This window comes from Brevibacillus sp. AF8 (assembly GCF_021270385.1).
Taxonomy (GTDB): Bacteria; Bacillota; Bacilli; order Brevibacillales; family Brevibacillaceae; genus Brevibacillus.
This window is the reverse complement of the sequence record NZ_JAGQDN010000004.1, coordinates 1-57,671: the sequence shown is the minus strand read 5'-3', so window position 1 is coordinate 57,671 and position 57,671 is coordinate 1. Positions and strand designations below refer to the sequence as shown.

Below are 57,671 nucleotides of genomic sequence, written 5' to 3'. Positions count from 1 at the left end.
ACTTGGGCAAGGTGGCAGGCGACTTGGTGCGTGTCGTGCAAACTCGTCAGCCCAGGTACTTCTGTTTTGCAACGATCAATCGCATACGGGCAACGCGTATGGAAGCGGCAGCCCTGAGGAGGATTGATGGGAGAAGGGACATCTCCGCGCAAAATGATCCGCTCCTGCTTTTTGTTAATATCCGGAACGGGGATCGCAGACAAAAGTGCCTGCGTGTAAGGATGCTGCGGGTTGTCGAACAGCGACTTTTTATCCGCGATCTCTACCACTTTACCGAGGTACATCACCATGACGCGATCCGAGATGTGACGAACGACGCCGAGGTCATGGGAGATGAACAAATACGTCAGCTTGAATTGCTTTTGCAACGATTTCAGGAGATTCAACACTTGAGCCTGAATGGATACATCGAGTGCCGATACGGCTTCGTCACAAATGATCAGCTTCGGCTGCATCGCGAGCGCACGCGCAATCCCGATTCGTTGGCGTTGTCCACCGCTGAACTCATGCGGGAAGCGGTCAATTTGGTCCGGACGCAAGCCTACATAGCCGAGCAGCTCGATAATGCGATCACGTCGTTGATGGGCAGGTACGATATTTTGGATCGCCAACGCTTCACCGAGAATAGCGGATACAGATTGGCGCGGGTTGAGCGAAGCAAATGGATCCTGGAAAATAACCTGCAAATGCTTGCGCATATCGCGCATTTGCTTCTTGGACATCGCCAGTAGATCTTGTCCCTCGAATAGTACCGTTCCGCTCGTCGGTTCATCCAGGCGGAGGATGGCACGACCGGTAGTGGATTTGCCACAACCGGATTCGCCTACAATACTCAGTGTTTCTCCTTCGTGGATCGTGAAGCTGATGTCATCCACGGCTTTTACATGGTTGACGGTACGGCCTAAAATGCCGCCTTTGATCGGGAAGTGCTGCTTGAGATTTTTTACTTCCAGCAGTGGTTTTTTCGTTGGATTCGCTTGTGTCGTCATCATGATCATACCCCCACTTCCGTAGCAGTCTTGGTGTCGCCGTCCCACTCAGACGTATACATCCAGCAGCGTACTTTGCTTCCGTCTGCATACTCCAAGAGCTCTGGAAGCTTCGTATGGCACAGCTCTGTTGCATGCGGGCAGCGTGGAGCGAAGCGGCATCCAACTGGCATGTTGAACGGACTTGGTACATTTCCTTTAATCGCTTGCAGCTCTTCTACATCCTCATCCAGACGGGGGAGGGAGTTCATCAGCCCTACTGTATAGGGATGGCGTGGATTCGCGAACAGGTTTTGTGCAGTCGTGTACTCCACCACTTTTCCTGCGTACATGACCGCAACGCGATCGCATGTTTCAGCAACAACGCCTAGATCGTGGGTAATCATGATAATACTCATGCCCATTTCGACTTGCAGCTTTTTCATCAGCTCGAGAATCTGAGCCTGAATGGTAACGTCCAAAGCGGTCGTCGGTTCATCCGCGATCAAAATTTCCGGGCGGCAGGCGAGAGCCATCGCGATCATGACCCGTTGACGCATACCCCCAGACAATTCATGCGGCTCTTGAGTCGCGCGTTTTTCCGGGGAAGGAATACCGACCAGACGCAGCATGTCTACTGCCTTGTCCCATGCTTCCTTCCGTCCCATGTTTTGGTGCAGGCGCAATACCTCCGCAATTTGCTCCCCAACCGAATAAACCGGATTCAGCGAGGTCATTGGCTCTTGGAAAATCATCGAAATCTCGTTGCCGCGGATTGCGCGCATGTCTGCTTCCGATTTTTTCGTCAGATCTTGCCCTTTGAAAAGGATTTCTCCTCCTACAATTTTTCCCGGAGGACTGGCAATCAAACGCAGGATCGAGAGGGAAGTGATACTTTTTCCACAGCCTGATTCTCCTACCAGACCCAGTGTCTCTCCTCTATTTAGAGAGAAATCAACGCCGTCCACTGCTTTACTGACGCCATCTTCTGTGAAAAAATGCGTTTGCAGATTGCGAACGTCTAGGATGATATCTTGTTGTTCCGGCATGGTGATCCCTCCTTAGTTCAGATCAATTCGTTTATTAAAGTAGCGATACAATACATCGACAAGCAGGTTCACGAACACGAAGATAATGGAAGCGATCAGTACGCCGCCTTGTACGACAGGCAAATCACGCATGCGGATCGCATCGACGATCAGACGGCCCAAGCCGTTGATGGCAAATACAGATTCTACGAGAACCGTACCACCCAAAAGGAAACCGAACTGCAAGCCCACGACGGTAATAATCGGGATCAGCGCGTTTTTCAAAGCATGCTTGTAAATGATGACTGTTTCACGCAAGCCCTTTGCTTTCGCTGTGCGGATGTAGTCTTGACGCACGACGTCAAGCATACTGGAGCGAGTCATACGAGCAACGATGGCGGCTCCGGCAGTACCGAGTGTGATCGCTGGCAAAACCATGTGCTTCCAGGTGCCCCAGCCTGCGACCGGGAAGAGTTGCAACTTGACGGAGAACGTGTAGATCAAGCTCAAGCCGAGCCAAAAGCTTGGCAAGGATACACCGAGCAAGGCAATAACCATGATCGTAATATCAGCAGCAGAGTATTGCTTGGTAGCAGAGATGATCCCTGCGATCATCCCGAGGACAACCGTTACAAAAATACTGGCAACGGCGAGCTCGATGGTAGCAGGCAAGCGTGCCATAATCTCATCCCACACGGGGAGATTGGAGCGAAGTGATGTCCCTAGATCGCCTTGGAACACATTGACAACATACTGCGCGTATTGAACCATAATCGGCTGATCCAAGCCGAGCTGTGTACGCATTTTCGCAATCGTTTCTGCAGAAGCGCCTTCACCAGCAAGCAATACAGCCGGGTCGCCAGGAACCATTTGCATGATCAAAAAGACGACAAGAATAACACCGAGCAGGACGGGAATCATCTGCAGCAGGCGACGGGTAATGTAAACAATCATGTAGCATTCCCTCCTATTGTTTCATTCGTGGATCGAGAGCGTCCCTGAGGCCGTCCCCAAAGATGTTGAAGCCGAGAACAAGAGTTGCAATAGCGAAACCAGGGAACATGGCCAGATGCGGAGCGGTAAACAAGAAGTCGCGTCCGTTACTGAGCATGGCGCCCCACTCCGGCAGAGGAGGCTGTGCTCCCAGTCCGAGGAACGAAAGGCCAGCCGCGGAAAGAATCGCAGTAGCGAGGCGCATCGTTGCCTGTACAATAATAGGAGACAAAATGTTTGGGAAAATGTGTCTAAAGATAATCGTGAAGTCATTGGCACCGAGTGAGCGGATCGCATCGATGTACTCCAGTTTTTTCACGGTCAAGGTTGAGCCGCGGACGATCCGTGCAAATACAGGAATCGAGAAGATACCAACGGCGATCATCACGTTAAAGAGACTTGGCCCTAAGGCACTGACAATGGCTAGAGATAGCAGGATTCCCGGGAAGGCGAGCAGGACATCGATGATACGGGAGATGACTGTATCTACCCAGCCCCCGTAGTAACCGGATAATAAGCCGAGAATAATTCCGAAAAATGCACCAATAAAGACGGCAACAAATCCGACGGACATCGAGAGCTGTGTCCCGTATAAAAGACGGCTCAGTACATCCCGACCTTTGTCATCGGTACCCATCCAGTGTTCAGAAGATGGTGGCTTCAACTTGTTAACCAAGTCAATCTCATATGGATCATGGGGAGCGATAAATGGTGCCAACAGGGCAATCGCGATGTAAAAAATCACGATACAGCCGCCTACCATGGCGAGTTTGTTTTTTCGTAGTTTCCTGTAAAAAGTCCGCCATCTGCTAGGGCGTGCAGCCGCTGCTTTCGGCGGAAGAGCTTGATTGGTTGGTGCGATCTCAACCTTCATGGTGTAACCCCTCCTTTGCTTACGTCAAAGTTATCAGAAAAATGTACGAAGTAAAGGCAATTTGAACAAGTCGTAAAAATAGTGAAAATAGACGTAAAGATTGTGCAAATCAAGTCTTTCCGCTTCCTAGATAATGGGGGAGAAAGGAATGGAGAGAGACAAAGAGAGGGTGGATAATGGATGGGCGTTACCTATTGGTTGACCAATGTTCGTTTGGAGACGGGCTACCGTCGGGAAAATGGTGTCGTCACGGGGACAGAGGCATCCTTGTTTCACATTTTGGTTAAAGACGGAAAATTCGCGCGTATTGCACCAGCGACAGAGAAGCTTACAGACGGTATTTTGCAAAAGGATGCAAAAGGCTTATTGGCACTCCCATCTTTCGTAGAGAAGCATGTTCATTTGGACAAGACGCTTCAGGGAGAACCATGGCGGGCTGTTATTCCTGTGTCCAATATCATTGAACGCTGCGAAATTGAAAAGCGCACACTGCCGGGATTGCCGACAACTACACAAGAGCGTGCGGAGAATCTGCTGGAGATCCTCTTGTCCTATGGCTCGACACATGTGCGTACACATGTGGACATTTACCCGGAAGTGGGAATCTCCAATTTAGAATCAGTAAAAGCAGCATTAGCAACCTACGCGGATCGAGTCACCCACGAGATCGTGGCATTCCCGCAGCATGGCTTGTTGCGTACAGACGCAAAAGCACTCTTGCGTGAGGCATTGCGCCAAGGTGCGACTCATGTCGGGGGCGTGGACCCAGCTAATGTGGATGGCGATATAGAAGAATCCTTGCACCAAATGATGGAGCTGGCGGTAGAAGCAAACGCAGGTGTGGACTTGCATTTGCATGACCCGGGACATTTGGGAACCTACACAATGAAGCGACTGGCAGCAATGACCGTGGATGCTGGCTGGCAAGGCCGCGTAGCAGTCAGCCATGCGTTTGCGCTCGGAGACATCCCAGTGCAAGAAGCAGAAGAGATGGCGACGATCCTGCGGGAAGCAGGCATTACGATTATCACCAGTGTGCCATTTAGCCGCGTGATCCCACCTGTACAGCTACTGCACCAAAATGGCGTAGACGTTGCGGTCGGCTGCGACAACATTTTTGACACGTGGCAGCCATACGGAAATGGTGATGTGCTGGAACGCCTCTGGCGACTGGCAGAACGCAATCGTTGGCTGGACGAGCTGTCTCTGTCTCAATCTCTGCGTTTTATCACAGGTGGCAAAACGACGCTGGATGCCAACGGAACACAGCTATGGCCTGCACAAGGGGAAGACGCTAGCCTGATCCTCGTGGATGCGACCTGCTCGGCAGAAGCGATTGCGCGCCGTGCAGATCGACACGCTGTATTCTTCAAAGGCAAGCTCGCTTCTGGGCAAGTGGAAGAAGTGAACGTTTAAGAGGGGGGAAAAGCCGGTGAAATCTTCTCCTTATTGGATCGTCAACGCTCGACTGGAAATCGGGTATGAGTGGGAAGAAGGCGTGATCAGTGGAACGCGGACAGAGCTGTGCGATTTGCTTATTGAGCATGGAAAAATTACACGCATTGTCCCTTCCAGTGAAATTTTGGAGGATGGGCTGCCTAAAAAGGACGCGAAAGGCTTACTGATCTTGCCGTCTATGGCCGAGAAGCACATTCATCTGGAAAAAACGTATTACGGCGGCCCATGGAAGGCAACAACTCCCGTAAAAAACTTGTTCGAACGCCACGCTGAGGACAGAGGGCTGTTGCCGATGTATCTCAAGCAGGCACAGACAGGAGCAGAAAATATTCTCTCGCTGCTGGTGGAAACAGGAGTGACACATGTAAGAACGCATTGTCATGTGGACCCACAGGTTGGTCTTGGGTTTTTGGAAGGAATGAAAAGTGCGTTTGAGACGTATGCAGACCGTGTCTCCCACGAAATTGTTGCTTTCCCGCATTATGGGATGCTGCGTACACAAGCGCGCGACATGGTACGTGAGGCACTGCGTCAAGGCGCTACTCATGTAGGCGGCGTCGATCCGGGTGGAGTAGACGGCGACATCGAGCGTTCCCTGCAAACGATGCTAGAGCTGGCAGTCGAAGCAGATGCCGACATTGACATGCATTTGCATGATCCGGGGCATCTCGGCGTGTTTACGATGAAGCGCCTCGCTGCTCTGACGGAAGAGGCAGGCTGGCAGGGCCGTGTCACGATTAGTCACGCGATGGGATTGGGCGATGTTTCTCAGGAGGAAGCTAAAGAGCTGGCACAACGCCTCGCCTCGCTTGGCATTTCTATTGCATCGACCGTGCCAATCAATCGCCCGACCATTCCGATTCCGTTGCTGCATCAAGAAGGGGTTGCCGTCATGCTCGGCAACGATAGCCTGACAGACAATTGGACACCCTTTGGCAGCGGAGACTTGTTGGAAAAAGCAGGACGACTGGCTGAACGCTTCCGCTTGACGGATGAAAGATCGTTAGGCGTAGCACTCGGCTTTGTGACAGAAGGGCGGATCACTCTCGATGACACCGGGAATCGCCTGTGGCCATTGGCTGGAGATGAGGCGAGCCTGATGGCGGTCGAAGCGACATGTTCAGCAGAAGCAGTTGCGAGACGTGCGAAGCGCAAGGTCGTGCTTTTCCAAGGCAACCGGGTAGCGGGTGAGTGGTAGTACTACTTTTAAATAGAAAGGATGTCATGGATAGATGTCTACAGCCTATTGGATAACCAACGTCCGCTTGGAGAGCGGATACCACAAAGAAAATGACAAGGTGGTTGCTACAGATACTGAAGTGGCGCATCTATTAATCGAAGACGGACGAATTGCGCAGATCGTGAGTGGAGCCGCTCCACAAACCGAGCTGCCAACGAAGGATGCCAGCGGTCTGTTGGCACTGCCGTCATTTAGGGATATGCACATCCACATCGATAAAACGTATTATGGCGGCCCTTGGAAAGCCGTGACGCCAGTAAAAAACATCTTGGGTCGACTGGAAGAAGAGAGCCAGCTCATGCCGAAGCTGCTGCCAACAGCACAAGAGCGCGCAGAAAAAATGCTGGAATTGCTGCTGTCCGCAGGCTCCACCCATATTCGCTCCCATTGTAATATCGATCCGTACATCGGACTCAAAAACCTGGAAGCGACGATGGCAGCACTCGAAACCTTCAGCGGCAGATTGCAGTGCGAGGTCGTTGCCTTCCCGCAGCAAGGTCTTCTGCGAAGTAACCAGGTGGAGAACATCCGCCAAGCCTTGAAGATGGGTGCGACCTACGTTGGCGGTGTAGACCCGGCGACCGTGGATCAAAACATCGAGAAATCGCTCGCTACCATTTTTGAGCTGGCAGTGGAAGCGAATGCACCCATCGACGTTCATTTGCATGACCCGGATCATCTCGGGGTGTTTACATTCAAGCGTCTTGCTAAAATGACCGAAGATGCAGGGTGGCAAGGTCGCGTTACCATCAGCCATGCCAATTCCCTTGCTGACATCAGTCTGGAAGAAGCAGGGGAAGTAGCAGAAATGCTCGCTGGCTTGGGCATTTCGATCACTTCCACTGTACCCGTGAACAGAGGGACGATTCCGATTCCATTGCTGCATGAAAAAGGCGTGTCTGTTTCTCTCGGAGACGACAGTATTACCGATCACTGGTCGCCATTTGGACAAGGAGACAGCTTGGAAAAAGCGGGCCGATTGGCTGAGCGCTTCCGCATGCAGGACGAACGTTCCCTGTCCCAAGCACTGGGCTTCATTACAGGTGGGAAAACGCCGCTGGATAAAGAGGGCAACCGCCAATGGCCGAATGTTGGCGACGAAGCGGATATTGTATTCGTTCATGCATCCTCGGCAGCAGAAGCTGTTGCACGCCGAGCGAAGCGCCAAGCTGTAATGTTCCGCGGGAATGTCGTTTCTGGGGCTTTGTAAGATCGAAAAGAAAATCTATAACAAAAACAGACACGCAATTGTGACGTGTCTGTTTTTGTGTTCATTTGCCTGCACCTAAAATGCATGGCACCAGCACAAAGGATCATCTCCCCCACAATGTGGGCAACAACCCCCTGTATAGCGAAGTCGAATTTGATCTGAATGCAGCACACCATAGTCGGTAATCGGTTCGACGCCCGGGATTGGTTCGTCCGGGGTCTCGCGCACTTTCATGTCCGACCACTTTCCGCTCCAGGAACATATACGGCACGTTAATCTCTCAGCTGTAGGGTGCAACGCATTCTCGATGACGATCATACATTCTTGACTGTTGGTATTACAGGTAGGACAATCGTGAAGTTTCATGATTCATCACCTCTCAAGTTTGCATACATCCTCAAAATAATCGACAACAACCTCACGGAATTCTTGGGCAGCGCGCGAAATGTACCGACTCTTGTGCCATAATAATGCGATTTCCCGTACCAATTCGTGATTCTCGACTCTTAGATACGAGATTTGTTCACGAGAATCTCTTGCCGTGCTTGGTATGAAGGCTATGCCGATTTCTGCTTCCACCAGTTGGATCAGCCTTGCAGGTTCATCTCCCTCATACACATAGGTGGGTGCGAATCCAACCGACTTGCATATAGCGTCCACGAGATCGCGTGTACCGTACCCTTTCTTGACACCGACAAACGATTCATCCTTCAGCTCTGTCAAAGATACGATGCTTCGGTCTGCCAGTCGATGTCCCCTTGGAACAGCTACGAGGATAGGGTCAATGAACACGATTTGACATTCGATGTCATCGTCTTGTACAGGAGGGGAGGACAAGCAAAAATCGACCTCTCCTCTATGAAGAAGCGTAACCATTTCCTGGGTGGTCAGCATTTGTACATGAAATTGGATATCGGGCCGCTTTTTCCGAAACTCGCGAAGGATATTCGGCAGCGTGCTCGCAGTAGTTACGGCTAATTCAAGAGTACCATGCTCCGGGTTGGATAGGTCGCGAAGCTCCAGTTTCCCTTGTTCCAATTCAAACAGAGCTCTTTCCACCCGACAGAGGAATTTGCTTCCGAACTCATTCAGACGCAGCTTTCTCCCTGTACGATCAAATAGCGGGACTCCCAGATCCTCCTCTAATCGTTGAATCGTTTTACTAAGGGACGATTGGGTCACATGCAGGCTTCGTGCAGCTTCGGTCACATGCTCCATACGAGCAACGGTAAGAAAGTATTGCAGTTGAAGAAGTTCCATTTAGCTCCTCCATTCATTCCTTTGAATCAATGGAATCATAACATGAAATACGTTGGAGTAAATGTTTGATTTCCAGTACGATATCATCAAAACGCTTTAAGGAGGGCTGAAAATGGGGGCTCACAACAGGTGGTTGATGATTTCCGTTGGACTAGGGATATTGTTGAACCCGTTAAATTCTTCGATGATTTCTGTTGCGATTGCAAGGCTGCAAAATGTGTACAGTCTTGATTTCACGGTTGTTTCGTGGATGATTTTCTCGTTCTACATTGCGAGTGCAATCGCTCAACCTGTCATGGGAAAGGCAAGTGATTTGTTCGGACGCAAGAAGATATTCCTTACCGGGCTTGTCGTATCTTTCGTTGCTTCCTTATTGGCTCCATTATCTCCAAACTTTGGGTGGCTCATTGTGTTCCGAATTGTGCAATCGATTGGAACAAGCATGATGGTTGCCGTTGGAATCGCCATTGTACGAATCCATATTACGGAGAAACAAGCGACTGCGCTTTCCGTACTGTCCATATTCCTGTCTGGAGCAGCTGCGATTGGACCTTTTATTGGCGGGGTATTGCTTCATTATTGGGATTGGTCAGCGATCTTTCTCGTTAATATTCCGTTCGTGGTGGCGAGCTTCCTGTTAGCCTGGAGGATGATTCCAAAGGATGGATCGGCAGCATCTGTTGCACATAAGATGTCCTTTCGAAAATGGTTGGAATTGATTGATGCAACAGGGATCATGCTCTTCGCGGTCGGTCTGGTTGCACTGCTCGTTGGATTGCTTTTCGCAAAATCATCGGGGCATGTCTCATGGTGGCATATCCTGGTTGGAGGGATCGGCCTCGTTACACTGGTAGCTTTCGTACGACATGAGTTAAAAACGACTTCTCCGTTTATTCCGCTGCGGACATTCGCGAAGTATCCTGCGATGACGTGGGTCAATATCGAATTCATGCTCGTTAACGTCCTTTTTTATTCGCTTTTTTTCGGCCTTCCATCCTACCTGCAAATGGTTCGTCATGTCAGCGAGTTCCATACAGGAATGCTCATGCTCAGCTTAGGTTTATGCTCCCTCATGGTATCTCCACTAGCAGGACGATGGATTGATCACTCAGGACCTCGGCCGGCATTGCTCACATCCGCCATGCTGATGACATTTGGGTCATTGTGGATCGTGACGTTAAAGCAAGATTCACATGTGATCAGTGTGTGTGTGGCGTTAGCGGCATTCGGCATTAGCAACGGGTTAAACAATGTCGGCATGCAAGCAGCCTTGTTCAAAAGCTCTCCAAAAGAAATCATAGGCGTAGCATCCGGATTATTTCAAACATCCAGATACCTGGGAACCATTCTCTCCTCATTATTGATCGGCATTGTAATGGGAGATAAGTTCAGCGCCGAGGGTTTGCAAGTGCTGGGCATTATCCTCACGACAATCGCGCTGTCTTTGGTACTCATGAGTTGGCGACGGGAATCAGGGCAGCGGGGAGAGTCGTAGGTTCGCTCATCCCTATTCAAAATCGCAGGCATGATCCATAACAAATTGTTTGAATTTTTCAGTGGCAGGTGATAAATATCTCCCTTCTACCCAGGCAATTCCAATTGTCCGTTGGCACTTCGGGCTTTTGACAGGGATTTGTGTGATCTTACTCTGGTCCGTTCCTTTTAAATTGGGCAACAGGGAGATTCCCAGTCCAGCAGCGACCAGTCCTGCAACGGTATCTGCTTCCTCTCCTTCAAAGGTAATGGGAGGTGTAATTCCCGCTTCCTGAAACAATTGCTCGACAGTGATCCGAAGGGAGTATCCTTCTTTTAAATGGATAAAGGATTCATCCGCAATCTCTTCCAACGTAATCGAGGTACGATTTGCATATTTGTGGTCTTTCGGGACAATCACAAAAAGTTCTTCATTCCAAAGCGGCTTCCATACAAAGGGAGATTTCATATCCATAGGAGCAAGTAGACAAAGATCAAACTCTCCTCCTTGCAACTGATTCATAAGCGTATGGGAGGGACCTTGTCCGAGTCGAAAATGAATGTTGGGGTAGAGGGAGCGAAAAGAAGCCAGTAAATCAGGGATACGACTGGTACTTAATGTGTGCAGAAACCCAAGAGATACCTCTCCCTTATCTGGATCAAGTAAATCCATGATTTCTTGTTTTCCCTCATGATATTCCTTCATCATATTTTCGACTCGCTTTAAAAAGAGATGACCATATTTATTGAGCCGAATCGAACGTCCTTGACGGTCAAACAGAGGAACGCCTATTTCATCCTCAAATCGGGCAATCGAACGACTGAGGGCAGACTGGGAAATCGAGAGAGCTTCGGCCGCTTGTGTCACGTGTTGGATTCTTGCCAGGGTTTGAAAATATTCGAACTGTTGCCATTCCATTCGAAAGCACCACTTTCCGTTTGGAGTTTTCATTACATAAATGCATGAAAAACATGATTATAATGAATTATACATCATAGATAAATGGTGGTACCATGAAACCATAATCATCCTGAAATGATATGGTGATCGCATGATACAACAAGGTACAGCACTCTTCCGCAAAACCAGCTTTGCTTTTTTTGCCGCTGGTTTCAATACGTTTGCGATTCTTTATTGCGTACAGCCCTTAATGCCGGAATTTTCAAAAGAATTTTCAGTTAGCCCAACGACAGCAAGCCTTTCCCTCTCCATTACAACAATGGTTCTTGCCGTCAGTATGCTCGTTCTTGGTTCGCTGTCTGAAGTATGGGGACGCAAGCCAATTATGATCGTTTCCATGCTCGCTTCGTCTGTGTTTTGTATTCTCACAGCATTCAGTTCGAATTTTCATGTTCTCCTGGTATTGCGAACGATTGAAGGGATTTCATTGGCGGGTTTGCCCTCCATCGCAATGGCCTATCTTGGAGAAGAAATCGAATCCAAAAGTCTGGGAGCGGCTATGGGTCTCTATATATGCGGGAATTCCATTGGGGCTGTGTTTGGCAGGGTTTTCTCAGGTATGGTGAGTGACTACTTCGGCTGGCAGATCGCAATAGGGGGGATTGGTCTCATCAGTTTGGCTGCCACACTGATTTTTTGGAACACCTTACCACCGTCACAAAATTTTAAGGCACGCCCATTCGTAATGAGAAAGTTAGGTCTGTCTTTAGTAGACCATCTAAAGGCTCCAAGTCTCATTTGTTTATTTGTCATCGGCTTTATACTATTAGGGAGTAATGTAGCGTTGTTCAATTACATCGCTTATGTATTGCTCGAAAAGCCCTATTCACTCAGCCAAACATTTATCAGTTGGACGTTTTTAATTATGATCATCGGAATGTTCAGCTCCGTCTGGACAGGAAAATTAATAGATCGTCACGGTAAGCAAAATCTGTTATTCACAAGCTTGTTTCTCGCATTGATCGGCGTCTGTTTGACGTGGGAAGCGAATCTCATGATGAAGATAGCAGGACTTGGATTTTTTACTTTTGGATTTTTTGGAGCGCATGCGGTTGCAAGCAGTTGGGTAGGACAGCTTGCTTTACAGAACAAAGCACAGGCCTCTTCTTTGTATTTATTTTTCTACTACACGGGTTCAAGTGTAGGAGGAACACTTGGGGGATTGTTTTGGTCCGCATACGGATGGGGAGGCGTCATCAGTATGAATGTCGGCTTTCTCCTAGTCGGCTTCATCCTTTGGGCGTGCGTCTCAAAAATGGTGCAGAACGCGAAGAAAGTGACCAAAATCGCCGAGACTTGTGCCTCAAAATAAAGAAAACGGAAAAACTCAGTATCGTTTGGTGATACGAAGTCTTTCCGTTTTTTTATAGGTCAAACGATAAGCCGAATGCCAACGCCATTAAGACGGCGAAAGCACCACCTGCAAGCGAACCAGCGAGATTGACCGCATCGTTGTTCCAACCAGTGCGACCGCGGATTCGTACGGCTGGCGTGCCACAGTGACGAGCTTGCTCGATTTCACGACCGCAAGCTGTGCAACGGTACATTTGCTGCCAAGTCGCACCGATCCACGAATCAATCAGTGACCCTATTACGCCAGCCAGTCCTGCTATGCCGATCCAAGCTGCCAGTCTAAGGGCAGGTGTGATCACATCCGGCGCGGGTTGATCGGTTACCGCAAGCAGCAACCACGCTGCACCGCCGATAAATAGTCCACCGGCAAGCGATGCACCCATTCCCAGGCTAGAAACGCCGCCGGAAGTGCCAGGCGGAACACACTGCCCCGTTTTGATTGATCGCGGAGGCTTCCGGCTCAGGCCGCCGATTTCTGTTGCCCATGTATCGGCTGTGACCGCTGCCATCACGCCGAGGAACGCGTACCACCAAAGCGGATGCGACCACACCCAATTTGCTACACATAACAGTAATCCGAGCCCTCCGTTTGCGAGCACCTGGCCAGCATCGCGTCTCCCCGTTTTCTCATAACCGCTCTCGGCCTCTTCCTTTTTATGCTTTTTCCACTTGGATAATAAAGTGGACGAGACAAAAAATGCGATGAGGGAGCCGAACCAGATAAGGCTTCCGAGTGCGTACATCACGGTGCCCAGTATCACCGCCGCCAAAAAGCCGGAACCAGACAGCGACCGTTTTACATAAGCCGCCCCTGCAATCCCAGCGCTGCAGGCCAGACCGATTAACCACTCCACAGTTTCCCGCCCCCTTTGCTTTGAACTATTATACCTCGGAAGTAGGCAAGATGAGCGGTTTCCTTTAGAAAATGGTAATGACAGAATAGAGGAGGAACAAACACTTGCCCATATTGATTTGCTTATCGTATTTGGCAAAAACTTTTTGAAATGCCGCCCCAAATATGACCCACAATAATAAAGCCGCGCACCCGATCAGTATCGTTGCACACATGGAAAAAAGCATGGCCGTTTGTGAATCATGGTACGGCAGTATGAAAGTTTATCGTGCTATGTTTGAAAAATACCTAGAAGAACGAGGGCTTGCCTTTTCTCAAATGATGGAACTGTGGAGCATTGAGGCAATCAAACGATGTGTAAGGAGTGGGCTAGGTATCACTTGTTTGCCGTTAATGACTGTAAAAGAGGAAATTGAGCAGAGAAAGGTAAAGATCATTCCCTGTGACAGCAGCTTTCCTACTATTTTTGCGCAAGTCGTTTATCACAAAAACAAATGGGTTTCTCCAGCCATGACGGAGTTTATTGCGATAACGTTACAACATGAAAAAAGTTGGGCATAGATAGACGTGTTGTACGAACGGGTATCTTAATAAAGAAAGGATGATTTGTTATGATGACTTCTCTTAAAGAGAATGCGGTGTCGTTTTTGCAACTGGTAGCGTCGGGGAAGGTGCGGGAAGCATACCAAAGATACACTAGTCCGAATTTCCGCCACCATAATCCCTTTTTCCGTGGCGATGCTCATTCTCTCATGCTCGCAATGGAAGAGAACGCCGCAAAGAATCCGCATAAGATTCTCGAAGTGAAACGTGCCATCGAAGAGGGGGATATCGTTGCTGTCCATTCCCATGTAAAGCAAAACCAAGAGGATCTTGGGGGAGCTGTGGTCCATATCTTCCGTTTTCATAACGACCAAATCGTCGAATTGTGGGATGTAGGCCAGCCCATACCTGCTGATTCTCCCAATGAGAATGGAATGTTCTAAGACAGTAAGTACGGCAGCCAGTGCATATGGCTGCCGTTTGAGCTTAATCAAAGATTGTCATTTCCTTATTATAGATATCCAGCACTTCCATCTTCACCATACCACCTAGATGATGTGGCACGAAATCAGACAATTCTTTTAGTGCCATATGGAATTCATCGATTCTTGTTTCATCTACTAATTCAATACAGAGGAATGCATTTTTCGTATGTTCTGTTAGCATCGTCCTCTGAGCTTCACGCCAATTCCAGCATCTGCATATGGCACCGACATCGTCTTTATAAACAATTTCCCCTTCATAAGGCGAAGCATTTTCATCCTGTCCCAATGGGATAAAGGGTTCGTTGCCATTTGCTTGCGTTAGCCGAATATCGCCTACAAAAGTGTCGATATCTTCTCCGCCACACGGAAGTCCATATCGCAGTGAAATGGAATTATAGATGTCAACAAGCGGGTTTATGGTTCCGATCGGATTGCCATTTTTCACTCTTTTTAATAAAGCTTCAATGGAGCACCTTGCCCCTTTCTTCGTCTTGAATTTCTGAAAAGCTTCTCGCCAAACGGAAATGACAGGGTTACTGCTGAATTCCTCCAGAGTAAAAAATTTATGTGCTTCTTTCTCCGCCTCCTGCAGCAGCTTCTCGTATTTTTCAACGTCTCTACGTGAATTATCAATCCCCTGGCAAATCACGATGCCTATTTTTGCATGGGGAAATAACGACCAGAAATCATCTTCAATGAGAAATTTCGACATAACCTATCTCTCCGTTTCCTTTCACTAATTATGTTTTGGAGGGGCTCGCAAAGGCAGAGAAAATCCCGAGAGCAATATATAAATAACCAGTGATCCGATTCATTACCTTTGAACTCGCCCTACTACCCACAATCCGCTTTCTCATACTTGCTGCGAGAAAGGCATACAGACCATCGCTAACAAAAGCAAGGATAATAAATATCGTTCCTAAAAGCAAAAATTGAGCGGTGACTGACCCGGCAGTAGGTGATATGAATTGCGGAAAGAAGGCTAAAAAGAAGAGTGCTGTCTTGGGATTCATTACCTCTACAAGCGCTGATTCGTAAAAAATCTTTCGTAATTTTTTGCGAGGGGCTTTTGGAATGTCAGAAGTAGTGCTATCAGCTTTAGAAAATAATGTCTTACACCCCAGATAGATTAGATAAGTAGCACCCAGGTACTTCACGATATGAAAGGCTGTTGCTGATGTCATAAGGATCGCAGAAACGCCAATTGCCCCAGCTAAAACGTGAACAGAACCACCAAGAGACACTCCTAGAACTGATACCAGACCAGCTTTCTTCCCTTGATCGATACTTCTTGCCATAATATAAAACACAGCTGGTCCAGGTATGATTAACAATGTAGAAGCGGCAATGACAAATAGCCAAATAGTTGAAAACTCCATAAGAAGCAACTCCTTGTTGTATCTATAGGCTGATCATTTAAATAACTCTTTTCGTTGCTCACGCATCCACTGAGCAACCTGAATTTCCTCTTGATCATTTGATTTTTCAAGCTCTGCCACAATCGATTGATAATCGGTGTTGTTGCGATTTTGACTCATTTTGGCTGCCGCTTGAATCGAGGTGATTTCAATCTCAAAACCAACGATTCCTTTCATTTCTCTCTCAAGCAATTCAGGATGAAAGGTCCCCCAGAGTCGGCCATTTTCCCGGTGAGATTCATAGTGTGTCAGCATTTTATCCAAAGCCGACTTCAATTCATCCTTCGTGAGGATACGTGCTGTCCCATACGCATGTACAGCGAGATAGTCCCATGTGGGAACCTGTTCACTCTCATACCAGCTTGAGGAAATGTAAGCGTGCGGTCCTTGAAAAATCAGCAAAACATCTCTATTGTTATCCAACGTTTTCTTCTGCATGTTTCCGTATGCAATGTGCCCAGTTGCATAGATTTTCCCTTCCTCTTCACGAATTTCCAACGGGATATGCGTAGCCAACGGGCGGTGTTCATCAACTGTAATCAATAGGGCAAACGGATTAGACTTCATCATCTGAACGGCCTCATCATGTTCCATACGATATTGCTTAGGAACGTACATAGGAACCACCCTTTCAACTTGTATTTGAACCAAGAGTATGATACAAACTGACATAAAAAAAGATACAATAACAAAAAAATGTACATGTCAGGAGAGGTGCTAATGAAAAATACCATTTTTACATTCAAGGATAACTCTCCTAAATACAAACAAATCTACGACAAATTTAAATCATTTATTGAACAAGGCGATATTAAGGCGGATGAGCCATTGCCCTCTATTCGTCAGCTTGCAGATTCCTTACATGTAAGCCGCAATACAACATTAATGGCGTATGAACAACTCGTTGCGGAAGGGTACATTCGTGGAGAGGGACGAAAAGGGTATTTTGTAAATGAGTTAGAGCCCGTTTTATTTCAAGAGGCCCGCAGTTCTTCTACTCACAAGCAAACAGAGCCGGTACCATCTGTTCGCATTGATTTTCGCGCAGACGTCGTCGATCAATTGCATTTCCCTTTAAAAACATGGCGGAGGATCTCGAATCAAGTATTAACGGAAAAGGACAGCTTTCGGTACGGGGAACCTTTTGGTGAATGGAGTCTACGTGAGCAAATCGCAGCGTATTTACTCCAATCTCGTGGGGTGAGAACAGAACCAGATGCCATCATTATCGGCAGTAGTACCCAACAAATGCTTGTGTATCTCGGTCTGGTCCTGAAACATGATTTTTCCAGCGTGATTGTGGAAGACCCTGGTTATGATGGCGCTAGAAAAGCTTTTCAATTAAATCGTTTTACACTGGAAACGTTACCTGTTTATGAGACAGGTGCTGATTTTTCACACCTGGAACATAGGAAATCACGATTGATTTATGTAGCGCCGTCGCATCACAGTCCATATGGGGTCAGTATGCCCATTCAACAAAGGCATGCACTCATCCATTGGGCAAAAAATAGGCAAGGGTATATTATCGAAGACGATTATGATAGTGAATATCGCTATACCCAACAACCATTTCCGGCTCTCGCTTCCATCGATTCAACGAGAGTGATTTATCTCGGGAATTTCTCGAAATGCTTTCTGCCAGGGATTCGTTTAAGCTATATGGTGTTGCCACAGCCACTGATCAGCTGTTATAAAAATCAATTCGCACATTTCGAGAGCACCACTTCACTCCTTAGCCAATTCGCCATGGCGAAATTTATGGAAGAAGGGGAATGGAATCGGCATATTAAACGCATGCGTCTTGTTTATAAACGAAAAATGCAGCACTTCGTTTGTGAATTAAGGAAGCATTTCACGCACCATATTTCAATCATTGGCGAGCAGTCTGGTTTGTACGTACTGGTCAAAGTACACCTGGAACGCTCAGAAGAATGGCTCATTCAACAAGCTTCTCTTCAGGGAGTTAAAGTTTATCCGACTTCACTCTTCTTCATTAAAAACAAAACGGAAGAACCGATTATTAAACTTGGTTTCAGTAATTTATCAACTGATGAAATTCAGCTTGGTGTAAAGCTCTTAACAAAGGCTTGGTTACAACATGACGGGTTCGATAGCTCAAGCTTTTAAGCCCGAACAAACACCCAAGCTGGTAGGAGAAAAAAGAAGAAATAAGCGAAAGTCTTTGGGATACCAACCGAATTCTTCTTTTTTCTCCCCACCACCAAAGGCTCGATTTTGACAAAAAAATAAAGACTTCACTGAAAAATCAGCGAAGCCTCCGTGGTCTATCTGGCTACTTTGTTTCTCCCATTCTCTCCAAAGCACCATGCACAATTTTCCCTTTAAACATAACAGCAGCCCGACGAGATTTTCTCGCAATCGCTTCCGCTGAGCAGGAGCTTTCTGCAAACACGATGCTTGCCACGTCCCCAACCTTCGGCCATGCACGGTTGCCATCTTTATCGAGCGTTGTTTTTCCTCCGGTGATGAAGTACAAGGATTGCACCAATGATTTCTCATCGACCCAACGGTAGCGCTCGACGAGACGGTTTAGCTTATCGAGCATATCGCCTGTTCCATATGGCGACCATGAATCGTAGAACCCATCATAGCCAAGTGCGACATGTACGCCTTTGGCATGAAGCATCGGAACAGGTGGCATTGCCCGATTAATCGGAACGGTTGTCATGATCATCGTTCCCAGCTTGGACAATCGATCGGCCATGTCCGAGCTTTCCTCAATGGACACATCTCCGAGCGCAAAGGCATGACTGATGGCCATACGGTTCTGCCAGCCTGCTTCCTCGGTCAGATCGAGCAGTCTTTTGATCGTATAAAAGCCGAGTGTCCCCGGATCATGCAGATGAATATCGACATCCGCATCTGCTTCCACTGCAATGTCCATCATTTCACGCAAGGAGCCTTCCAACTCATTATCGATCCCAGCCGGGTCCAAGCCCCCAACCAGTGTAGCGCCTTCCTTCATTGCTTGTCTCATCAAGGAGCTTGCTTGTGTGCGCAGGAGCCCCTGCTGCGGGAAAGCGACAATTTCATACGTCAGGCGATCACTGTACTCTTCCAAGGCTGCACGCACACCCTCCAGGTTTTTCAGGCCAATGTATGGATCGATGTTGACGTGTGTGCGTACATGTGTGGCACCGCCTTTGATATGGAGCTGGAGCATCGCTTGTGCGCGCTCTTTGGTCGTCCCTGTCATCAGCGGCATTTCTTTTGCTTCGAACTCCAAGCGATCGATCAGTTTTTTCGGAGGAAGGCAAGATTTCCAGGTTGCGCCCGCATACGTTTTATCCAGATGATTATGCTTTTCAACAAAAGAGGGGAGGGCCAATAAACCTTTTGCATCTTCTTGCGGTAAAGTGGTGTCGAGTGGTTCGTTCGCCGATACGATCTCTGCGATTTTGCCGTCTTCGATCTTCAAATGACAGATTTCCGAGAGTGTGTGAAAGACGCCGTCTTCTCCTGTTTCAAAACCTTTATCGAGACGAACGTTGGTTAACCAAAAAGCTTGCATCACTAGAAATCAGCCCTTTCTCTATCTTGCAAATAGTGGATGAGAGTCCAGTCTAGTTGTCTTCATTAATTGTAGTGAATATTTCGAACAAGGTTGTTCATCTTCTTTACAAGTTTTTGCATGATCTTTACGTATTGTGTGGAATCTTGCCTGTTTTCCAAAAGGAGTAAAGATTGTGCAAATACATGTAAAGGTTTTGAAACAAATTTTACAGAATATTTCCTATAATAACGAAGGATGCAATGGAGTGAAGAAGCCGGAACGAGAAAGATAGGGAGGATCGTCATGAAAAAGAAAATAACCGCAAAATATGTCATCGGTTTTGACGGCGAAGATCATGTGATTATCAAAGATGGGGAAGTCGTTTACGAGAATGACACCATTGTTTATGTGGGGCACGATTTTGATGGCCAGGTAGATGAAGTGATCGATGCGGGCAATGCAGTAATCAGTCCGGGCTTCATTGACCTGAATGCGTTGGGTGATATTGATCACGATATCGTACATTTGGAGCAAGCTTCTGCTCGAAACAAAAATATGCTTTGGTCAGAAGACTACTACCGCAAAGGCTACCATGAGGTAATGACCCCTGAGGAAGAGGCATTCAAATCCCTTTACGCCTACAGTCAATTGATTCTTAATGGGGTAACGACAGCGATGCCGATTACATCTGTCTTCTACAAGCGCTGGGCGGAAACGTATGAGGAGCTGGCAGCGGCAGCCGATCATGCAGGGCGCTTGGGATTACGTATGTACATGGGGCCGAGCTACCAGTCTGGTATGCGTGTCGTGAAGGCTAATGGAGAGATTGAAGTACTGTGGAACGAATCGGAAGGACAAGCAGGTCTGGAGCGGGCTGTACAATTTGTCAAAGATTTCGATGGGGCTCATAACGGACTCATCCGTGGAATGCTGGCACCAGAGCGAATCGAGACTCAGTCTGTAGAGAACCTGATCAACACAAAGCGTTACAGTGAGGAGCTCGGATGTCCGATTCGTCTGCATGCTGCGCAAGGTCTCTACGAATATACGGAAATCCATCGTCGTCACAACAAATCACCGATTCAGTTCCTGAATGAGATCGGCTTCCTCGGAAAGAAAACGGCAATTCCGCACGCACATTTCATTCCAGGCTTTAGTAAGGCGAAATTCGGAGAGGGAGACGATTTGGCGATCCTCCAAGAGACAGGTACGACTGTGATTCACTGTCCGCTCGTAGTCGGTCGCCACGGCGAGGCACTCGAATCGTTTGCCCGTTACAAGCGTCGTGGTGTCAACATCGCGATTGGAACTGATACGTTCCCGCCTGACTTCATCCAAAACATTCGCACAGCCAGCATGCTGTCCCGTTTGGTGGAAGGCGATGTCGCGGATTCCAGCTACGCGGATATTTACCGCGCAGCGACATTGGGCGGAGCACGTTTCCTTGGAAGAGATGATCTGGGACGATTGGCGCCGGGGGCAAAAGCAGATATCATTGCCATCGATCTGGACGGTTTCCACATGGGGGCGGTTGATGATCCAATCCGCACGATCATCACGTGTGGCTCGGGGCGTGATGTAAAGCTCTCCATTATTGCTGGACGCACCGTAATGAAAGACCGTCTCCTGCCAGGAGTTGATCTGGAAGAGATCAAAGCGAAGGGACAGCGTTACTTTGACAAAATGCGTCTGGGTTACGTCGAGCGCGACTATCAACAGCTGGGCGAAAAAGAGCTGTTCAAGCCTTCTTTTCCAATCGTGAGCAAACCATAGCCTGTACAAAAAGAAGAAGCACAATCTGCTAGAAACGGCGGATTGTGCTTTTTTCACTTACCGGATGAACCCGCCTTCGGAATGCATAATCTGTCCGGTAATCCACTCCGCTTCGTCACTTGCCAAAAAGGCGACAAGACGTGCTGCATCCTCGGGCTGTCCAATCCGTCCGAATGGAAATTGCTGCAAAAGGTAATGCTTGATTTCGTCGTTCATCCAGCCTGAATCGGTGGGCCCAGGATTTACAGCGTTGACCGTAATCCCTCGCGTAGCTACTTCGGCAGCAAGTGTCGTCGTCAGGGCATCCACGGCTCCTTTTGTTGCCGCATACGCGATCTCACCAACCATCGGGCCTTTGGACTGACCAGATGTCATGTTGATGATTCGGCCTCCGCGTTGTTGGGAGAAGCGACGTGCAAATTCCACACTGAGCATCGTCGTTGCCCGGACATTGATGGCATAATGTGCGTCCAAACTGCCTATATTCAGCGCCTCGTAACCGTCATTTGTCGAGTAGCAAGCGTTGTTGACGAGGATGCTTGGCTCACCAAGTTGTGCTGTAGCTGCGTCGAGCACCTCCTTATAGGCATCAGACTGAGACAGGTCGACCTCGATTCCCGCACATCTGACCCCGTAGCGTCTGATCTCTTCCTGCAAGATGGCGGGTTCATCCTTATGAAACCCATGCGCCATGGAATGGTCATAGGCGGTCCAGTACGTATGGAATATATCGGCTCCGTGTGAGGCAAGCATTTTACAGATTGCAGCCCCAATCCCTTGAAGGCGGCTGGCTCCTGTTACTATGGCAATTTTTCCGTGCAGGCCATGGTGCGTGGTCATACATATCCCTCCTCATTCTGTCTCTATCCATTCTTTTCGGGATACCTATTCCCGTCATCCTGCCTATGAAGAAAAAAATTGATCACGAAATGATTGCGAAGTTTTCGCTAAATAACCATAAAATGTAGAGGCAGGAGAAACTTACGCTGGAAATCATGCAAAATTGTTGCTATTTTGTATATATAGGAAGTTTCAAATCGTGGTTTTCATACTAAGGGAGATGTAGAAGATGGAGTGTCAGTTAACAATTACCCGGACAGAACAGAAAAAAGAGAAACCAGCTTCTGACAAGTTGGGGTTCGGTGTTCATTTTACCGATCATATGTTCACCATGGATTATACAGAAGGTAAAGGATGGCATGATCCACAAATCGTCCCTTACTCTTCGCTGACATTGGATCCGGCAGCAATGGTGTTCCATTATGGGCAAGCTGTCTTTGAGGGTTTGAAAGCTTATCGCAACCAAGAGGGCAAGGTTAGCTTGTTCCGTCCTGATCTAAACTTCAAGCGTATGAACCGTTCGCTTGAGCGTATGAGTATGCCGTTGATCGACGAGGAATTCATGGTCGAGGCATTGAAACAGCTGGTGGCAGTAGATAAAGAATGGATTCCAACCGAAAGCGGACAGTCTCTCTACATTCGTCCCTTCGTAATTGCGACAGAGCCATGCTTTGGTGTGCGCGCTTCGCATACGTACAAATTGGTAATCGTGCTCTCTCCGGTTGGAGCGTACTATGCGGGTGGCATGCAGCCCGTGAAAATTTATGTAGAAAACAACTACGTTCGTGCGGTAAGAGGCGGAACAGGAAACGCAAAAGTGGCAGGTAACTACGCAGGCGGTCTGAAAGCACAAGTGGAAGCGAAAGAAAAAGGCTATGAGCAAGTGCTGTGGCTCGATGGCGTAGAGAACAAATATATTGAAGAAGTAGGCAGTATGAATGTGTTCTTCAAGGTAAAAGGGGAAGTGTGGACCCCAGCATTGAACGGAAGCATTCTGGAGGGGATCACGAGAGATTCGACCATCCAATTGCTCAAGGACTGGGGAATTCCAGTCGTAGAGAAGCGGATTTCCATGGAAGACCTGCATACTGCTTACGTCAATGGTGAGCTGGAAGAAGCATTCGGCACCGGAACAGCGGCTGTTATTTCCCCGGTCGGTGATCTGAACTGGAACGGGCATCAGATGATCATTAACGGTGAAAAAACAGGGGAATTGACGATGAAACTGTACGACGAGATGACAGGAATCCAGTACGGTGAGCGTGAAGACAAGTTTGGCTGGTCGGTAAAAGTGACAGAATAGTCACGCCAGCAGCATAAGAGGCATAGCCTTCTCTTTTTCGGGAGAGGGCTATGCCTTTTTTGAGCTGGAGAAGGATCACTCAATTTCGCGTGGGTACTGGTAAGTCCAAGTATTTCACCTCTTGACAGGAGTTGTGTAAAATATTACCTTTTGTGGTAATACCACAAATATTTGTTATAGGACCAGCAACGCAGGGAGGCGATCATGACAATGGAGAAAAAAGGGGGAAAGAAAGAACGGTCGTCGGATCAAATTGAGAAAAAATTAATCAAAGCAATTTTGACCCGCGAGTATCCTGCAGGAAGTACGCTGCGGCCCGAACGGGAGTTGGCAGAGTACTACGGGGTAGGCAGGCCAACCGTAAGAGAAGCACTGCAACGCTTGGAAAGAGATGGCTGGATCACTGTGCGGAAAGGACATCCGGCAATTGTCAACGATTATTGGCATCAAGGCAATATCATGACCCTTGTCCATATCATACAAAACCACGACGATGTTACGGATGAGTTTATTTCGTACTTGCTGGAACTGCGGATATCGTTGGCTCCTGTTTACATTCGTAACGCGGTTGCTGCTCATCAGCCGAAGGTGGTCGCATTGCTTGCGAATCTCGATCAACTGAAACCTGATGCCGATTTTTATGCAGCGTTTGACTGGGAGCTGCAGAAAAATCTGACGAGGCTTTCCCCAAATCCTATCTATTTACTGATTGTAAACAGTTTTGATTCTTTTTATCTAAAAATGGCGCGAAAGTATTTTTCCATCCCGGAACACCGCGAGGCATCTTGGCACTATTACCATCAGCTTTTGAAAGTCTCTTTGCAAGGAGATTACATCGAAGCAGAGCGTGTAGCCAGAAAGGCAATGGAAAAAAGTTTGGAGCTGTGGAGAAACCGAACCGTGTTGGAACAAGACAAGTGAAGGAACACAAGAGGAGGGCGTTCTGATGAAGGCAAAGTTTCTGAAGGAATTCTTTACGTTTCCGGATATCCTCATCATGAGCATTCTATTCCTGATTAGTTTGACTTTCACTCTTTCTGAATGGTACGTGTTGAAAACATGGGTGGCACTCGTGGCTGGGATGATTGGATATGCGGCAAGTGAATACTTGATTCATCGATTTCTCTTTCACCTCAAACCGCCTCGAAATCCATTTTTTCTCCAAATGTTAAAGCGTTTACATTATGATCATCACGCCGATCCGAACAACTTGCACCTGCTATTCTTGCCCGTTTGGTACAGCTTGCCGCTCATTGCAGGAACCGGAGCCATTTGTTATCTGCTTACTTCCGACATGACTGCGTCCAATGCCTTTGTTACAGGCGTGATTGGATTTCTGCTATTTTACGAATGGATGCATTATATCGCTCATCGTCCGGTTCAACCCATATCTCCATGGGGGCGTTGGATGAAAAAGCTCCATCTATGGCATCACTTCAAAAATGAACATTATTGGTATGGTGTTACCAGCCCGGTTTTTGACGTCATGCTGGGGACTTACAAGAATGAACAGGATGTCGAGAAAAGTTCAACCGTGAGAGATCTGGAAAGACGGTGGGACAAAGATGTTGAAGTGTAATTGGTCTTTCATGCACGGCCATCTCTTTTTGAGGGATGGTTTTTTCTTTAGATTTAAAAGCTACCGATAAACGCCAAAGCTGGTGAGAAGAAAAAGCACAGGGCTCGCAGACCTTGACAACGCCTACCCAGTCGGAACTTCAAAAAGGAGACAACGCTTGTCGAACACTTCTTCCTCGAGAAACTTCCCCCCGTAGGGTGGCTTTGGCTCGACGGTCCCTTTTTGAAGTGGAGACGTCCAGTGATTCCCCCTTGCTAGCGTGTCAGTGTCGAAGAGAACTGTGCTTTTTCTTTTCCTCCACTATGGTAGGTAGCTCCAATAGAGTTATTTTGAACATTCAAAAACGACATAGTAAAGAAAATGAAAAGAAAGGTAAAGATAATGAAAAGATTAATAGTAAGAAAATTAGTAATATTTAGTCATGCTATTTTCTTTTCATTCTATCATCCAGAACAAGGGGGCATTCACAGTGAAGAAGAAGCACATGCTAGGATCCATTCTCGCCCTGTCTGTCTTGGTTTCCACAGTCTTGGCAGGCTGTGGGGGCAGTCAGACATCCAGTGGGACGAATTCCGCGTCCAACTCCAATCAAGCTTCGTCTAGCCCCGCTTCTTCATCGGCCGCAGCAGGTGGAGGCGGTACCTTGATTATTGCGCGCTTGTCCGATGCGAATAATTTGGACCCGCATTTCAGTACCCAGATTAATTCCATGGCAGTGACGCAGCACAAGATCTATGAAGGTCTGGTCATGTTGGATCGGAATAGCGAGTACAAACCTCTTTTGGCAAAGGAATGGAAACAAAAGGATGATGTCACCTGGGAGTTCACACTGCGTGACGGTGTTACCTTCCACGATGGGGAGCCTTTTCATGCAGAAGCGGTGAAAAAGACGATCGACCGCATTTTGGACAAAGACAATCCGACTCCCAAAGCAAACATGTTTGGCATGATTAAAGAGGTGAAGGTCATTGACCCGCTGAAGGTAGAGATTATTTTACATTATCCGTTCGCAGGGCTCTTGTCCGTACTGGCGAGTGCCGAGGGTGGCATCATTAGTCCAAAGGCGATTAAGGAATTCGGCAAAGAGTTGTCCAAGAAACCAGTTGGGACGGGACCATTCACCTTTGAATCATGGACGCCTGGACAAGAAATCGTCTTGGTGAAAAACGAGAAGTATTGGGGCAACCAACCGAAACTGGAAAAAGTCGTTTTCAAGACCATTCCTGAGGATGCGACACGTGTAGCCATGGTGGAGACAGGTGAAGCTCATGTCGCAGAACAGCTACCGGTCACTGAACTGGAAAGGGTACAGAACTCGCAGAGCATGTCTTTAGGCCGGTTTGAATCATTCGCGGTTGACCATATCGGGATGAACGTCAAGCAGAAGCCTTTTGACGATGTTCGCGTCCGTCAGGCCATTGCCCATGCGATCGATAAGGAAGCGATTATTAAAGGGGTTTATAACAATGTCGGAAAGGTAGCCATTTCGTCATTAGGGCCAAAAGTCATCGGCTACAGCCCGAATATTAAAACGCCGGAATACGATTTGAACAAAGCGAAGCAATTGCTCACTGAGGCAGGCTACGCCAACGGATTCAAGGCAACCATCTATCTCAATGACAACAAGGCACGGATCAATGTGGCAGAAGTGCTGCAATCCCAGCTGAAGGGAATCGGCATCGACTTGCAGATTCAAGTGATGGAATTCGGAGCGTATCTGGAATTGGCGGCAAAAGGGGAAGCGCAAATGTTCATTAGTGGCTGGGGCAATGCCACTGGAGATGCAGATTACAACCAGTACAACCTCTTCCACAGCACGTCAGCAGGTGTGCCAGGCAACCATTCCTTCTACAATAATCCAAAAGTCGATGCGCTGATTGAAGCGGGTCGTAAGGAAAAAGATCCAGAAAAGCGCAAGGAAATCTACGCAGAGGCGCAGCAAATCGAGATGGAGGAGGTGCCGTTGCTGCCATTCCGCAGCAGTGAAAACCTCGCAGCCATTGCAAAGAATGTACAAGGTGTGTACATCAGTCCATCAGGGTACATTGATGTGAGCCAAGTCACGATTCAATAGCAGGAGCTAGAGACCTTCTCCACCAAATGGAGAGGGTCTTTTTTTAGTAGATAAGAATTTATAAAAATTCATATCGACATGGAAGACTTTTGCTCTTTGGGTACGAAGGCTTCACCAAAAATCTTGACGAAGCCAGTATTGTGGCTGCGGTGGGAAGAAGAACATTTCCAGTCTAGGCTCCAGGCTCCGTCCTGCTGGGGGCTAAGACTGTCCGCTCCGAAGGGATTTGCGGGGAAACGCAAAAGTGGTAGCCGCTTCGTCGCGCGGGCACGGTTGCGTTTCTTTTGCCCGCAAATCCCTTCTCCGCTTGGTAGGACTCCACAAGTCGCTACGTCTGGAAATATTCTTCTCTGGCGTAACTGATGATCTTCTTCAATCTTTAATTGTTTAAAAACCCGTTTAAGCACGGAAAGCTCGTAGAGGAAACAGGAGAAATAAGCGAAGATCTTAGGGACACCGACCGAGACGGAATGCAAAAAGCGAAACACGCTCTTAAGCGTCCACCTCTGATACACATCCTTGAAGATACCACTTTGGACGCGGTTTCGCTTTTTGCATGGAGTCGTGCAGTCAATCCCCCAAGGGGTGGCCCTAGAATCTGAGCGTTTTTTCCTGTTTCCTCCCCACCACTACAGCAACATATACTCCAAGTCTATTTTTATTGCATGATTCGCATAAAAGTAGAAAAAGTGAAAAAAAGAGTAAAGAAAGTGAAAATACAAGTAAAGAGAGTGAAAATACAATGCCAGAATAGTGGGTAAAATGAAATATGCGCGAATGGTCAAAATATTCAAGTACATCTGGCGCAAAAAGAGGGGGATCACTACATGAAAAAGACGCGCTTTTTCCAGACGCTGCTTGCCATGACCGTTGCGGTTTCTACTGCGTTGGCAGGCTGCTCACAAGCACCTGAAGCAGGAGGGAGTACCAATTCTTCGGGGCAAACCAACTCTTCAACACCTGCTGGCAAAGAAGGCGGGACACTCGTCATCGCCCGCTTGTCTGATGCGAACAACCTCGACCCACATTTTCTAACGCAAATCAATTCCGCCGCCATCATTCATCACAAGGTATACGAGGGTCTTGTTCGGATGGACAAAGAAAGCAAATATGTAGGTTCACTCGCTTCTGAATGGAAGCAGCTCGATGATGTGACATGGGAATTCAAGCTTCGCTCTGGTGTGACATTCCACGATGGCACGCCATTCAATGCGGAAGCTGTGAAAAAGACGATTGCACGTGTTCAAGACCCGGCTGTAGGCTCTAACCGCGCTAATTTGTTTGAAGCCATCAAAGAAGTAAAGGTCGTGGACGATACAACGGTTCAATTCATCCTGCACTATCCATACGCACCGCTCCTGTCCGTGCTCGCCAGTGCAGAGGGAGGAATTTTGTCACCAAAAGCGATTGAACAGTATGGAAAAGAATTGACCAAGCATCCAACGGGAACAGGGCCTTATAAATTCGAATCATGGACACCTGGTCAAGAAGTCGTCCTGGTGAAAAATGATAGCTATTGGGGCGATAAACCGAAGCTGGACAAAGTCGTCTTCAAGACCGTTCCAGAGGATACGACCAGACTTGCGATGGTCGAGACAGGAGAAGCGAATGTAGCTGAGCAGTTGCCAGTGACAGAAGTCGATCGGGTGAAAAATTCTCCGAGTATGACACTTGGTCGTTACCCTGCTTTCGCTAGCGATCATATCGGGATTAACAACTCGAAGAAGCCATTCGATGATGTACGCGTTCGTCAAGCAATTGCACATGCGATTGATAAGAAAACCATCATTCAAGGGGTGTACAACGATGTAGGGACGGTCGCTCATTCCTCCATTACCCCGTCTATGGTTGGTTACAGCCCGAATGTAAAAGACTTGCCTTACGATCTGGAAAAATCCAAAAAGTTGTTGGCGGAAGCTGGATACGCGAACGGCTTCAAAGCAACGATTTACTTAAATGATAACAAGGCACGAGTAAGCCTGGCAGAGGTGCTGCAGCAACAGCTGAAACAAATCAATATCGATTTGGAAGTGAAAGTGCTAGAGTTCGGTGCTTATATTGAAGCAGCCAACAAAGGCGAAACGGAATTGTTCCTCAGCGGTTGGGGAAATGCCACAGGCGATGCAGACTACAACCAATACAATCTGTTCCACACGAAGTCGCAAGGGGCAGCCGGTAACCATGCTTTCTACAGCAATCCGGAAGTGGACAAGCTGATCGATGAGGGCCGCAAAGAGAAAGACGAAGAAAAACGGAAGCAAATCTATGAAAAAGCACAGCAAATCGAAATGGACGAAGCGGCAATGGTACCGTACCGCTTCTCAGAAAACCTCGCAGCGATTCAAAAAGGCGTAGAAGGAGTTTGGATCAGTCCAGCAGGACACATTGAGATCGATGCTGTAACTTTGCCATAATTTCAGCAAAAAGTGCTTTATGATCAGCATAGCTTCGCCCATTGGGAACGAGCTATGCTGATTGATTATACAAGGAAAGATTAAAATGGGGGCGTGTCTAGTGAAAAAACAAAAGAGGCTAGGTTCAATGCTGGCAGGTATCCTGAGCGTTGGCCTCGTGCTTACAGGCTGTTCATCGGGTACAGAGCAAGGTACGGCAGGGGCTCCGACTGCGAAGGAAGCTCCGGCAACAGATCAGACGCTGGTGATTGCACGGCAGTCTGACGCAAACAATCTAGATCCGCACTTTATTTCAGCGATCAATGCAGCGAGTGTGGTCCATCACAAAGTGTACGAGGGTCTTGTCCAGCGAGATGATAACATGGCGTTCAAGCCGATGCTAGCCACGGAATGGAAGCAGTTGGACGATGTCACCTGGGAGTTCAAGCTGCGTCAGGGGGTCAACTTCCACGATGGTACGCCGTTTAACGCCGAAGCGGTGAAAGCAACATTCGCACGCGTCCTCGATGAAAAGGTCGCCTCTCCACGTGCGTCTCAGTTTAAGATGCTTTCGGAAATAAAAGTAGTGGATGATTACACCGTGCAATTCAAGCTAGCCTACCCGTATTCCCCATTGCTGTCGATCCTCGCCAACCACGAAGGAAGCATCATCAGTCCAAAAGCAATAGAGCAATACGGCAAGGACCTGAGCAAACATCCCGTCGGCACAGGGCCGTTCGTATTTGAATCGTGGACACCTGGCCAAGAGATCGTACTCGTGAAAAATGACAACTACTGGGGAGAGAGGGTGAAATTCAAGAAGGCTGTCTTCAAAGTCGTACCAGAGGACACGACGCGCGTAGCCATGGTAGAGACGGGAGAGGCGCACATCGCTGAACCATTGCCGGTGACAGAAATTGACCGCGTCAGTAATTCCCCTCAAATGAGTTTGTACCGGACAGAGGGCTTGGGGACAGATTTTATCGGGTTCAATACCAAGAAAAAACCGTTTGACGACATCCGTGTTCGCCAGGCGATCAACTATGCGATTGAGACTGATGCGATCATCAAAGGTGTGTACAACGATGTAGGAACGAAAGCGAATTCCGCAATGAGTCCGAAGGTTCTTGGATACGATGGGGCGTTAAAAGGATACGAGTTTGATCCGAACAAGGCCAAGGCCCTGTTGAAAGAAGCGGGCTATCCGGACGGCTTCAAGACAACCCTGTGGACAGGCGATCGCAAGGAACGGATTAATGCTGCGGAAGTAATTCAGTCCCAGTTAAAGGGAATCGGCATTGAAGTAGAGGTGAAAGTACTTGAGTATGGAGCCTATTTGGATGCAGAAGACAACGGTGAAACAGAGCTGTTCATCAGCGGATGGGGCAATGCCACTGGAGACGCTGACTATAACCAGTACAATCTGTTCCACTCCAGTTCTTTGGGCAAAGGCGGTAACACAACGTTCTACGTGAATAAAGAAGTGGACAAGTTCATCGAAGAGGGGCGTCGCGAGCAGGATACGGAAAAACGAAAGCAAATCTATGCAAAGGCGTTGGAGATTGAAAAGCAAGAAGCACCAATCGTCCCGATCCGCAATCTTGAACATGTCGCTGCAATCAGCAAAAACATCAAAGGCTTCTGGATCAGCCCTTCAGGGTATATGATGATCAACGGCATTACGATTGAATAGCGCAAACATTTAGAGAGAAAAGGATGGGAGACGGAGCATGAAAGAAAGCCTATGGATCAAAAATGCGAGTCTGGAATGTGGTTATTCAGAGACGAATGGCATCGTGACGGGCACAAAGACGGATCTTTTCCACGTCTTGCTCACGGACGGTCGCGTTGAGAAAATCGTACCTGCTTTGTCAGATATACCTGATGGGGTTTCTGTGTGGGATGCACAAGGCCTACTGATGCTGCCTTCTTTCCGGGAAATGCACATTCATTTGGACAAAACATTTTATGGAGGTCCGTGGCAAGCTGTTCTTCCTGCTCCCAATCGTTTTTTTCGAATCGAGCAAGAGCAGGAACTGTTGCCTCACCAACTTCCCGTCGCCCGTGAGCGTGCAGAAAAGCTGTTGGAGTTAGTGCAATCGCACGGCGCTACTCACGTGCGGACGCATTGCAACATTGACCCGGTCATTGGGTTGAAAAATCTGGAAGCCACATTGGAAGCATTGGCAACTTACCGTGAAAAACTTTCCTGGGAAATTGTCGCGTTTCCCCAACATGGCTTGTTGCGCAGTGATTCTGTTTCCCTCGTTCGTGAGGCAATGAAGCATGGAGCTGGCCTCGTAGGTGGTGTCGATCCTGCCACATTTGACGATGATATCGAGAAATCACTTGATACGATGATGGACATAGCGGTGGAAGCGAATGCGGATGTGGACATTCACTTGCACGAGCCTGGTCATTTGGGCGTTTATATTATGAAAAAATTGGCTGTGATGACAAAGGATGCGGGTTGGCAAGGTCGAGTCACTGTCAGCCATGCTTACGGGCTAGGAGAGGTACCGACTGCTGTGGCAGAAGAGGTCGCGGAGCTTTTCGCCGAGCAGCAAATCGTTATCATGTCGGCTGTTCCTATTGATATGCCGACCATCCCGATTCCGTTGCTTCATGCCAAAGGCGTCCATGTTGGTTTGGGCAATGACAACATTACTGATCATTGGGACCCATTTGGAACCGGAGATATGCTGCAAAAAGCAAACCGTCTGGCTGAACGGTTTCGTTGGATCGATGAGCGATCTCTATCGCGTGCGCTGGGATTCGTTACAGGTGGCGTGACTCCACTGGATCAAGCTGGCAATCAGGTTTGGCCGAAAGTCGGAGATGAGGCAAATGCGGTTTTCGTCTGTGCCAAATGCTCCGCCGAGGCTGTGGCTAGACAATCTCCGAAGGAAGCGGTGGTTTTCTCGGGCAAGATGGTTTGGCAGAAACAATAAAGAGTAGGAAATACGATCCGATCTTCTTAAGAAGGTCGGATTTTTTTGTTTGTTTAAAAGTGTCTGTAGTGGGGAAGAAGTGCATTTCCAGTCTACGCTTCGGCCTCCGCCCCGCAAGGGGGATTGACTGTCCGCTTCGGAATAAATGGCGGGAGCGCTTCAAACGTAGACAGTTTCGAAGAAGTATCTCATGAATGAAGCTGAAATTCCCCGCCATTTATTCCTACGCTGAGATGGGCTCCAGAGGCGCTTGGACTGGAAATGCACTTCTTCCGGCGTAGCTTTTGTAAGTATTTCGAAAGCCGTCTCAAGATGAGAAAAGATTGCTTCGTGACCATACTGACTTTCATTTCAAATCTATTCATTGGAACATATCAGCCAAGTACAACGATGAAATACCTTCTAAAATTTTCCATTATCACCTATCAAACAGATCGAAAAATAGACAAAAGCAACGTCAAAGAAGCGTGTTTCCAGTCATAGCGCCTCCGGAGCGGACAGTCCTCACCCTTTGCGTGGTGTAGGCCGAAGCGAAGACTGGAAACACGCTTCTCCACCGAAGCTACGGTATCAAGTGTATTTTCGTACTTTTTCATCTGCGTGAAATTAAATAAAAGTAAAAATATTATAAATTGATGTAAAGATGCTGAAAGGTTCGGTTGAAAATCTACCGTATAATGCAAATAAGAAATACATTCAGAATTTTCGACAGTATTCTACAGGGGGTAGACACAAATGAAGAAAACACGCATGGTCGGTTCCTTGTTGGCTCTGACATTGACGGTTAGTGTTGCGTTGACTGGATGTGGTGGTGCGAGCTCCGAGCAATCCGGTTCGACGAATAATACTACTGCAGAGGCTCCGAAAGAAGGGGGAACCCTGATTGTAGCCCGCAAAGCAGACGCCAACAATTTGGACCCGCATTTCATCTCCAATATTCCTTCGGCAAACTATGTGTACGGAAAAGTCTATGAGAGCTTGGTTTCTCGCGATAAAAACGGCGAGTACAAGCCTACACTCGCTACTGAATGGAAACAGCTCGATGACTTGACATGGGAGTTTAAGCTCCGTGAGGGCGTTACGTTCCACGATGGTACACCTTTTACAGCAGACGCTGTGAAAAAGACGTTCGAACGTGTACTCGATCCAAAGGTTGCATCACCGCGTGCATCCAACTTTTCCATGATCAAAGAAATCAAGATCGTGGATGACAAGACTGTACATTTCGTGCTGGAGTATCCGTTTGCACCGCTGCTCTCCATCTTGGCTAGCTCAGAAGGAAGCATCATCAGCCCGAAAGCGATCGCCGAGCATTCCGATACATTGGCGAAGCAGCCTGTGGGAACCGGTCCTTTCAAATTTACATCGTGGGCACCGGGTCAAGATATGAAGCTCACGAAAAATGATACCTACTGGGGTGAAAAACCAAAGGTAGATGAAGTATTGTATAAGGTCGTTCCAGAAGATACGACCCGTGTAGCCATGATTGAAGCAGGCGAAGCGCACATTGGCGACCAGCTTCCTGTAACGGAAGTAGAGCGTGCACAGGCATCTCCTGGGATGAACATGGTGCGTGCAGAAGGCTTGGGTGTGGATTATATCGGCTTTAACGTACAGAAGAAGCCATTTGATGATGTACGTGTACGTCAAGCTGTCGCGCATGCTATCGAAAAGCAAGCCATTGTACAAGGAGTATACAACAATGTAGGAACACAAGCTGTTTCCTCTATGTCGCCAAAAGTAATCGGCTTCAACCCGAATCTCCAGGATTACTCGTATGATGTCAATGCAGCAAAAGCACTGCTCGCAGAAGCAGGTTACCCGAACGGCTTCAAGACGTCCATTGTGACAGATGATCGTAAAGAGCGCATGAACGTAGCTGAAGTCATCCAGTCACAGTTGAAAGGCATCGGCATTGATTTGGAGATCAAAGTAATGGAATACGGTGCCTACCTGGAGCACACAGACAATGGTGAGCATGCGATGTTCATCGGGGGTTGGGGCAATGCAACAGGGGATGGTGACTACAACCAGTACAATGTTTTCCACAGCACATCGAAAGGCAGCGCAGGTAACATGGCGTTCTACAACAATCCAGAGGTAGACAAGCTGATTGAAGAAGGACGTCGCGAAAAAGATCCGCAAAAACGCAATGAAATTTATGCAAAGCTGCAAGAAATCGAGCTGAAGGAAGTACCGATCCTTCCAATCCGCACGATTGACCATGTGGCGGTTACATCCAAGAATGTAAATGGCTTCTGGCTGAGCCCAGTTGGCTACTTGATGCTGGATGAAGTATCGATCAACTAACGATGATAGAAGGGATGGCGTTTGTCGCTGTCCCTTCTTTCGTCAATAGAAAGGAATTCAAGCTCTGGACCGGGAATGTAACTTGGGGAAGAGAAATGCTCAAGAGACAAGTCATGGGGTGGAAAACATGCAGGAAGAGCAGCTAGACATATTTGATGAAGCAGGGCGGCACATCGGGGTAGAAGCGCGTAGCGAAGTACATCGGTTGGGGCTGTGGCACCAAACCTTTCACTGCTGGATTTATCGCGTAGTAAATGACCAGATCGAAATGTTGTTCCAAAAAAGACATCCACAAAAGGATACTTGTCCGGATCTGCTCGACATTACCTCTGCCGGTCATCTTCTCGCTTCAGAACAGCCATGTGACGGCGTGCGGGAATTGGAGGAGGAGTTGGGCTTGTCCGTGAGCTTTGAGGAATTGGACAAGCTAGGCGTGATTCGTGATGTAATGGTTGCCCCCTCCATTATTGATAAGGAAATGTGCCATACATTTTTGTATGAATGCGATCAACCCTTACGCGAGTATCGTGTACAAGAAGAAGAAGTCACAGGGCTGTTTTGGGTCAGTCTGCATGAGCTAGAGCGGTTGTTTGCGGGCGAGATCGGGCAGATGACGGTGAATGGATTTTTGCTAACGGAAAATGGTGAACCTAAAGATACAACGATGATTGCGGCCAAAGCTGACTTTGTACCACATGAAGTGCATTATTACCAGAAGGTGTTTGCAGCAGTGAAACAACGCTCAGCCAATCGAATGCCCTGATCGGAAAAACAATGCCTCGCTTGTTATTTGACAAGACGAGGTTTTTCGTTAGTGGAGAAAGATGGTTCTCTCATGTGATATACTAAACAATGCTTTTTCACTGCTCGCGATCACGCATACATAGAGAGAGGAGATCGAGATGAGACTTCAGATTATGATTGCCCTAATGCTCTCGACATTCCTTGCTGCGATGGAAGGAACCATTGTGAGTACAGCAGTACCGCGCATTACGAGCGATTTGGCAGGCTTTGAACAGGTGAGCTGGGTATACGCCATCTACATGCTTGCCACTGCCGTATCTGCCCCCATTTACGGCAAGCTGGCTGATTTATTTGGCCGAAAAAACGTATTGTTAATCGGAATCGGCATCTTTTTGCTAGGTTCTACGCTCTGTGGAGTAGCGACTTCGATGTGGCAGCTCATTGTTTTTCGTGCCATTCAAGGCTTGGGTGCAGGTTCAGTCATGCCCATTACGATGACCATTATCGGTGACTTGTACACGGAGCAGACTGCCAGAGCAAAAGCCCAGGGCTGGATTAGTGCTGTATGGGGACTTTCCGGTGTGGCAGGTCCGTTGGTCGGAGGGTTTTTGGTCGATACACTGACGTGGCGTTATATCTTTTTTCTTAACTTGCCTTTTGGACTTGTATCGTTTTTCATGCTCATCTTTTTGTACAAGGAAAAGCTTGCCGTCAAAGAAAAGCGCCATATCGATTATCCGGGCGCGCTTATTTTTTCGGTCGGAACCATCGCCTTGTTGTATGCCTTGTTAACAGGCAGCCAGAATCAATCCTGGACCAGTCCAGTGACGATTTCCTTGATCGTATTTGCTTTGGTGACCTATTTGGTGTTTGTATCGGTGGAGAAGAAATCGCCTGAGCCGCTGATTCCGCTTTCGCTTTTTACTAATCGAAATGTAACCATGATCAATCTGCTGACGCTCTTGACCAATGGAATTGTAATCAGCATGGTGGTGTACTTGCCGATCTGGAGCCAGGGAGTCTTGGGAGAAAGTGCGACGATGGCTGGCTTTGTCCTGACACCGATGCCGGTTTGCTGGACGATCGGCTCTATCCTTGCCGGGAACTTGTTAGGAAAGCTGCGAGCGGAACAGTTGTTTATCGCGGGGACAGCCGTTCTGACGGTAGCGACAACGTTGTTGAGCTTCCTTTCCGCTCACTCAGCGGGATACCTCATTTATGTGGCTGTGGGCTCAATTGGTTTGGGAATGGGACTCATTTCCCCGATCGTTATGGTAAAAATTCAATCGTCTGTTGCAGTCGACAAGAGGGGAACTGCCATTGCCCTCAATACATTCACGGGTACATTTAGCCAAACCTTCGGGGCTGCTGTATTCGGAATGTTGTTCAACATGGTAACTGTAGCAAGTGGTCATACGAATTTAGGGGCCTCGTTTGAACACGGATCGGTCCCTGTGGCACAACTGGCACAAATCCGGGACTTATTGGCTAGTGGTGTTCATGTGGTCTTCACAGGCACCTTAGTGCTTGCGATAGGCAGCTTTATTCTGACGCTTTTGATCGCAAAAGGGAATCGAGTCAAGCAGACACACTAATTCGAAGACGTCCGCCAAGTGCGGGCGTTTTTTTAATATTTGGTTACAGTTTTCCAAAAAATACAAACTTCGTATTGCCAGCGGTTACATTCATCGATACTATTTTCCTAGATGCCCAATTTCTTGCAGACAGGAGTGCATGAGACGATGGAGGAGATTCGCCCGGTTTCAATTGACGATATCGATGAGGTCGTTAGGATTGCAGCGATGAGCTACCCTGGAAGCAATCTTCTGGGTACAGAGAGCAGACAGCGTTTTGCGGACCGTGTAAAAGAAACGATCGAAAACGACCCACACGTCAGCTACCACGGCTGCTATCGGGATGGACGACTAGTGGGAATTATGAAATGGTACGATTTCCCTATGAATGTTCACGGTACACCGCTCTTGACTGGCGGGATTGGGCTGGTCGCCGTAGACCTTTTGCATAAAAAGGAAAAGGTCGCCATGTCGATGCTACAAGGTTTTCTTTCCAGCTACCGGGAACGGGGAATTTCGCTGGTCTCTCTCTATCCGTTTCGTGTTGATTTTTACAAGCAAATGGGGTTTGGAATAGGAACCAAGGTTCACCAATACAAATTCAAACCGTCTAGCCTGCCGTTTGTAGGAAAGGACAAAATCGTTTATATAGGAAAAGAGGACAAAGAAGAACTGTCTGCTTGCTATCATCGCATCGCCCGTCAAACCCATGGTATGATCAAGCGAACAGACCGAGAGTGGGACAGACTCCTCGATGTCCCTGAAATGATTGTTGTCGGCTACAAAAAGGAAGGGAGATTAGGCGGCTATCTCGCTTTCCAGTTCCAGAGCGCTCATGAAAAAAATAAACTCGTCAACAACATAGAAGTAAGAGAGCTTCAATATGAGAGCCGCGAAGCATTTGCCCAACTGCTCTCTTTCCTGCGGAGTCAGGCCGATCAGATTCAACGGATCGAGTTCACGACACCGGACGAAGATTTTCACTTGTTGCTCTCTGATCCGGGCAATGGAACGGATTCGCTGTTGTGGAGCATTTATCATGAGAGCCATGTATCAGGAGTCGGTCTGATGTATCGGATCATTGATGTGCCAGGATTTTTCCGTCAGCTGTCCCACCACCGTTTTGGTTCGGAAACAGTGAATGTAAAGCTGACGATCCGCGATTCGTTCCTGCCCGAGAATGAAGGAACATGGCTCATCAAGTTTGTCGATGGACGTCCGGAAGTAGGAGAGGCAGCGGAGTCAGACGTTTCGGTGCAGCTCGATATTGCCGATTTTTCTTCACTCGTGATGGGGGTAGTAACTGTCCGCAAGCTGTATCAATACGGCCAGTTAGAGCTGGATACTCCAGAGAAGCTTCCCATTTTGGATAGGCTGTTTGCAGTTTCCGAGAAGCCGAGAAGTGTGACAACCTTCTAAAAAGAAGATTCGTCACGTTTTTGACACATTTGGTTATCTTATTTTGCTTCCTCCCATATGTTGTTAGTAAATGGGAGGAGGCAGGTTTTATGATCTTTTTAACACTCGTTATCTTTTTTGCGTTTCTTTTGATTGTTTGGGTGGTCGTTAGGCTCCTCTTCCGGCTGGAAAAGCATGATTCCATCACACATGATGAGAGGGAATTATGGAATCGCTTTCAGGTGAAAGAGCAGGAGATCAAATACCGAAAGCCCAAAAAATAAAAAGAAAGGCGCCAAAGTGACAGGCGCTCTTTCTTTTGCGTGTTACCCCACTATGAAAAGAGAAAGAAGGAGAAAACAATGCCGGGTAGATCAGAGGGGCATCAACGTGAATTTTTTCGCTTACGACTAGAATACGCCCTCTGTGCAGACATGACTATTGTGCTGGTCAAAGGGAAGACCATGGAGATTGGGAGCACGCAGGTTTTGATCGAGGATATTGGGGCAGGTGGACTTCGTTTTCTCTCTCATCTCAAAATGCCAGCAAATGACCAGCTCGTTCTGCAGTTTGCGACGGAATTGTGCGGACAGGCTCTGAAAATGTACGGCCACGTAGTTCGCACGATTCCGTGGGAAACGGACTATTACGAATACGCTGTGCGGTTTACGATGGAAGAGGAACAACATCTGGAGATTAATCGCTTGGTAAACCGACTGGCGATCCGCTATCGGCAGAAACGTACAGCAACAGAAGGACGTTTCTTTAAAGGTGATCGCCAGGCATTTTTAAAAGAGTTGGCCCAAGCAAGTCTTTCGATGCGAGCCAGTGAAGCATAGACAATAAGGCTTTCTGTTGTGCGAATACACGACGGAGAGCTTTTTTGTTTGACATAATATAAACGCGGTGATAAGTTATCTATAATAAGTCAAACGAATAAAGGTTGTGTTTATAGATGAGTCTTCATGAAGCATTTTGGAGCGCTTCTCTTCAAGAATGGAAGCAAGGTTACATCGAACAAGATGAACATTTCATGTGTTTGCTCTGTGGGGAACAGGTGGAGAAAGGAATCATTTATCCGGTGGAGGGTGTCCTGTACGAAGCGTCCCGCTTTATGCGCCATCATATCGAGGTTGCGCACGGTTCTGTCTTTACCCACCTGAGCCAGTTGGATAAACGATTGACGGGCTTGTCTGATCATCAAGTTAATTTGCTTCGCCTTTTTTACCAAGGAAAGACAGACGCCGAGGTTCAATCTGAAATGGGGATCGGAAGTGCATCGACGATCCGTAATCACCGCTTTGCACTCAAGGAAAAAGAACGTCAGGCCAAGGTATTTCTGGTCATGATGGAATTATTGCATGAAGCGGATAAAAATCAATCGTCCAATGATGCCAAATCAAGCAAGCAAAAGAACACCTCGAAAGATGGCGATGCCGCTGAGTATGTCGCGATCGTAAAGAAATTTCTGCCAAATGGATTATCAGGTCGATTAGAGCGCTTCCCGCGCAAGCAAAAGCATAAACTCATCCTACTCGAAGAGATTTCTAAAAAATTTGAGCTTGATCGTTTCTACACCGAGCGGGAAGTGAATGAGATTTTGGAAGGTCTCTATGACGATTATGTGACCTTGCGGAGATATTTAGTCGATGTGGGTTTGATGGATAGACAGGCGGACGGCAGTCAATATTGGCGGATCGCTGTGGAAAATGAAGGAGAGGAGCGGGGGGCGCAGCAGATGAATCGCAAGCAAGAGCTCAAGCAGATGTACAAGGAAGTAGAAACCGATGCAGGCGTTTATCAAATAAAAAACAAGCAAAATGACAAAGTCTTCATCGCCAGAACGAATAACCTAAAAACGATCAACGGTAGAAAGTTCATGCTTCAGCATGGCTCGCATCCGAATCGTGAACTGCAAAAAGACTGGGATAAATACGGTTCGGACGCTTTCGAAATCGAAGTGCTAGAGAAGGTTGAAAAGAAAGACCATCCGTATTTTGATCTGAAGGATGCCCTGGAAAAACTCGAAGATAAGTGGATGAAAAAGCTGGCGCCATATGGTGATCGAGGCTATCACGTGCAAAAGGATCCGTCCTAGTCTCGTCCATCACCCAGCATGCGGAAGCGCTCCAAGTGATCCCACAGACCTTCCTTTTGCAAGATCTGGATTTGCTTTTCGCCAAGTAAATCAAAATGCGGGAAGGGTGCACGGTTATGAATGTAGACGGGATCGAGTCCGTTGGCAAGGCACCAGTCTGTCAGTAACGAATAATTGGCACAGCCTACTTTTGTAACGGTTTTGATGTCAGGAAACCGTGGGTCTAGCCAATAATGCGTGAGAAATGCCAATTCGCCTCGACTAACGGCTTGCTTCCAACGGTTCAGTTCGTCTCGTGTTATCCCAAATGCCACTCTACCTCATCCTTTACAAAGCGGTCGTGTTTCTCACTCATTAATAGCATGGAATGGTATAAACGTCAAAAAGACAGTTCTCCTCGGGGATAGCCGACGAAAACTGTCTTTTTGTAATTGGTCGCTTACCGAACTCCTGTTGGAAGCTGAGGCGGGATGTAATTCAACTCTTCATCCGCCGTGATGTAATCGGTGTTGACCATGAGGAGCAAATAGCGTTTGCCAGTTTGCGGATCGCTGATAATGATGTGGTCCCGGCCAGCTGTTTCGAGGACACCACGGAAAATTTTAGCGTTCCATTGGCTGTTGTTTTCAAATGTTTGGTACACCGTAATGACTTTGCCTCGGTTCAGGCGAAGGATGTTTTCGATGTACGATTCTTCCAGTACTTGCCCAGGGGTAATGGGCATTCCGGGAATCAAGGACCCGCTTGGTTGCATCGGAACCAGTTGAGGTTGCTGCTGCTGAATCATCTGCTGCTGTTGCTGAGGTATTCCGTATGGATACTGTGCGGATGGGTACATGTCGTAGCCGTATTGTTGTTGAGGGAAACCGGTGTAAGGCATTTGTTGACTCATGATGAACTCTCTCCTTTATCTATCTAATCCTTTTAATAGACGCGTGGACAATCTGCTGGTGTTGGAACGAAGAAGCAGTGTGCCTTATAGCGACCGGAGTTTTGTTGATCCCACCAGGTAGCTGGACAGTTTCCGGCAGGCCGGTAAAACCATAATGCGTTGCTAGCCGGACGGGTCTTTTCGCCATTGACTGCGCGCTGTGCCAATCGTCTTTCTTTATCTCTGGTCCGTTGATAGAAATACGGCTTTTGGACCGCTTCGAATCCTCCCGGAGATTGATAGACCATGTCACGCATGCTGCGAATGTTTTTGAAGTCAAGGCAGTTACCTAAAATCCGATTTACCCCAACGTTGCCAACCATCAACATGCCCAACTCACCTTCACCCTCAGCCTCAGCTCGAATCAGTCTGGCAAGCATATCGACATCTTTGGAGTTCGCTTTGATGACGGCCATTGCTTCACCTCCTTCCCCAAAAATCACAATAACAATATATGGGCGAATAATAGATTGGTGATTGGCCCGATAAATTTTTCATCAAGTTGACGTTTACGTAAACGGCAGTTACAATCATGTTGTTCGGTAAATTTTGAATTTTACAAATGTAAGTAAGGGGCGCTGGACATGAGCAGAGAAGGAATACAGAAGGAAGAATCGTGGACCATCTCTGATCTTGCTCAACAATTAAATGTCAGCACCAGAACGATTCGGTACTACGAAGAGCTCGGCTTGATTTTCCCCAGTCGGACAGAGAAGGGAAGCAGGTACTACAACCGCAAGGATCGTGCCAGGCTGCGACTCATTCTGCGAGGGAAGCGCTTCGGATTTTCGTTGGATCAGATTCGCGAGATGATTGAGCTGTTCGACGAGGACCGTACAGGTCGGGCGCAGCTTTTGCGAACGATTGAGTACGGCAACCAAAAGCTGGCTGAGATCGACGAGAAAATCATGGAACTCCGACAACTGAGAGAAGACATTCTCGTCTACAAGCAAAACTTTGAACAAAAATTGCTTGAAGAAAATGAGGAGGAGAAACGATGAACGTATCAGCTCTGCTCGCAGCAAACGGAAGGAAATACTCTGACAAGCCCGCTCTGGTTGCAGGGGATGTGGAGGTCAGCTATTCTCAGTGGGATACACGCTCTACGCAGTGGGCTTGCTATTTGCGAGAGCTTGGCATCGAGCAAGGGGATCGGGTCGTCATGCTGATGCCCAATTGTCCGGAGTTTGCCATTTTTTACGTCGCCGTCATTCGCAGTGGTGCCCTCGTCGTGCCGATCAATGCACGCTCAACCCAAGAAGAAGTACGACATATATGTGATCATGCCGGAGCAAAGGCACTTCTTGTTCACGATGCCCTCGTGCCTATCGTCAATGAGTGGGTCCTCCAAACGCCCCAACTTGTAGCAATCAAAACAGGCAGGAGCCAAGGGAATTGGCATGGCATTGCTGACTGGGATGGCAATGATCTGTCTTTAGATAAAATGAATGCGCTTTCTTCGCAGCCTTATTTGGTGAACATGAATGAAGATAGCGAAGTCAGCATCCTCTATACATCTGGCACGACTGGACGACCTAAAGGGGTGCTTTATACACATAGAAGCTTGTTGACTGTCGCGAAAATGATGTCGATTGAACTGACGATGACACATCGTTCCCGAATTTTACATTTGATGCCGCTGAGTCATTCGGCTCCCCTCCATCTCTTTTTCATTGCAGGGCTCATGCTTGGCGCCACCCAGGTAATGGCCCTGACATTCTCGCCGCAGCTTCTTTTGGATTTGGTGCAGCAGCATCGGATTACGCATTTCTTCGGTGCGCCAGTAGCGTATTTGCTGACGATGAAGCATCCCGAGTTTGCGGCGTACGATCTGTCTTCCATCGAATATTGGATGTACGGCGGTGCTCCACTGTCCAAAGAGAAGGCTTCGCTCATGGAAAAAGCATATGGACGCGATAAACTGGCGTGCGTCTACGGCTTGACAGAGGCGGGGCCGACCGGAATGTGTCTTTTGCACAGAGAGCATCCGGACAAAATCGGCAGTATAGGCAATCGTGGTGTATTGTTCGTCGAAATGGAGGTCGTAGACGAGCGAGGAGAGCGATGCGCCAGTGGCGAAGTGGGCGAAATTCGCTTGCGCGGAGAAGGGACAATGAAAAGTTACTACAACAATCCAGAGGCTACAGCAGAAACCATACGCGATGGCTGGGTGTACACTGGTGATATTGCACGCGTGGATGAGGATGGATTTTTGTGGATGATTGATCGCAAAAAAGACGTGATGATCACGGGTGGGGTAAACGTCTATCCCAAAGAAATCGAGCAGTTGTTGGAGCGTCATCCGTCGATTGGCGAGGTAGCTGTTGTGGGTTTGCCGCATCTGGAGTGGGGCGAGACGGTTACAGTGTATGTGGTCCTGAAATCAGGAGTCGATACCAATCGAGATTGGCTAGAGGAAATCCAAAGCTTTTTGCGCGGTCATCTCGCCGATTACAAGCTCCCTCGACAAGTAAATATCGTTCCTGCACTGCCGCGGAATACGAGCGGAAAAGTCCTGAAGCATGTATTGCGTGATGTCAGTTCCCAAAAGGAAGTGGAGCTGAGATGAGTGATTTGCAAACGAGCATCGATCAGCGAACTTACAGCGACAACATCCCGCACCCGCGTACGTCACAGGGGGAAAACTTTTTCAAAGCAGATCCCAACCTCGATTACTTGCTGGAACGTTATCTCCCTGCTTCCATGCATGAATGGGCCAGACAGCAGTTGAGCTGGCTAGGTGCGCAAGTGGCAGGACCCATCGACGAGCGTGCCGCCCATACGGACAGAGAAGGCAAGCCAAGATTGCGCAAGTACAATCGGCTGGGCGAGGATATTTCCGAGATTATTACCAATGAAGGCTACAAGGAAACAGTAGCAGAGGTTTACGGAGCAGGCATCGTCAGCTATTTGTATCAAGACATTCCCGAGTTGGGGAGAAAAGCGCCGTACAGCTATTCTTTTTTCATGGGCTATCTTGTGAGCCAGTCAGAGCCGGGGTTCTATTGCCCTGTTACTTTGTCGATGTCAGCTGCTTATTTACTTGATCGCTATGGCAGCGAAGCACAAAAGGAGCAGTACCTGACAGGACTGACCTCTCGTGATCGCACTCGCTTGTATGAAGGAGCTACGTGGCTGACCGAGAGACAGGGAGGCTCGGATGTCGGTGCGAATTTGACTATAGCAGAGCCAGTAGCAGGTCGGCCGGGTGTGTACCGATTGACAGGAGAAAAGTTTTTTGCGAGCAATGCTGGAGCATTTGTTGCGACTGTTTTGGCGAGAATCGATGAAGAGAAACCGGGGACAAAAGGGCTCGGACTGTTTTTGGTGCCATGGGTGAAGCCTGACAACGAACGCAATCACATCCAGGTTCGCCGCTTGAAAGAGAAGCTGGGAGTCAACGCCGTACCATCTGCAGAGATTCTGTTGAACGGGGCAGAGGGTTATTTGATCGGGGAGCCACAGAACGGCTTCAAGTACATGGCAGAAGCACTGAACCTCTCGCGCATTTGCAACGCGATTGCTTCGATTGGGATCATGCGTCGGGCCTTTTACGAAGCGAGGTATTACGCCGAACAACGTCGTGCATTCGGGAAGCCAATCGATCAGTATCCGATGGTAAAAGAAATGCTGGTGAGCCTCTTATTGGATACGGAGGTCAGCACAGGTGCGGTGTTTGATATGATTGCTGTCTATGATCGCTTGCAGTCTCATTCCGCGAGCAAAGAGGATAACGCGCTTGCTCGTCTACTGATTCCTTTGCTGAAATACCGTACAGGGGAAGAGGCCGTCGAATCGACCCATACCGCGATTGAAATTCATGGCGGTAACGGATATATCGAGGAATACGTGACGCCGCGTCTGTTGCGGGATGCCCAAGTTTTGACCGTATGGGAAGGGACCTCGAATATACTCGCACTCGATATTTTGCGTGTGATGCAAAAAGAAAACAGCCACGAAGTGTTTAGTCAATTGCTTCGGGAGCGCATAGCTGGGTGGAAGCATGCCTTTTCACAGCCGTACGCCGAGCTGATTCGGACAGAACTGGTCATTCTCGAGGAAAATATCGCCTATCTCATGCAACAGACCCATGATTATGTAACGTACAAATTAAAAACGCTCGCAGACCATATGGTAGACTTGTACACCTTATCATGCATCGTCAGTGAAGCAGAGGATCAGGTAACACGTATGGGAAATGCGCGCAAATACATTTTGGCAAGACTGTATGCCAAAAAGCATTTCCAATCATCAGAAAAGCGGGGGGTTCAATCCGATTCTTTGCTGGACGTACAGTTCTTTACCCAACTGGTGGAGTATCAGTTTGTCAGCGTAGAAGAGTGGGCCCAACAATCCGTGATTGTTCCGACCCGATAATCAAAAAGCGCCTTTAGACCACTTGTTGAGGTGGCTAGGGCGCTTTTGATTTTTACGCATACCGCTTGCGGCGTATGCTCCAAATAAACCAGATCGCAGCTACCAGTGTTGCAACCGCCAGCAGAGTGATCTCAAAGTATTCATCGATCAGGACCTTTGCGTGTTTCCCGTATAAATAAAACAAGGTGCCAATCAGATAAAACTTCAATCCTCGCCCGACGATCGCATAAAACATGAGCTTGGTCAGCGAGTAATTGAATACGCCAGAGAGCACAGTGAAAACCTTGAAAGGAATGGGGGTAAAAGCTCCGATCAGTACGGCAGCATCCCCGTTTTTTGCGAATTTTTCCGTCGCTACGATAACCCATTTTTCAGGGAGAATCTTGTGCAAAAGTGGTTTTCCCAGCCATCTCCCCAACAAAAACCCGATGGGAGCGCCGAGGACGGAAGCAGTAAAGGCTACTGTCGCAAACTGAATCGCTGAGCCTGGATTGAGCAGACTCATCGCAATTTGCATAAAAAACGGAGGAATCGGACTGATAAAAGAGTCCAAAAATGCCATGGCAGCGAGTCCCCACATCCCATATTGCATGAATAGCTGTGTGATATGTTCGAGCATGAGCATCTCCTTGTGAGGTTTTTTCTATTGTAGCCATCTTATGCCACTTTGTCCAAAGAAAGACCACAACGGAAGTTAAACGTCGGGAGGGAAAATAAGGATTTAGGACGAATGACCCATCTTTCAATTTCCAAAAAATCCCGATTATAAGTGGGTACGGAATGTCATTACGAAAGGGAAATTTTTAAATGAAGATGCCATTATCTATCAAAGTCATTCAAGGGTTTATACTGTTGCAAGTCATCGTATTGGGGGGCCTCTATTTTGTGGTTTCACAGGCAGATCCGATGAACTTGAGCCACTGGGCCAGTAAAATGGTTTTCAGCGTGGTGACGATGCCGGAAGATATGTTAGATCAAAGCTACGCGTTGGGAAGAATGCAAGGAAGATTAATGTTTCCACTGATCATCACTACTTTATTGTTCATCTTCATACAGATGAGGTTACTAAAATCGTCGATTGTCTGCATAAGTTTGGCGATTTTACTTGATATAAGCAATGGAACTTTTTTGATCGCCATCTTGTATATAACCCTTCTTTTGGTTGTGACCCACAACAAACAATCGAAGAGATATTTTAAGCGGAATCATCATGAAGTTGCGCAGACGGTTTCAAAATAAAAAATGAGTGATCTAGTGAGCTGATCCTAGGTCGAATATTGGTAATGAAGTCCTTGCTTTTTCATTGACGCTAGGAAAGATTATCCACTAAAATGTAGGGAAACAGGACAAACATCATGGGAGGAACCAATGAAAACATTGGGTTCGGGAAAAGTCGTTTTCTATGCGCCAAACGGTACTACTCTGCAATTATCAGGGGAAATTGATGTACGTGGGGATCGGATATCTATAACTGAAATCATCTATTTTAATGGTAAACCAAACGGAGCGCGCGAAACGAATTTGCCACTCGCGCAATCAGTGATTTACTGGGAGCCAGAAGTGTACGAACAGATCGGATATGAAGAAGAATAAGAATCATTGCGATTCCAGACCCTGTCTCTTGCAGGGTTTTTTCGCGTATCGCAGTGTATCTGCCAGCACCTCGAGCTATAGCCGATGTCCTGGTATTGTGTTATGATGTGGGATGGAATTTACGTATGGTACAAGGAGTGATCCTTATGATCGATTCTATATTGGAACGAGCACTCGCAGGTGAACGACTGGGTCTCGAAGACGGTCTGGCTTTGTTTGCGAGCAATGAAATCGAAAAGATCGGACATTACGCCAATCTGGTCATGCAGAAGCATCATCCAGAACCGATTGCGACCTTTGTCATCAGTCGCAACGTCAATTACACGAATGTATGTGATACCTATTGCCGTTTTTGTGCCTTTTACCGTCCCCCTGGCTCTTCTGAAGGATATGTTCTTCCCAGAGAGACTATTTTCCAAAAAATTCAGGAGACCGTTGATGTAGGCGGTACGGAAATCTTGATGCAAGGCGGCACCAATCCCGATCTGAAGCTGGATTATTACACCGACCTCTTGCGTGCGATCAAAGAGCGCTTCCCGCAAGTTACGATGCACTCTTTGTCTGTAGCAGAAGTGATGAAAATCGCGGAAGTTTCCAACATGTCTGTCGAGGAAGTGCTGAAAGAGCTAAAGGCAGCAGGTCTCGATTCCTTGCCGGGAGCGGGTGGCGAAATCCTCGATGATCGTACACGTCGGAAGATTTCCCGATTGAAAGGCTCTTGGACTGACTGGATTGATACCCAAAAAGCAGCACACCGTGCAGGCTTGCCTGGTACTGCTACCATGGTTATTGGTTTTGGAGAAGAGATGGAAGAGCGCGTACTTTCTCTGTTGCGCATCCGCGAAGCACAAGATGAAACAGGCGGCTTCAAAGCCTTTATCGTCTGGACCTTCCAACCGGACAACACCAACATGAAGGCTGTCAACAACACGCCAGAGGAATACTTGAAAACATTGGCAATCAGCCGTCTCATGCTGGATAATATCGAAAACTTCCAATCTTCCTGGGTGACGATGGGCCCGCATTACGGTCAGCTTTCTCTCTCTTACGGAGCGAACGATTTCGGCCAAACGATGATGGAAGAAAACGTTGTTTCCGCAGCGGCATGTACGTACAAGGTCAACACGAACCAAATTTTGGAACTCATTCGCGGCGCAGGCAAAATTCCTGCACAGCGCAACACACAGTATGACATTCTCCGTGTTTTCAAAGACGGTGAAATGGCAGAACGTGATTTTGTCATGCAAAACTAATAAACGAAAAAACGCTTCTCTGCCCCTCCTTACAAAGGGAATTTGGCAGGGAAGCGTTTTTTGGTTTTTAATCAGGAACTTTTTACCTGCAACCTTCCCTGAGTTTCCAACCGTTTAAAAGTATATCGCTCCTGACGGGACATATACTGTAACTACAATGGCGGTTGGGGGGATGGTTATGCAGACGTTTCGCGTATTGCTGGAGAATGTCCCTGAGCATTGTGACACGTATCGGACTATCGTAAATGAGATGACGGAGCGGGTCAACACTGCACCGGTGCGCATTACATACAGGGAGCAAGAAGAGAATGGATACCTCTTGTTCTACTTTCAAAGCTGGTGTGAGAGTGAGTATGACGCGCAGACCATCGAATGGGCGAGAGCCTTCGTTGCTCTTACATTAGCCGAATGGGTCATTCAGGTGAAGGAACCGAAAATTATGGAAGAAATGGCCACTGACTTACTCGCAGCCGAACAGATGGAAACCGAGTGGGCGGAGATTTTCCCTTATATTCAACGCATGTGCCAAGAAATCGAGCTAGATGGCAGGGAACTGTTAACGGCGACAACACGCAAGGCAAACGTATATCGCAAAGTTTTCACCTATCTGGAGTCGGAGCGAACGATAAACGTTTTGGGTTTCATCCGATTTCGATTGCAGGAGCACTGGAACGAGTTATTCGAACTCGTGGAAACTGGTATTGATGAATATCTGGAAGACAAGCAATATCAAGAGTTTGTCGAGCTGTTGCGCTATTTCATTGCTGTACAGGAAACCAAGCAGGAAATCGTTCATGTCGTTCCTAGTGTGGACAAACCTTTCCATCTTTATGATAAAAAAGGGGATCGTCTTTGGCTTGAACAGTTGGATACCGTTCTGAACATGGACGAACAAAAATGCAGGGACGAAGATTATTTGGTCAGTGCTTTGGTTACACTGGCTCCTGAGAGTATCGTGCTCCATTTGGCTTCGGAAAAGCCTGGGCTTGTACAGACGATCCGCAGTATTTTTGACGGTCGGCTTATTACTTGCCACTCTTGTTCGCTTTGCCTATCCGAGAGACGTGTACTTGACGGGAATAATCCCTCTAAACTATAATAGCAACAACAACTTTACATTGCTTATAAATACGATGAGAAGGACACGGACAATAGTAAGGACGCTTTAGAGAGGCGGGTCACAGGCTGGAAGCTCGCTGCGTACTGTTATTGATCTACCACCTTCGAGTAGCTGCCGGGAACGAAGCGTAGGCTTTTACTATCGGTATGCCGGTTAAATACCGTTACATGGAATGAGGAGTCTGTTTTTGTGAACAGACTTGAAGTAGGGTGGTACCGCGAGAACACACTCGTCCCTTTTTGGGGATGAGTGTTTTTTTATTTTCTCAACCAAACAAGATACAGGAAGGAAGAATCCACAGTGGCACAAATTCATGTTACTTTCCCAGATGGAGCCGTTCGTCAATACGACGCTGGGATTACGATCGAGGACATCGCAGGCTCCATTAGCTCTAGCCTGAAGAAAAAGGCAGTAGCTGGTAAAAAAGATGGCAAGGTTGTCGATCTGTACACAGAACTCACAGATGACGCAGCGATTGAAATCGTTACCCTCGATTCTGCTGACGGATTGGAAGTATACCGCCACAGTACAGCTCACTTGCTTGCTCAAGCGGTAAAACGCATTTACGGCGCTGAAGTGAAGTTTGGAATCGGTCCTGTGATCGAAGATGGCTTCTACTACGACATGGATATTCCGGTTTCCCTTTCCCCAGAGGATTTGGGCAAAATCGAGGCGGAAATGGAAAAAATCGTGAAGGAAGACCTGCCGATTCGCCGCAAAGTCGTAAGCCGCGAAGAAGCAACTGCGATTTTCCAAGAACTGAACGATCACCTGAAGCTGGAACTGATTCGCGACCTGCCAGAGGATGCGACTATTACGCTGTATGAGCAAGGCGAATTTTTCGACCTCTGTCGTGGACCGCACTTGCCGTCTACTGGCTACATCAAAGCATTCAAGCTGATGAGCGTGGCAGGTGCATACTGGCGCGGAAAAGCAGAAAACCAAGTTCTGCAACGCGTATACGGTACAGCTTGGCCGAAAAAAGCAGACATGGATGAATATCTGCACTTCATCGAAGAAGCGAAAAAGCGCGATCACCGCAAATTGGGGAAAGAACTGGGCTTGTTCATGTTCTCCGAGGAAGCACCGGGTATGCCGTTCTATCTGCCAAAAGGCTTCACTGTTCGCAACGAGCTGGAGCAATTCTCCCGCCGTCTGCAACAATTGGCACAATACACAGAAGTGCGCTCTCCTTTCCTCATGAACGAGCGTCTCTGGAAAGAATCCGGTCACTGGGATCACTACAAAGAGAACATGTACTTCTCTGAAGTAGACAACGCGACTTACGCCTTGAAGCCAATGAACTGCCCAGGTCACATGCTGATCTATAAAAACGAGATGCACTCTTACCGCGACCTGCCGATCCGTTACTCCGAGTTCGGGCAAGTTCACCGCCATGAGTACTCTGGAGCCCTGAATGGAATGCTGCGGGTGCGCACCTTCTGCCAGGATGACGCGCACGTATTTGTCCGTCCAGATCAGATCGCGAGCGAAATCAAAGGCATGATCACTTTGATTGACAGCATCTACAAGGTATTTGGCTTCGAATACAGTGTGGCTCTATCCACTCGTCCGGAAGATTCCATGGGCTCTGATGAGCTGTGGGAAGCAGCGGAAAGCTCTCTGAAAACAGTGTTGGAAGAGCTCGGTATGGCCTATGAAATCAAAGACGGAGACGGTGCGTTCTATGGACCGAAGATCGACTTCCAAATTACCGACGCGCTGAAACGCCGTCACCAATGTGGAACGATCCAACTGGACTTCCAAATGCCTGAGAAATTTGACCTGACTTATGTTGGTCAAGACAACGAGAAGCACCGTCCGGTTGTCTTGCACCGTGCGATGTACGGCTCCATGGAGCGTTTCATTGGTATCCTGATCGAGCACTACGCAGGTGCATTCCCGATTTGGCTGACACCAATCCAAGCACGCATCATGAACATCAGTGAAGTGCACATGCCATATGCAGAACAAGTAAGAGAAAAACTGCAACAAGCTGGCATTCGTGTAGAGCTGGATGGCCGCAATGAGAAAATCGGCTACAAAATCCGTGAAGCACAAGTTGAAAAAATCCCGTACATGCTGGTCATCGGTGAAAAAGAGGTGGCTGACGGTACACTGTCCGTCCGCAAACGCGGAGTGGGCGATGAAGGCGCGATGACAGTGGATGCATTTGTTGAAAAAATCCGCGCTGAAATCAATGAAATGAAGTAATAGCACATAGAAGTAGAGCCGCCCTGAATTTTCGGGCGGCTTTTTTATTATACGTTTACTTGGAAAAAAGAACGGGAAAAGGATGTAGGGTAAAAAGTTTATATGGACATCAAGAAGAACTGCGGGGGATACGTATGCGGGTAAGCATCAAGCAAAGACTGATAGCAGCATTTCTTGCCATTATTTTAATCCCGATTGGAGTGATTAGCTCATTTGTATATGTCAGTATGGAGGAGCGAATCCAAACTTATTTTATTGAATCCTCGACAAAAGAAGTGGCTCAGGTAGACAACGCGATTAACTTGTATTTCGACTCGATTCGTGAAAACGTAAACCTGATAGCAGGCAGTCCCTTGCTAAAGAGTGCAGATAACACCATTACGACGTATATGGATAAACCGACCAAAACCAAACATACCCCATTGCAAAATGGCGGGGTAGAGGCGGCTATTTTTCAAGATTTCCTTCGATTTGTCGATTCTCATCCGAATACTGCATTTATTTATTTAGCGACCAAATACGGAGGATATATACAATGGCCGACAGATGATGTCATTCCGAATTACGATCCGCGTACAAGGGATTGGTACAAAAAACCAATGGAGAATCCCGGAAAAGTGATTACGACAGATCCGTATCTCTATTTGGGGGATAACAGCATCGTGATCAGTAACGTGACGACATTAAAGGATGACAAGGGTGAGCCACTGGGCGTTGTTGGACTGGATGTAAATTTAAAAGGGCTTACCGATATTTTGAAAGAAATTAAGATTGGGAAAACGGGTTACCTCATGCTGATTGGCAAAGACGGAACGATTTTGGCTAATCCGAAGAACCCTGAGCTCAATTCGAAAAACCTGAAAGAGACGCAAATTCCTGAATTGGCTGCTATCGCTGAGAATACCTCCAGCAGCTTTGCAGTCACGATGAACGATACCGAGTATTTGGCGAACGTCTTTACTTCCGAAAAAACCGGTTGGAAATATATTTCGTTTATTGAAAGAGCTGAGCTCTCTGCTGAAGCCCATCAAATCGGTTTGATCATCGGGGCGTTAAGCATTTTGTTTGCTTTACTAGCGGTTGTCGCTTCCGTTCTTTTCTCGCACAAATTCACCAAGCCATTGCTTGTTATCGGTAACCAGATTGCGCAGATCGGTCGTGGTGACTTTACCGGGGAATTGCCCAAAAACCTTTTGGAAAGAAAAGACGAAATCGGCATGCTTGGTCAGAGCATTCAGGTGATGCAAGTATCCATCCAAGGACTCATTCGAGAAGTCCAAAAAGCGGTTAACACCCTCTCTAATTCGTCAGACAACATATCGGTTCGCTTGGCGGACAATGTAGATACGACGAACAAGATCTCTACTACGATACAGGAAGTAGCGAGCGGGGCGCAAAATCAGCTCAGAGGTACGGAAGAATCCGCAAGAGCGATGGAAGAAATGTCGATCGGCATCCAACGTGTGGCGGAAACCACCTCCATCATCTCGGAATCATCTACAAGTACGGCGGATGAAGCGCAGCTAGGAAACCAGTCCATCCAAAAGGCTATCCAGCAAATGGACTCCATCCGTGGCTCTGTGGAACATTCCGTATCCGTCGTCAAGCAATTGGGGGAGCGTTCCAAAGAAATTGTGCAAATCATTGATGTGATTACGGGAATTGCTTCCCAAACGAATCTGCTTGCTCTCAACGCAGCCATCGAGGCTGCTCGTGCGGGAGAGCATGGACGAGGTTTTGCTGTCGTAGCAGATGAAGTGAGAAAACTTGCTGAACAGTCTGATGAATCTGCTCGTCAAATCGCCAACCTCATTCAGGAGATCCAAGCAGATACGAACATGGCAGTCAACTCGATGGATTCCGTCAATCAAGATGTGCAAATTGGATTGTCAACCGTACTGGAGTCAGGAGAAGCCTTCCAACGGATCTTACAAGAAATTCAACAGATAACCGATCAAATTCAGGAGGTTTCTGCTGTATCTGAACAGATGTCCGCCGGATCGGAACAAGTAGCAGCATCTGTGGACGAGACTGCCCAAATTGCACGGATTTCAGCCCACAATGCTGAAAATTTGGCGGCTTCTTCCAAAGGTCAGTTGGCCACTATGGAAGAGTTTGCCGTTTCCTTTGAATCCTTGAATCAGATGGCTCGCGAATTGGAAAGAATGATTACCAAATTTAAGATATAAGAATGCATAACGGGAAGAGTACGAATGTCGGGAGGAATTCGTACTCTTTTTTTGCAAAGTGGACCCATTTATGAGAGAATGTGCGGTTTGCGTTTGAAAATTTGGCGATTTCGATTTAAGATAATAGACTGGTACTAAGTCGAAATGCGATATGATGAAGATGAAGGAAAAAAGTCGTCTTATAGATTAAAGGAGAGTGAACAGCAATGCCAGATAAAGTGCTTGATTTACGGAACCGTCCTCTCCGAGATTTACGAATATCTGTCACCGATAAATGTAATTTTCGTTGCCGTTATTGCATGCCTGCCGAAATTTTTGGACCGAATTTTGAATTTTTGCCGCAAAGCAAGTTGCTGACCTTTGAGGAAATTACCCGTTTGACCCAGATCTTTACTTCGCTTGGAGTCGGGAAAATCCGCATTACCGGCGGAGAGCCATTAATGCGCAGAAATTTGCCTGAATTGATTCGAATGATCCGTGAGGTAGAAGGCGTTCAAGATATTGCGATGACGACCAATGGTTCTCTCTTGTCCCGTCATGCGCAAGCGCTAAAAGAAGCAGGTCTGGATCGGGTCACGGTCAGCCTGGACAGCTTGGATAATGAGCGCTTTGGGATGTTGAATGGAAGAGGCTATCAGGTCGATGCCGTGCTGGATGGGATTCGTGTTGCAGCAGATGCCGGGCTTTCGGTCAAGATCAACATGGTGGTACAGCGCGGAGTCAATGATCAAGATATTTTGCCGATGGCACGGTACTTCCGTGAGCAAGGGCATACCCTTCGATTTATTGAATTCATGGATGTGGGAAACAGTAACGGCTGGCGGCTGGATCAAGTCGTACCTTCCCGTGAAATTGTGCGTATGATCCATGAAGAGATGCCGTTGGTAGCGACAGAAGCGAACTACTACGGAGAGGTGGCTTCCCGCTATCGCTATGAGGGATCGGACCAGGAAATCGGGTTGATTTCATCGGTGACCCAAGCTTTTTGCTCCACTTGTACGCGGGCTCGCCTGTCGGCAGAAGGGAAATTGTACAATTGTCTCTTCGCTTCATCCGGAGATGATTTGCGCGAACCAGTCCGCGATGGACGCACGGATGAAGAGATTCGCGAGCTGATACGTGCGATCTGGGAACGGCGTGACGTGCGCTACTCGGAGGAACGACTAAGTGAAACGCCTGGTCTCGCCAAGCGTGAAAAGGTCGAAATGTCCCATATCGGGGGATAATTAGGTATTAGCCTTGACAAAACCCAAGCTACCCTGTAATATAAATTGCGTGTATAAACACTTCATACTTCGAGAACAAGCAGAGGCGCCCAGCTTCTCACCTGGGTCGACGTCGTATACGACTGTTGACAGGTAACTCTTACGCAAAGATCCTCGGATCTGATGAAATTGCTTAGGTGAGATATGTGCGGGCGCAGAATGCGTTCGCACATTTTTGTTCCTTCTCGAAATTGACGGGGGTGGCAAGTATTAGCAAGGATCAAATGTTAATTAACGAAGCGATCCGTGCCCGTGAAGTCCGTTTAATCGGTGCTGACGGGAGCCAATTGGGAGTCGTACCTTTTAGGGAAGCATTGCGCATTGCCCAGGAAGCTGAATTGGATCTGGTAAACGTTGCTCCTACAGCCAAGCCGCCTGTATGCCGTATCATGGACTATGGAAAGTTCAAATACGAGCAGGCGAAAAAGGAAAAAGAAGCGCGTAAAAACCAGAAGATCATCGAGCTGAAAGAAGTGCGTTTTTCTTCTAACATCGAGGAACACGATTTTCAAACAAAGCTTCGCAACGTCCGCAAGTTCTTGGAGGATCAACACAAGGTGAAGTGTACGATCCGTTTCCGTGGACGTGAAATCACCCACTCCGAAATTGGACTAGGCGTTATGGAACGTGTAGCTGCCCAGTGTGAAGATCTCGCTACGCCTGAGCGCAAGCCGAAGATCGAAGGCCGCAGCATGATCATGATTCTGGCTCCGAAAGCGGAAAAGCAGTAAGATAGTAGTTTAGACAGGAGGATTTTTCAGATGCCTAAAATGAAAACCAACAAGGCCGCTGCGAAACGTTTCAAAAAGACTGGAAGCGGCCAATTGAAACGCGACCGTGCGTTTGGTAGCCACTTGTTCGCTAACAAATCGACTAAGCAAAAGCGCCACCTGCGCAAAGCTGCACTCGTTTCCAAAGGCGATCAAAAACGTATGGAGCAAATGCTCACTTACCTGTAAGTTTTTCTTTATTACACACCATTACGCAGCATGAGCTCCCTAAGCGCCTAGCAGTAGGCCGCCATGCTGGAAAGACCAGGAGGAGTTTAGTATGCCAAGAGTAAAAGGTGGCATTGTTACACGCCGTCGTCATAAGAAAATCCTGAAGCTGGCGAAAGGATACTTCGGTTCCAAACATCGCCTGTTTAAATCCGCTAATGCGCAGGTAATGAAATCCCTGCTGTATGCATACCGCGACCGTCGTCAAAAGAAACGTGATTTCCGCAAACTGTGGATCACTCGTATCAACGCGCAAGCTCGCATGAACGGTCTGTCCTACAGCCGTTTGATGCACGGCCTGAAAGTTGCTGGCATCGAAGTTAACCGCAAAATGCTGGCTGACTTGGCTGTTAACGACAAAGCTGCGTTCAACGAACTGGCAACAGTTGCAAAAGGCAAACTGAACGCTTAATTTTTGAAAAGAAGAGTCGATCTGCCCGATTAAGGGCAAGGTCGGCTTTTTTTGTTGTGGTCAGAGCGCAAAATCAAACGAATAGCATCCTACACCTGTCCACACGCTATCAATCTTCTCCTCATATCTTATAGCAAAGATAGAAGGAGGTGAGTGGCATGGCAGAATTACGAGTAAGCCTATGGGCAGGCAGAAACTTTGAAGCTCGTCGTATTCGTTTTCGCAGACGTGGGGTAGCAGTCAGACAGTGTCAAGCGCTTGAATTCAATGACGTACTGTCGAGTTTTCGATTGCGAGCAGGAAATAATGGCCGAGTGACACTCGTTCTGTTTTCAGGAACCGCTTATCAGGGGGATTTTCGTGTTTTCCGGGGGAATCGCGATATTGCCAACCTTGGTAATTTCGACTTCAACAATCGTACCTCGTCGTTTATTTTTGTGGGACGCAATCTGACTACTTCTCAAATCAGAGAGATTCAACGGACGAGAACGGCACCGAGAAACGTGGTAGAAATCAGAACGTAGGAAAAGGAAGTATGAGTCAAAAGAAAAAACAACCGAGCTCACATTCGGTTGTTTCAGACTGAAGAGAAACCCCCTTTTTGGGGGATTTCTTTTTGGTATTGTTCCAGCACGAAGTGCTGAAAAA

The 57,671-nt window shown here is 47.7% G+C and carries 54 protein-coding genes and 1 other annotated feature (1 of these 55 running past the window's edge); of the genes, 37 read left to right on the top strand and 17 right to left on the bottom strand.

The annotated features are described in order from the left end of the window. The 4 genes in view from KB186_RS08275 to nikC are tightly spaced (at most 13 nt apart) and all read right to left on the bottom strand, a layout consistent with a single transcriptional unit that may run on beyond the window. Positions 1-992: the 5' portion of an ABC transporter ATP-binding protein gene (locus tag KB186_RS08275; protein ID WP_229087987.1), read on the bottom strand. 4 nt of this gene lie to the left of the window's left edge; only the first 992 of its 996 coding nucleotides appear in the window; it begins with the start codon at positions 990-992; the stop codon falls past the left edge of the window. A gap of 2 nt (positions 993-994) precedes the next feature. Continuing rightward, a complete protein-coding gene (locus tag KB186_RS08270) occupies positions 995-2,017 on the bottom strand; it encodes an ABC transporter ATP-binding protein (RefSeq protein WP_173608706.1) in 1,023 nt (340 codons plus the stop codon). Positions 2,018-2,029: 12 nt separating this feature from the next. Continuing rightward, entirely contained in the window at positions 2,030-2,950 is a 921-nt protein-coding gene (nikB, locus tag KB186_RS08265) for a nickel ABC transporter permease (RefSeq protein ID WP_173608705.1), read from the bottom strand. Between the two features lie 13 nt (positions 2,951-2,963). Beyond that, on the bottom strand, positions 2,964-3,863 hold the full coding sequence (gene nikC, locus KB186_RS08260; RefSeq protein ID WP_173608704.1) for a nickel transporter permease: 900 nt from the start codon (positions 3,861-3,863) through the stop codon (positions 2,964-2,966). 180 nt (positions 3,864-4,043) lie between these two features. Between nikC and KB186_RS08255 the strand changes: the two genes are divergently transcribed. The 3 genes from KB186_RS08255 to KB186_RS08245 are packed head-to-tail and all read left to right on the top strand — an operon-like array spanning position 4,044 to position 7,771. Beyond that, positions 4,044-5,279: an amidohydrolase gene (locus tag KB186_RS08255; protein WP_232773391.1), complete on the top strand. Its 1,236-nt coding sequence runs from the start codon at positions 4,044-4,046 to the stop codon at positions 5,277-5,279. 16 nt (positions 5,280-5,295) lie between these two features. After that, entirely contained in the window at positions 5,296-6,519 is a 1,224-nt protein-coding gene (locus tag KB186_RS08250) for an amidohydrolase (RefSeq protein ID WP_173608702.1), read from the top strand. Positions 6,520-6,553: 34 nt separating this feature from the next. Next, positions 6,554-7,771 (top strand): amidohydrolase family protein, encoded by a 1,218-nt coding sequence (locus KB186_RS08245; protein WP_232773390.1) that lies wholly within the window; start codon positions 6,554-6,556, stop codon positions 7,769-7,771. A 372-nt stretch (positions 7,772-8,143) separates the two neighbouring features. Here the strand turns inward: KB186_RS08245 and KB186_RS08240 are convergent, their stop codons facing one another. Beyond that, positions 8,144-9,031 (bottom strand): LysR family transcriptional regulator, encoded by an 888-nt coding sequence (locus KB186_RS08240; protein ID WP_232773389.1) that lies wholly within the window; start codon positions 9,029-9,031, stop codon positions 8,144-8,146. Between the two features lie 112 nt (positions 9,032-9,143). On the opposite strand from KB186_RS08240, the gene KB186_RS08235 reads away from it, so the two are divergent. After that, positions 9,144-10,526 carry an MFS transporter gene (locus KB186_RS08235; RefSeq protein WP_232773388.1) on the top strand — a complete coding sequence of 461 codons (1,383 nt, stop codon included), beginning with the start codon at positions 9,144-9,146 and terminating at the stop codon, positions 10,524-10,526. 12 nt (positions 10,527-10,538) lie between these two features. Here the strand turns inward: KB186_RS08235 and KB186_RS08230 are convergent, their stop codons facing one another. After that, entirely contained in the window at positions 10,539-11,423 is an 885-nt protein-coding gene (locus KB186_RS08230; protein ID WP_232773387.1) for a LysR family transcriptional regulator, read from the bottom strand. A 133-nt stretch (positions 11,424-11,556) separates the two neighbouring features. Between KB186_RS08230 and KB186_RS08225 the strand changes: the two genes are divergently transcribed. After that, positions 11,557-12,777, top strand: coding sequence for an MFS transporter (locus tag KB186_RS08225; protein ID WP_173608697.1), 1,221 nt, complete (start codon positions 11,557-11,559; stop codon positions 12,775-12,777). Between the two features lie 52 nt (positions 12,778-12,829). Here the strand turns inward: KB186_RS08225 and KB186_RS08220 are convergent, their stop codons facing one another. Beyond that, positions 12,830-13,672: a DUF92 domain-containing protein gene (locus KB186_RS08220; RefSeq protein WP_232773386.1), complete on the bottom strand. Its 843-nt coding sequence runs from the start codon at positions 13,670-13,672 to the stop codon at positions 12,830-12,832. Between the two features lie 212 nt (positions 13,673-13,884). Here KB186_RS08220 and KB186_RS08215 point away from each other — a divergent pair, with 212 nt between their 5' ends. Beyond that, entirely contained in the window at positions 13,885-14,232 is a 348-nt protein-coding gene (locus KB186_RS08215) for a LysR substrate-binding domain-containing protein (protein ID WP_229087988.1), read from the top strand. A 50-nt stretch (positions 14,233-14,282) separates the two neighbouring features. Next, positions 14,283-14,657: a nuclear transport factor 2 family protein gene (locus tag KB186_RS08210; RefSeq protein ID WP_173608694.1), complete on the top strand. Its 375-nt coding sequence runs from the start codon at positions 14,283-14,285 to the stop codon at positions 14,655-14,657. 43 nt (positions 14,658-14,700) lie between these two features. Here KB186_RS08210 and KB186_RS08205 read toward each other — a convergent pair whose 3' ends face one another. The 3 genes from KB186_RS08205 to KB186_RS08195 are packed head-to-tail and all read right to left on the bottom strand — an operon-like array spanning position 14,701 to position 16,735. After that, positions 14,701-15,411 carry a B3/B4 domain-containing protein gene (locus KB186_RS08205; protein ID WP_232773385.1) on the bottom strand — a complete coding sequence of 237 codons (711 nt, stop codon included), beginning with the start codon at positions 15,409-15,411 and terminating at the stop codon, positions 14,701-14,703. A 28-nt stretch (positions 15,412-15,439) separates the two neighbouring features. After that, complete coding sequence (locus tag KB186_RS08200; RefSeq protein ID WP_232773384.1) at positions 15,440-16,078, bottom strand: LysE family translocator; 639 nt, start codon at positions 16,076-16,078, stop codon at positions 15,440-15,442. Between the two features lie 33 nt (positions 16,079-16,111). After that, on the bottom strand, positions 16,112-16,735 hold the full coding sequence (locus KB186_RS08195; protein ID WP_255688550.1) for an FMN-binding negative transcriptional regulator: 624 nt from the start codon (positions 16,733-16,735) through the stop codon (positions 16,112-16,114). Positions 16,736-16,837: 102 nt separating this feature from the next. On the opposite strand from KB186_RS08195, the gene pdxR reads away from it, so the two are divergent. Beyond that, a complete protein-coding gene (gene pdxR / locus KB186_RS08190) occupies positions 16,838-18,247 on the top strand; it encodes a MocR-like pyridoxine biosynthesis transcription factor PdxR (protein ID WP_232773382.1) in 1,410 nt (469 codons plus the stop codon). 166 nt (positions 18,248-18,413) lie between these two features. On the opposite strand, the gene KB186_RS08185 is transcribed toward pdxR, so the two are convergent. Continuing rightward, positions 18,414-19,655, bottom strand: coding sequence for an amidohydrolase family protein (locus KB186_RS08185; RefSeq protein WP_232773381.1), 1,242 nt, complete (start codon positions 19,653-19,655; stop codon positions 18,414-18,416). A 282-nt stretch (positions 19,656-19,937) separates the two neighbouring features. On the opposite strand from KB186_RS08185, the gene KB186_RS08180 reads away from it, so the two are divergent. Continuing rightward, entirely contained in the window at positions 19,938-21,407 is a 1,470-nt protein-coding gene (locus tag KB186_RS08180; protein WP_232773380.1) for an amidohydrolase family protein, read from the top strand. A 57-nt stretch (positions 21,408-21,464) separates the two neighbouring features. Here KB186_RS08180 and KB186_RS08175 read toward each other — a convergent pair whose 3' ends face one another. After that, positions 21,465-22,247: an SDR family oxidoreductase gene (locus KB186_RS08175; protein ID WP_232773379.1), complete on the bottom strand. Its 783-nt coding sequence runs from the start codon at positions 22,245-22,247 to the stop codon at positions 21,465-21,467. A 229-nt stretch (positions 22,248-22,476) separates the two neighbouring features. On the opposite strand from KB186_RS08175, the gene KB186_RS08170 reads away from it, so the two are divergent. The 4 genes from KB186_RS08170 to KB186_RS08155 all read left to right on the top strand — a co-directional run bounded on the left by KB186_RS08170 (position 22,477) and on the right by KB186_RS08155 (position 27,203). Continuing rightward, on the top strand, positions 22,477-23,550 hold the full coding sequence (locus tag KB186_RS08170; RefSeq protein ID WP_232773378.1) for a branched-chain amino acid aminotransferase: 1,074 nt from the start codon (positions 22,477-22,479) through the stop codon (positions 23,548-23,550). A 204-nt stretch (positions 23,551-23,754) separates the two neighbouring features. Further along, entirely contained in the window at positions 23,755-24,471 is a 717-nt protein-coding gene (locus tag KB186_RS08165) for a GntR family transcriptional regulator (protein ID WP_173608685.1), read from the top strand. 25 nt (positions 24,472-24,496) lie between these two features. Continuing rightward, positions 24,497-25,129: a sterol desaturase family protein gene (locus KB186_RS08160; RefSeq protein WP_232773377.1), complete on the top strand. Its 633-nt coding sequence runs from the start codon at positions 24,497-24,499 to the stop codon at positions 25,127-25,129. Positions 25,130-25,598: 469 nt separating this feature from the next. Next, on the top strand, positions 25,599-27,203 hold the full coding sequence (locus KB186_RS08155) for a glutathione ABC transporter substrate-binding protein (protein WP_232773376.1): 1,605 nt from the start codon (positions 25,599-25,601) through the stop codon (positions 27,201-27,203). Between the two features lie 68 nt (positions 27,204-27,271). Here the strand turns inward: KB186_RS08155 and KB186_RS08150 are convergent, their stop codons facing one another. Beyond that, positions 27,272-27,691 (bottom strand): hypothetical protein, encoded by a 420-nt coding sequence (locus tag KB186_RS08150; RefSeq protein WP_232773375.1) that lies wholly within the window; start codon positions 27,689-27,691, stop codon positions 27,272-27,274. A 339-nt stretch (positions 27,692-28,030) separates the two neighbouring features. Between KB186_RS08150 and KB186_RS08145 the strand changes: the two genes are divergently transcribed. From KB186_RS08145 to KB186_RS08100, 10 genes are all read left to right on the top strand, one after another. Beyond that, entirely contained in the window at positions 28,031-29,617 is a 1,587-nt protein-coding gene (locus KB186_RS08145; protein ID WP_232773374.1) for a glutathione ABC transporter substrate-binding protein, read from the top strand. Positions 29,618-29,717: 100 nt separating this feature from the next. Next, entirely contained in the window at positions 29,718-31,289 is a 1,572-nt protein-coding gene (locus KB186_RS08140; RefSeq protein ID WP_232773373.1) for a glutathione ABC transporter substrate-binding protein, read from the top strand. Between the two features lie 37 nt (positions 31,290-31,326). Beyond that, positions 31,327-32,547 carry an amidohydrolase family protein gene (locus KB186_RS08135; RefSeq protein ID WP_173608680.1) on the top strand — a complete coding sequence of 407 codons (1,221 nt, stop codon included), beginning with the start codon at positions 31,327-31,329 and terminating at the stop codon, positions 32,545-32,547. A 735-nt stretch (positions 32,548-33,282) separates the two neighbouring features. After that, complete coding sequence (locus KB186_RS08130) at positions 33,283-34,857, top strand: glutathione ABC transporter substrate-binding protein (RefSeq protein ID WP_173608678.1); 1,575 nt, start codon at positions 33,283-33,285, stop codon at positions 34,855-34,857. A 127-nt stretch (positions 34,858-34,984) separates the two neighbouring features. Continuing rightward, positions 34,985-35,620 carry an NUDIX hydrolase gene (locus KB186_RS08125; RefSeq protein ID WP_232773372.1) on the top strand — a complete coding sequence of 212 codons (636 nt, stop codon included), beginning with the start codon at positions 34,985-34,987 and terminating at the stop codon, positions 35,618-35,620. 139 nt (positions 35,621-35,759) lie between these two features. Continuing rightward, positions 35,760-37,196, top strand: coding sequence for an MDR family MFS transporter (locus KB186_RS08120; protein WP_173608676.1), 1,437 nt, complete (start codon positions 35,760-35,762; stop codon positions 37,194-37,196). 147 nt (positions 37,197-37,343) lie between these two features. Next, positions 37,344-38,594 (top strand): GNAT family N-acetyltransferase, encoded by a 1,251-nt coding sequence (locus KB186_RS08115; protein WP_221867718.1) that lies wholly within the window; start codon positions 37,344-37,346, stop codon positions 38,592-38,594. An 89-nt stretch (positions 38,595-38,683) separates the two neighbouring features. Further along, the gene (locus KB186_RS08110) at positions 38,684-38,857 is read left to right on the top strand and encodes a hypothetical protein (protein WP_007728597.1); all 174 of its coding nucleotides are present in this window, start codon (positions 38,684-38,686) and stop codon (positions 38,855-38,857) included. Between the two features lie 78 nt (positions 38,858-38,935). After that, positions 38,936-39,412, top strand: a complete 477-nt coding sequence (locus tag KB186_RS08105; RefSeq protein WP_173608674.1) for a PilZ domain-containing protein — start codon at positions 38,936-38,938, stop codon at positions 39,410-39,412. A 116-nt stretch (positions 39,413-39,528) separates the two neighbouring features. Continuing rightward, a complete protein-coding gene (locus tag KB186_RS08100) occupies positions 39,529-40,671 on the top strand; it encodes a DUF2087 domain-containing protein (protein ID WP_173608673.1) in 1,143 nt (380 codons plus the stop codon). On the opposite strand, the gene KB186_RS08095 is transcribed toward KB186_RS08100, so the two are convergent. The 3 genes from KB186_RS08095 to KB186_RS08085 form a co-directional block, all read right to left on the bottom strand. Beyond that, positions 40,668-40,985: a hypothetical protein gene (locus KB186_RS08095; protein WP_232773371.1), complete on the bottom strand. Its 318-nt coding sequence runs from the start codon at positions 40,983-40,985 to the stop codon at positions 40,668-40,670. The genes KB186_RS08100 and KB186_RS08095 overlap by 4 nt on opposite strands. A gap of 125 nt (positions 40,986-41,110) precedes the next feature. Beyond that, positions 41,111-41,563 (bottom strand): spore coat protein GerQ, encoded by a 453-nt coding sequence (gene gerQ / locus KB186_RS08090; protein WP_232773370.1) that lies wholly within the window; start codon positions 41,561-41,563, stop codon positions 41,111-41,113. Between the two features lie 32 nt (positions 41,564-41,595). Beyond that, entirely contained in the window at positions 41,596-42,018 is a 423-nt protein-coding gene (locus tag KB186_RS08085; protein WP_012685322.1) for a cell wall hydrolase, read from the bottom strand. Between the two features lie 168 nt (positions 42,019-42,186). Here KB186_RS08085 and KB186_RS08080 point away from each other — a divergent pair, with 168 nt between their 5' ends. From KB186_RS08080 to KB186_RS08070, 3 genes are read left to right on the top strand one after another with little or no spacing between them, the layout of a single operon-like run. After that, on the top strand, positions 42,187-42,603 hold the full coding sequence (locus KB186_RS08080) for a MerR family transcriptional regulator (protein ID WP_232773369.1): 417 nt from the start codon (positions 42,187-42,189) through the stop codon (positions 42,601-42,603). Beyond that, positions 42,600-44,171, top strand: coding sequence for a class I adenylate-forming enzyme family protein (locus KB186_RS08075; protein WP_232773368.1), 1,572 nt, complete (start codon positions 42,600-42,602; stop codon positions 44,169-44,171). The genes KB186_RS08080 and KB186_RS08075 overlap by 4 nt, the downstream gene beginning before the upstream one ends. Further along, positions 44,168-45,979 (top strand): acyl-CoA dehydrogenase family protein, encoded by a 1,812-nt coding sequence (locus KB186_RS08070; protein WP_232773367.1) that lies wholly within the window; start codon positions 44,168-44,170, stop codon positions 45,977-45,979. Before KB186_RS08075 ends, KB186_RS08070 begins: the two co-directional genes overlap by 4 nt. A 52-nt stretch (positions 45,980-46,031) precedes the next feature. Here the strand turns inward: KB186_RS08070 and KB186_RS08065 are convergent, their stop codons facing one another. Next, positions 46,032-46,598, bottom strand: a complete 567-nt coding sequence (locus KB186_RS08065) for a YqaA family protein (protein ID WP_221867722.1) — start codon at positions 46,596-46,598, stop codon at positions 46,032-46,034. Positions 46,599-46,786: 188 nt separating this feature from the next. On the opposite strand from KB186_RS08065, the gene KB186_RS08060 reads away from it, so the two are divergent. The 11 genes from KB186_RS08060 to KB186_RS08010 all read left to right on the top strand — a co-directional run bounded on the left by KB186_RS08060 (position 46,787) and on the right by KB186_RS08010 (position 57,547). Then, positions 46,787-47,218: a hypothetical protein gene (locus KB186_RS08060; protein ID WP_173608666.1), complete on the top strand. Its 432-nt coding sequence runs from the start codon at positions 46,787-46,789 to the stop codon at positions 47,216-47,218. A gap of 129 nt (positions 47,219-47,347) precedes the next feature. After that, positions 47,348-47,572, top strand: coding sequence for a hypothetical protein (locus KB186_RS08055; protein ID WP_173608665.1), 225 nt, complete (start codon positions 47,348-47,350; stop codon positions 47,570-47,572). 146 nt (positions 47,573-47,718) lie between these two features. After that, the gene (gene mqnC / locus KB186_RS08050) at positions 47,719-48,825 is read left to right on the top strand and encodes a cyclic dehypoxanthinyl futalosine synthase (protein WP_232773366.1); all 1,107 of its coding nucleotides are present in this window, start codon (positions 47,719-47,721) and stop codon (positions 48,823-48,825) included. Between the two features lie 178 nt (positions 48,826-49,003). Beyond that, a complete protein-coding gene (gene ytxC, locus KB186_RS08045) occupies positions 49,004-49,924 on the top strand; it encodes a putative sporulation protein YtxC (RefSeq protein ID WP_173608663.1) in 921 nt (306 codons plus the stop codon). Positions 49,925-49,949: 25 nt separating this feature from the next. Next, positions 49,950-50,185 (top strand) — a binding site (T-box leader). A 60-nt stretch (positions 50,186-50,245) separates the two neighbouring features. Further along, the gene (thrS, locus tag KB186_RS08040) at positions 50,246-52,159 is read left to right on the top strand and encodes a threonine--tRNA ligase (protein WP_047070955.1); all 1,914 of its coding nucleotides are present in this window, start codon (positions 50,246-50,248) and stop codon (positions 52,157-52,159) included. A 134-nt stretch (positions 52,160-52,293) separates the two neighbouring features. Further along, the gene (locus KB186_RS08035; RefSeq protein ID WP_232773365.1) at positions 52,294-54,348 is read left to right on the top strand and encodes a methyl-accepting chemotaxis protein; all 2,055 of its coding nucleotides are present in this window, start codon (positions 52,294-52,296) and stop codon (positions 54,346-54,348) included. Between the two features lie 206 nt (positions 54,349-54,554). Further along, positions 54,555-55,574 carry a GTP 3',8-cyclase MoaA gene (gene moaA / locus KB186_RS08030; RefSeq protein ID WP_173608661.1) on the top strand — a complete coding sequence of 340 codons (1,020 nt, stop codon included), beginning with the start codon at positions 54,555-54,557 and terminating at the stop codon, positions 55,572-55,574. A 263-nt stretch (positions 55,575-55,837) separates the two neighbouring features. After that, the gene (gene infC, locus KB186_RS08025; protein WP_035984450.1) at positions 55,838-56,344 is read left to right on the top strand and encodes a translation initiation factor IF-3; all 507 of its coding nucleotides are present in this window, start codon (positions 55,838-55,840) and stop codon (positions 56,342-56,344) included. Positions 56,345-56,374: 30 nt separating this feature from the next. Beyond that, positions 56,375-56,572, top strand: a complete 198-nt coding sequence (gene rpmI / locus KB186_RS08020; protein ID WP_047070958.1) for a 50S ribosomal protein L35 — start codon at positions 56,375-56,377, stop codon at positions 56,570-56,572. A gap of 91 nt (positions 56,573-56,663) precedes the next feature. Beyond that, positions 56,664-57,023: a 50S ribosomal protein L20 gene (rplT, locus tag KB186_RS08015; RefSeq protein ID WP_047070959.1), complete on the top strand. Its 360-nt coding sequence runs from the start codon at positions 56,664-56,666 to the stop codon at positions 57,021-57,023. Positions 57,024-57,181: 158 nt separating this feature from the next. Next, positions 57,182-57,547 (top strand): hypothetical protein, encoded by a 366-nt coding sequence (locus tag KB186_RS08010; protein ID WP_173608660.1) that lies wholly within the window; start codon positions 57,182-57,184, stop codon positions 57,545-57,547. Positions 57,548-57,671: the final 124 nt, after the last annotated feature.

What these genes read in the sequence shown, in the direction of transcription:
- KB186_RS08270 (WP_173608706.1), bottom strand. Translation starts at nt 2,017, where the DNA reads ATGCCGGAACAACAAGATATCATCCTAGACGTTCGCAATCTGCAAACG.
- nikB (WP_173608705.1), bottom strand. Translation starts at nt 2,950, where the DNA reads ATGATTGTTTACATTACCCGTCGCCTGCTGCAGATGATTCCCGTCCTG.
- nikC (WP_173608704.1), bottom strand. Translation starts at nt 3,863, where the DNA reads ATGAAGGTTGAGATCGCACCAACCAATCAAGCTCTTCCGCCGAAAGCA.
- KB186_RS08255 (WP_232773391.1), top strand. Translation starts at nt 4,044, where the DNA reads ATGGGCGTTACCTATTGGTTGACCAATGTTCGTTTGGAGACGGGCTAC.
- KB186_RS08245 (WP_232773390.1), top strand. Translation starts at nt 6,554, where the DNA reads ATGTCTACAGCCTATTGGATAACCAACGTCCGCTTGGAGAGCGGATAC.
- KB186_RS08240 (WP_232773389.1), bottom strand. Translation starts at nt 9,031, where the DNA reads ATGGAACTTCTTCAACTGCAATACTTTCTTACCGTTGCTCGTATGGAG.
- KB186_RS08235 (WP_232773388.1), top strand. Translation starts at nt 9,144, where the DNA reads ATGGGGGCTCACAACAGGTGGTTGATGATTTCCGTTGGACTAGGGATA.
- KB186_RS08230 (WP_232773387.1), bottom strand. Translation starts at nt 11,423, where the DNA reads ATGGAATGGCAACAGTTCGAATATTTTCAAACCCTGGCAAGAATCCAA.
- KB186_RS08225 (WP_173608697.1), top strand. Translation starts at nt 11,557, where the DNA reads ATGATACAACAAGGTACAGCACTCTTCCGCAAAACCAGCTTTGCTTTT.
- KB186_RS08215 (WP_229087988.1), top strand. Translation starts at nt 13,885, where the DNA reads ATGGAAAAAAGCATGGCCGTTTGTGAATCATGGTACGGCAGTATGAAA.
- KB186_RS08210 (WP_173608694.1), top strand. Translation starts at nt 14,283, where the DNA reads ATGATGACTTCTCTTAAAGAGAATGCGGTGTCGTTTTTGCAACTGGTA.
- KB186_RS08205 (WP_232773385.1), bottom strand. Translation starts at nt 15,411, where the DNA reads ATGTCGAAATTTCTCATTGAAGATGATTTCTGGTCGTTATTTCCCCAT.
- KB186_RS08200 (WP_232773384.1), bottom strand. Translation starts at nt 16,078, where the DNA reads ATGGAGTTTTCAACTATTTGGCTATTTGTCATTGCCGCTTCTACATTG.
- KB186_RS08195 (WP_255688550.1), bottom strand. Translation starts at nt 16,735, where the DNA reads ATGTACGTTCCTAAGCAATATCGTATGGAACATGATGAGGCCGTTCAG.
- pdxR (WP_232773382.1), top strand. Translation starts at nt 16,838, where the DNA reads ATGAAAAATACCATTTTTACATTCAAGGATAACTCTCCTAAATACAAA.
- KB186_RS08180 (WP_232773380.1), top strand. Translation starts at nt 19,938, where the DNA reads ATGAAAAAGAAAATAACCGCAAAATATGTCATCGGTTTTGACGGCGAA.
- KB186_RS08175 (WP_232773379.1), bottom strand. Translation starts at nt 22,247, where the DNA reads ATGACCACGCACCATGGCCTGCACGGAAAAATTGCCATAGTAACAGGA.
- KB186_RS08170 (WP_232773378.1), top strand. Translation starts at nt 22,477, where the DNA reads ATGGAGTGTCAGTTAACAATTACCCGGACAGAACAGAAAAAAGAGAAA.
- KB186_RS08165 (WP_173608685.1), top strand. Translation starts at nt 23,755, where the DNA reads ATGACAATGGAGAAAAAAGGGGGAAAGAAAGAACGGTCGTCGGATCAA.
- KB186_RS08160 (WP_232773377.1), top strand. Translation starts at nt 24,497, where the DNA reads ATGAAGGCAAAGTTTCTGAAGGAATTCTTTACGTTTCCGGATATCCTC.
- KB186_RS08145 (WP_232773374.1), top strand. Translation starts at nt 28,031, where the DNA reads ATGAAAAAGACGCGCTTTTTCCAGACGCTGCTTGCCATGACCGTTGCG.
- KB186_RS08135 (WP_173608680.1), top strand. Translation starts at nt 31,327, where the DNA reads ATGAAAGAAAGCCTATGGATCAAAAATGCGAGTCTGGAATGTGGTTAT.
- KB186_RS08130 (WP_173608678.1), top strand. Translation starts at nt 33,283, where the DNA reads ATGAAGAAAACACGCATGGTCGGTTCCTTGTTGGCTCTGACATTGACG.
- KB186_RS08125 (WP_232773372.1), top strand. Translation starts at nt 34,985, where the DNA reads ATGCAGGAAGAGCAGCTAGACATATTTGATGAAGCAGGGCGGCACATC.
- KB186_RS08120 (WP_173608676.1), top strand. Translation starts at nt 35,760, where the DNA reads ATGAGACTTCAGATTATGATTGCCCTAATGCTCTCGACATTCCTTGCT.
- KB186_RS08115 (WP_221867718.1), top strand. Translation starts at nt 37,344, where the DNA reads ATGGAGGAGATTCGCCCGGTTTCAATTGACGATATCGATGAGGTCGTT.
- KB186_RS08110 (WP_007728597.1), top strand. Translation starts at nt 38,684, where the DNA reads ATGATCTTTTTAACACTCGTTATCTTTTTTGCGTTTCTTTTGATTGTT.
- KB186_RS08105 (WP_173608674.1), top strand. Translation starts at nt 38,936, where the DNA reads ATGCCGGGTAGATCAGAGGGGCATCAACGTGAATTTTTTCGCTTACGA.
- KB186_RS08100 (WP_173608673.1), top strand. Translation starts at nt 39,529, where the DNA reads ATGAGTCTTCATGAAGCATTTTGGAGCGCTTCTCTTCAAGAATGGAAG.
- gerQ (WP_232773370.1), bottom strand. Translation starts at nt 41,563, where the DNA reads ATGAGTCAACAAATGCCTTACACCGGTTTCCCTCAACAACAATACGGC.
- KB186_RS08085 (WP_012685322.1), bottom strand. Translation starts at nt 42,018, where the DNA reads ATGGCCGTCATCAAAGCGAACTCCAAAGATGTCGATATGCTTGCCAGA.
- KB186_RS08080 (WP_232773369.1), top strand. Translation starts at nt 42,187, where the DNA reads ATGAGCAGAGAAGGAATACAGAAGGAAGAATCGTGGACCATCTCTGAT.
- KB186_RS08075 (WP_232773368.1), top strand. Translation starts at nt 42,600, where the DNA reads ATGAACGTATCAGCTCTGCTCGCAGCAAACGGAAGGAAATACTCTGAC.
- KB186_RS08070 (WP_232773367.1), top strand. Translation starts at nt 44,168, where the DNA reads ATGAGTGATTTGCAAACGAGCATCGATCAGCGAACTTACAGCGACAAC.
- KB186_RS08065 (WP_221867722.1), bottom strand. Translation starts at nt 46,598, where the DNA reads ATGCTCGAACATATCACACAGCTATTCATGCAATATGGGATGTGGGGA.
- KB186_RS08060 (WP_173608666.1), top strand. Translation starts at nt 46,787, where the DNA reads ATGAAGATGCCATTATCTATCAAAGTCATTCAAGGGTTTATACTGTTG.
- KB186_RS08055 (WP_173608665.1), top strand. Translation starts at nt 47,348, where the DNA reads ATGAAAACATTGGGTTCGGGAAAAGTCGTTTTCTATGCGCCAAACGGT.
- mqnC (WP_232773366.1), top strand. Translation starts at nt 47,719, where the DNA reads ATGATCGATTCTATATTGGAACGAGCACTCGCAGGTGAACGACTGGGT.
- ytxC (WP_173608663.1), top strand. Translation starts at nt 49,004, where the DNA reads ATGCAGACGTTTCGCGTATTGCTGGAGAATGTCCCTGAGCATTGTGAC.
- KB186_RS08035 (WP_232773365.1), top strand. Translation starts at nt 52,294, where the DNA reads ATGCGGGTAAGCATCAAGCAAAGACTGATAGCAGCATTTCTTGCCATT.
- moaA (WP_173608661.1), top strand. Translation starts at nt 54,555, where the DNA reads ATGCCAGATAAAGTGCTTGATTTACGGAACCGTCCTCTCCGAGATTTA.
- infC (WP_035984450.1), top strand. Translation starts at nt 55,838, where the DNA reads ATGTTAATTAACGAAGCGATCCGTGCCCGTGAAGTCCGTTTAATCGGT.
- rpmI (WP_047070958.1), top strand. Translation starts at nt 56,375, where the DNA reads ATGCCTAAAATGAAAACCAACAAGGCCGCTGCGAAACGTTTCAAAAAG.
- rplT (WP_047070959.1), top strand. Translation starts at nt 56,664, where the DNA reads ATGCCAAGAGTAAAAGGTGGCATTGTTACACGCCGTCGTCATAAGAAA.
- KB186_RS08010 (WP_173608660.1), top strand. Translation starts at nt 57,182, where the DNA reads ATGGCAGAATTACGAGTAAGCCTATGGGCAGGCAGAAACTTTGAAGCT.